We start from the raw sequence: 57,671 nt of genomic DNA on the forward strand, positions 1-57,671 counted from the left end.
GAGTTAGCCCAATTTATTTCACCAATCTGATGTTTAGATAAGGATCAGAGTTGAAAACTTTGTATAAAATTTTACACAATATTAAGGACTTGACTAACATCGCTGATAGAAGTGCCAGAATCGCTGATAAAACGTCGAACATCGCTGATAAAAGAGCCAGAATCCCTGATAAAACGTCAAACATCGCTGATAGAAGAGCCAGAATCGCTGGTAAAACGTTGAACATCGCTGATAAAAGAGCCAGAATCGCTGATAAAGCGTTGAACATCGCTGATAGAAGAGCCAGAATCGCTGATAAAGCGTTGACCATCGTTGATAAAAGAGCCAGAATCGCTGGTAAAACGTTGAACATCGCTGATAGAAGAGCCAGAATCGCTGATAAAACAAGCTCAAACATTGCTGATAAAAAGAGCCAGAATCGCTGATAAAACGTTGAACATCGCTGATAGAAGAGCCAGAATCGCTGGTAAAACGTTGAACATCGCTGATAAAAGAGCCAGAATCGCTGATAAAGCGTCGAACATCGCTGATAGAAGAGCCAGAATCGCTGATAAAGCGTCGAACATCGCTGATAAAAGAGCCAAAATCGCTGATAAAGCATCAAACATCGCTGATAAAAAATTACAGAATCACTAACTTTGGTTACGCTGGTGTTCATAGGAATCTCTCGCTATTAAGCGAAGTGGGGTAGTTTATTTGACATTATTTTCATTAGGTACTATCATTAAACGGAAAACAAGGAAAATAAAAATATTTTTTCATTTTCCTAAAGGCAGGTTATCACGTTGAAAGATAGAATTTTAAAGGTATCCATAAGTGAAGCTGAACGAAAAGGATTCCGGTTTACAATGGGGGATTTAGCAAAGCAACTAGGTATGAGTACTAAAACATTGTATGGATACTATCCCTCAAAGGAAGAACTACTAAATGAAATGATTGATCTAGCAATTGAAGAGCTGAAAATGAAAGAGAAAGAAATTCTGCATGATGCAACGTTAAATCTTGTAGAAAAACTACAAAAAAGTCTTGTACTAATTCCGGCTGATTTTAAGTTTGCTCAGCTCAAATATTTAGAGGAACTTCAACGATATTATCCAAAGCAATGGGAAACTCTTGATGAATTTATTCATGAACAATGGGCAGGTATCTTTTCGTTGTTAGATGAAGGGATTGCTGCAAAAAAAATACGTCCTTTTAATAAAGAGATATTTAAAGAAGTCTATATTGGAGGACTTTATCGATTGATGGAACATGCATCGAAAAACAGAAATATGAGTTCGCTTCAGGATACAATGCAGGAAATGGTGGACATTCTTATGCTTGGGATTCTTAAAGATAACGTTCATGAAGAAAATTAAATGGGGGTCGTAAATGAGTAAAACTTTAAGATACCTTTTTTTAGTGACAGATATCTTTTTTATAGTCTATTGGCTAGTCACCTTTTTTCATTTGATTCCAGAAGAGTATTTATATCAAGATTATCAAAATGAATTATTAGTTATATGGAATTGGTCGTTTTTCCCACTAGATATTTTAATTTCAGTTAGTGGTTTTATAAGTCTCTATCTATTTAAAATAAAAAATGAAAAGTGGAGAACATTTACCTTATTATCTCTGACACTAACAAGTTGCTCTGGATTACAGGCGATTGCTTTTTGGACAATAAAGCTTGATTTTGATCTTATGTGGTGGATACCTAACCTTTTTCTTTTACTGTATCCGTTGTACTTTATACCAAAACTGATTACTTCTAAACATCAAAATGTCTCATTACAAGCAAAACACAACCACTAATCGTCTTCAACGTGGTTGTGTTTTCTGTGCTTTGTAAAATTTTGTTCAATATTTTCTTTTTTCGTTTTCGTTACACGCTCATGTGTACTGAAAGGGGAAGATTGACGATTTTTTTCAACGTCCTTCCCTTTAGTGCGTTTTATATGCATGCGTTTCTTTTTTGCTTTTGAGTTTGTCATGTTACCTTACCTCCAACTATCATTTGTAAATATAGTACCGAATACGGAAGAAAAAGTAAAACCTCGTAAGAATTTAACTTACGAGGCGATTGTCCTATTATTAGTGAGATACGTCTTGTACAGAAATACCTGTGTTTGCTTTAACATCCACTTCACGATATTTCTTAGCATCTGATTCCTTAGAAAGTAATGTTCCGATGAGACCCCCAAGGAAGCCAAGTGGTACAGAAATTATTGCTGGGTTCGTTAACGAAATTAACGGATTCCCAACGAAAATTGCTTTTCCTTCAACTGGATTCCAAAGGTTTGGTGAAACTGCAACAAGAACTAAAGCAGAGATTAAACCTGTCAACATTGCTGTAATAGCACCAGCTGTATTAAAGCGTTTCCAGTAGATAGTATAGATGATTACAGGTAAGTTAGCTGAACCTGCAATACAGAATGCAAGTGATACTAAGAACGCTACGTTTAATGTTTGTGCACCAAGTGCTAAAAGGATTGAAATAACAGCGATTGTGATAGAACCGATACGAGCTGCAAGTACTTGCTCCTTCTCTGTGATTTTGCCTTTTTTAATGATTTGACCATAAATATCATGCGAAAGGGCAGATGCGCCAGAAAGTACAAGACCAGCTACTACCGCTAAGATTGTTGCGAAAGCTACCGCACATACGAATGAGAATAGAATGTCCCCACCAAGTGCTTCCGCGAGAAGTGGAGCAGCCATGTTACCCGCCGCGTTTGCTTCAATAATTGCTTCTTTACCAACGAATTTAGCTGCACCGAATCCTAAGAAGATTGTAAGAATGTAGAAGATACCTACAATCCAAGTAGCCCAAATAACAGAGGAACGAGCAGTTTTCGCATCTTTTACTGTAAAGAAGCGCATTAGGATATGTGGAAGACCAGCTGTACCTAATACTAAAGCGATTAACATTGAAATAGTATCAACGCCATTTTGATATTTAAGACCTGGGTTCAAATAAGCTGCACCGCTATCAGTTGCAGTTTCCATTTCTTTGAACATCGTTGCAATACTAAAGCCGAACTCTTTTAATACTAAGAATGAAATAATAACTGTACCTAACATTAAAAGACAAGCTTTAATAATTTGTACCCAAGATGTTGCAGTCATACCACCGAATAGTACGTAAGTCGTCATCATAAAACCTACGATTAGAACGGCAACCCAATAGTCGATTCCTAAAAGTAATTGAATAAGTGCTCCTGCACCAACTAGTTGTGCAATCATGTAGAATAAGACAATTGTAATAGTGCTTAAAGCTGCTGTACCACGAACTTTAGAGCTATCAAAACGCGCTGTGATCATGTCAGCTAATGTAAATTTACCAAGATTACGTAATGGCTCAGCGACGATGTATAGAACCACTAAGTAAGCTACTAAATAACCGATAGAGAAGAAGAATCCATCAAATCCAAATAATGCAACTGCTCCAGCGATCCCTAAGAAAGATGCTGCTGATAAGTAGTCACCAGCGATGGCTAGTCCATTTTGCCAGCCTGTTAACCCACCGCCTGCAGTATAGAAATCACTTGCAGAAGAAGTTCGTTTTGATGCCCACCATGTAATAACTAATGTTAAACCAACAATGGCTACGAAGAAGAATATGGCTGTAAAACTCATTCCGTTATTCATCGGCGGCCACCTCCGTTCTCGTATTCAGTGATAATCGCCTTTGCCTCTTTATCAAAGCTATTTGCTTTTGCTACATATAAGTGACATAAGCACCAAGTCATGATGAATAACCCTGCTGAATATACCCACACCCAAGTAATTTCCCCAAATGCCTTTTGGTGTAGTACTGTCGTGTACGAAGTAAGAATTGGAAGCAACATGTATGCTGCTAAGAAGAACACAGTCATTGACCAAAGAAATGATTTCTTTCTTCGCACAAGCGCTTTAAACGATTCTTGATTTGCAATCGCATCATAATCAATCACGATGCTCTTATTGCCTTGATTGTTCCCCATTAACATTCCCCATTTTGTGTTTATTTTTACTGCTTAAAGACTCAATTTTGCTAGATTAGTGAATTCACATCTTCATTTTATGAGACAGTTCACAAAATTGCAATACTTTTCAGAAAAAATTATAAAAAAATAGTTTTTGGAAAAATAGTCTTAAAAGAGAATATACAAGACAAATGTAAGAAATAAAAGTGTTTTGGAAAATTCTGATAAATAAATGGAGTTAGGTCAATTCTAGATTTCCGAGCGGAAAATATGGTTGAAATTTCAAAAGGGAAATGATTTTTTATAAAAAATAAACACTATTTACTCAGTGAAAATCGTTTTTTATTGAAAGAGAATAGTATTGTTCGATAAATAAATTGGAAAATTTTTTATAATAAAAAGTTAAAAAACCCGATGAAAAATCGAGTTCTTTAACTTGATATTTTTATTAATATAGATAGGATGATTGATAGATATTTTTTCAATAATTTGGATGGTTAAAAGCGATCAATGAGAGATGTCAGAAACAGATACACCTGTGTTTGCTTTCACACGAATTTCCTTGTAAATACGATCTGCTTCTTCCTGTGGTACTTTGCTAGAAGATAGAACAGTGCCTAAATAACCTGCGATAAAGCCAAGTGGAATTGTAATGACCGCTGGAACTGCTAACGGTACGATAGGATTACCAACAAAAATAGCTGCACCTTCAACAGGACTCCATACATTCGGCCCCATAGCACCTAACACTAAACATGATACTAAACCAGTTACCATCGCAGTTATAGCACCTGTTGAATTGAATTTTTTCCAGTAAATTGTGTAAAGAATAACTGGTAAGTTTGCTGAAGCACCGATACAAAATGCAAAGGATACTAAGAACGATACATTCAAGTTTTGCGCAAATAATGCAAGGATAATGGATACAATGGCAATAGAAATCGAGCCAGTACGAGCGGCTACAACTTGTTGCTTTTCTGTTAATTTACCATCTTTAATGATTTCTCCATAAATATCATGGGAAATCGCAGAAGCTCCTGTTAAAACTAAGCCCGAAACAACTGCTAAGATGGTTGCGAATGCTACGGCACCGATAAATGCCATTAACACATCACCGCCCAAATAATTAGCAAGAAGTGGGGCTGCGGTGTTACCAGCTTTACTTTCAGCAAGAATTTTATCGATCCCTACAAAATTTAATGCGCCAAAGCCTAAGAAAATAGTTAATGAGAAGAAAATAGCTGTAATCCAAGTTGTCCATGAAATAGAAGAACGAGCAGTTTTGGCATCTTTAACAGTGAAGAAGCGCATTAAAATATGCGGTAACCCAGATGTACCTAAAACAAGCGCCATCATCATCGAAACCGAATCAATTGAACTTGTATATTTCATCCCTGGTACAAGGAATTTCTCGCCATGATCCACAGCGATCGTATCAAACATTTTCATAAGAGAGAAGTCGAATTTAATTAATACTAAAGTAGCTAATACGCCTGTCCCAAATAAAAGAAGGCTAGCTTTAATAATTTGCACCCAAGAAGTAGCTGTCATGCCACCGAATAATACATAAGTAGTCATCATAACACCTACGATTAACACTGCAATCCAATACTCAATACCAAATAATAGTTTAATAAGGGCACCTGCACCTACTAATTGTGCAATCATATAAAGGATTACGATGATAATTGTTCCTGACGCAGCAACCCCGCGAATGCGTTTTTCATTAAAACGGGCAGTAAGCATATCTGCTAAAGTATAACGACCTAAATTTCGCATCGGCTCCGCAATTACATAAAGAAGCACTAAGTTAGCTACTACATAGCCTACAGAGAAGAAGAAGCCATCAAAACCAGTTAACGCAATCGCACCGGACACGCCAAGAAATGCAGCGGCAGATAAGTAGTCACCAGCGATCGCAAAGCCATTTTGCCAACCTTTAAGACCACCACCAGCTGTATAAAAATCAGCCGCAGAAGATGTACGTTTCGCTGCGATATATGTTACTACAAGAGTTAAACCAACGATTGCTAAAAAGAAACCAACGGATACTAAGTTCATTTATTTTCCACCTTTCGCCTGATACTCAGCTAGTACTGCTGCCGCAGCTTTATCGAATGAAGAAGCTTTTTTCACATACACTGTACAAAGTACGATTGTCATAATGAATAATCCTGCTGAATAAACCCAAACACCCGTAATATTTCCGATAATTTTTTGTTGTAGTACAGGTTGGAAAGCGAGGATTGGTAACAAAATATAAAGTGTTAAAAATATTGCTGTAATCGAGAAAAGGAAGGTATTCTTCTTTTTCACGAACTTGTTGAACGATTCCATAGCTTCAATTGCGCTATAGTCAACTGAATCTATACTTTTGTTCTCAGAAATGTTTGCCATTATTATTCCCCCTAAAGTGATATATTTCTTTCTTAAACGACATATTTCTTTATTGCTCGTCGTTATACTCACTTATTTTATGGGGAAGATTCTTATAATGCAATACTAAATTTCGAGTTTTTTAAATTTTTAATAATTTCCGAATCGTGGAAATAACGTAGAAATAATAAGGATTTAATAGAAATAATCCGTATGAAAGAGAATGGTATTTTTTTATAGAATAATATTCCTATAATAGTTTGATAATGATAATTGTGAATGTAGGAGAAAATTTGAACATGAAAGAGAATTTTCAAGAATTTATTATTGTGTCTTCGTATAGAGGATTTGCTTGAAAACTAAAAAAACTTTGTTATATAACAATTATATGATGTCTTGGGAAATAACCAAAATAGTAAAAAAACAGCTTTAATTAATTTTTAAAAAAGTGTGAATTGTCTGGAATATACAGGATAGTAATATACCAAAATCGTACAATATACATTGAAATGACATAAAAAAAATGAAAGGATAAGCGCATATCTTGTATTAAGTACCTATTATTTATACAATAAACAACGATGGTAAATTGAAGGGAAGTGAGCAAATATATGAAAAAGAAAAGTGCAATGCTCGTGTTGATACTAACATTAAGTAGCATTCTAACTGCTTGCGGAAGTTATAAATTTGAACCTGAAATGAACATAGAAGTACAGGATTTTTCGGTTACAAATCAAAAAAATGAAAAGGTTAGCCTTAATGATTTTAAGGGCAAGCCATGGTTAGCAATGTTCGTCTTTACTAATTGTAATTCCATTTGTCCGCCAATGACGTATAACATGACAGAGGTGCAAAAAGGACTTCAGGATAAGGGCGTGGAAGATTATCAAATTGTAGCTTTTAGCGTTGATCCTCAAGTGGACAAGCCAGAAGTTTTAACGAATTATTTGAAAACGTATTCAGTGCCTGACGAAAGCAAATGGCAACTATTAACTGGCTATGATCAAAAGTTTATTGAACAGTTTGCAATGAAATCGTTTAAATCACGCGTGAAAAATGATCCAAATACTGACCAAGTTATTCATATGGGAAGGTATTACTTAGTTAATGCTGATGGGATTGTTGTGAAGGATTATCCTGCTGTAACGGATGTACCAGTTGAGACGATTGCAGCAGATATGAAGGCGTTAACTAAATAATAAAAAATAACTCAGAGGTTGGAATGACTTCTGAGTTATTTTTTATGGCCGTAAATATGAAAGGGGTTCCGCAATCTTATCAAAACGTTGAGGTGTTCGAGTACCTATCAATAAATTTGTTTTTTATTTTTTAGAAACCTGAATATTAGTGTTAATAGTAGCAGAACAATTGGTGTCAGTTCGATGTATTTAAAAGCATTTACACGTATTTATAATTAGAATGAAAGAAGTGAACTTCCTTCCGCCTTTTTCTGCTGTGATATGCGCATATCCTCACATTTGCCACAAAACATACTAGCTATAGTGATCAAAAGTAAAATCTATTCTAAGCCTCTAACATCTTCGTAACTCATCATTCAAACTTTAAATTATCGATAATTATATTATGTCTACTAAAAATCAAAACAAAAGAAACTGATGCAATTTACCCGTATGGGAAATCATTTCATAAATCTTCTATTTGATAAAATGTATTTTTTACCAAACGTGTATATATTTAATTTTATCAGCTTATATATTATTAGAATGATTTAACTGCTTTTGCTTGAGCCCGGACGAAATAATGCCGATTCATAACTGTCGTAAACATCATGGAACCTTCTTGAAGCCGTGAATCGTGTTGTGGTTGAAACTGCCACAGAGAACGGTAGATTGAATTCCTTTTTAACTCGATTTAAATCACTAACATTTTGCCGTGATTAACGCTTCTTGATAAAGCCAATCAACAAAAAGAAACAACTAAACAGTAACTCTAAAATATACGACAAATGTTGTTTATTTTAGAGTTACTTGACGTTGATAAAAAATTATTTGAGGAGATGAAATAAATGAAAAAGCTGATCGAATTTAAAAACGTAACGAAAGAATACAAAATAGGAGAAGTCCCAATCAAGGCCCTGAATGGTGTTGATTTTTCCATAAATGAGGGGGAATTCGTCGTTATTTTAGGGGCTAGTGGCGCGGGTAAAAGTACTATTTTAAATATTCTTGGCGGTATGGATACAGTTACCTCAGGTCAAGTCTTTGTTGGGAATCAAGAAATAACAAGGCTGAACGAAAAAAACTTAACTGAATATCGTGGTGAGAAAGTTGGCTTCGTCTTTCAATTTTATAATTTAATTCCGAATTTAAACGCTCTCGAAAATGTTGAATTCGCCACTGAAGTATGTAAAAACCATCTGGATGCTAAAGATATTTTACATAAAGTCGGATTAGCTGATCGTATTAAAAATTTCCCTTCCCAGCTTTCTGGAGGAGAGCAACAAAGAGTCGCTATAGCTAGAGCCGTTACGAAAAATCCCTTACTTTTACTCTGTGATGAACCAACCGGCGCTTTGGATTATGTAACTGGCAAGTCTGTATTAAAGCTTCTGCAAGATTTAAACAGGGAAACAAAGAAATGCGTTGTTTTAGTCACACATAATTCTGCCATTGCTCCTATGGCTGACAAAATTATTAAAGTAAAAAGCGGAATGATCGAAAGCGTTACGATCAATGAGGAAAAACAAAGTGTTGAAGGGATTGAGTGGTAATCATGAAATTGTTTTTAAAATTATTGAGGGACATCAAACAGTCTATGGGGCAATTTATAGCCGTTGTGATTGTTATCGCAGTAGGTGCTTTTTTCTACGCGGGACTAGTAACCTACAGCAATAATCTTAATGCGTATACGAAGGATTACTTTCAAAAACATAATTTAAGCGATTTAAATGTGTACTACAGTCAACTTTCTAAAAATGATGTCACCCGGTTAAGTAAAATTGAAGGTATCCATAAAATCGAAGGACGTTATACCTTTGATGGTACGCAAAGCTTTGAAGATTACAAAACGTCATTAAAAATTCATTCGATCCCTGAAAACAATGAAATAAATACGCCTACTATAACTGAAGGTAGTATCCCATTAAAAAAGGATGAGATTTTATTAGATTCTCATTATGCAAAAGAACATCATTATCGTGTCGGCGATCAAATCACAATAAATGCGAATGAAAGCAGTTTTAACTTTACGATTAGTGGCTTAGGTGAAAATGTTGAACATGCAAAAAAGAATGACATTCAAGATCATAAAACATCTGGAGTCGCTTATATTGCTGAAGAGTCATTACCCGAAATCTTAAATGGCTTTTACTTTAACGAAATCATCGTGGATGCTACAGAAGGTTACGATATTGAAAAGTTAGGCAAATCAATTGAAGAACAGTCCAAGCAACTCAGCTATTTAGATCAAATAAGTAAGGAACGGACTTTCAACTATTCTAAAATCAATCAAACGATTAATAATAATAACTTAATGAGTAAAGTTATACCTTTAGTACTTTTTTTGATTGAAGCGATTATCCTATTTCTCGCCATGTCGAGGACGATCGATTCTCAACGGAATCAAGTTGGTATTATGAAGGCTTTAGGTGTAAAAAACAGCAACATTATGCTTCACTATATGGGATACCCTGTGCTGGCAGGTATACTAGGCTCCATCATTGGCTGTGTAATTGCCGTTTTTGTATTTATTCCTTTAGTAACTAAGTCGTGTGCAAGGGCCTACTCTTTGCCTGACATAACATTCTCACTCTCTCTATTTTCAATCATTCCACCGATTATTTTCTCCAGTGCTTTCGGGGTTCTGTCATGTTACTTAAGCGGTAGAACTATATTAAAAGAACATGCGGCTCAGGCTATGCGTCCTAAACCGCCAAAGAAGATGAAAAAGCTCTTGATAGAAAGAATTCCAGGTCTATGGAGTCATATTTCCTATAGTTATAAACTCATTCTGAGAAATATATTTTTAAATAAACAAAAAGCATTAGCAAGTTCAATTGGTGTTGTTGTAAGCACCGTTTTATTGATTACTGCTTTCGGTACTCAAGCTTCCTTACTAAAAGTAGCAGACCAAATTGAAGATGTTTATACTTATGATTTAAGAGTCGATTATACGATGGGCACAAATTTTAATACGCTAAAACTACCTTCTGAAATTAAAACTAGTTATTTGTTATCCACTCTTCCTATTGAAATGATAAAAGATAATGACAAAGAAAGCGCCAATTTAGTTGTTACTGAAAAAGAAAACAATCTCATTCATTTCTTTGACGAAAATGACAATAGAATATCTTTAGAAAATAACGGTGTGCTTGTACCCAAATCTTACGCTGACAAATATCATATTTCTAAAGGGGATCGTATCAACATAAAGTTTACAGCGCCAGAGCTAAAAGACACTTCTGTAGAAATGAAGGTTTTAAATATATCTACACAGTATTCGAATCCATCATTTTATAGTACACCAGAGTACTTAAAGAGCTTTAACATAGACTACAATCCAACCTCACTTTTAGTTCAAACAAATAACTCTACAGATGCTATGAGCGCTCATAAGTTTTTTGGAAAAGATCGCCGTGTAGATACAATTGCAAATAAGAATGATTTAAAAAAATCAGCTCAATACATTGTGAAACAAAACAGTTTTGTATTTATCATGTTTATCACAAGCGCCATCATACTGTCCTTTGGCGCCATCTATACGATATCCTCTATCAACATATATGAAAGGAATCGTGAGCTAGCAACACTGAAAGTACTAGGCTATCAAAAAAATAAAATAAACAGATTAATATTTTTGGAAAACATTATCCTAACGACATTTGCGGTCATTGTAGCTTTACCAATCAGTGGCTATGTCTATCAAATTATAGTAAAGGCTCTATCAAGCACCCATCAACAAATCCCAGATAAATTAAATATGTTTATCATATTAATCTCTATAATTGTCGCGTTCTTACTTACTATAGTGTCTAACTTACTTCTTAGAAGGAAAGTGACGAAAATAAATATGATTGAATCGCTTAAAAGTGTGGAATAGAGTTTTTGTGGTAAAGGTGTAAAATGGTAACCTTAATCAAGGAGCATCGATTGCCTAAAGATGTAGACAAAGAACGATGTGTGGTTAAATACACGATTATAATGTAACGAATCAGTCCGATTCTCTTTGGGCTGATTTTTTTATTTGGACGAAAACTTTTGTTAAAAATATGTAATGTCGTTTGCATTTTTGTTAAAAGTGAACAATGTTATTTAATAACTCATATCCTACAATCAGATTAAGCAAATAGAATAAAAATAAGAAAAAACAGGAGTGTTAATCTATGTAAATACTATATTTTTTTGTGCGAAGTATACAAAATAATAAAAGAAGTGTGATCTCACTTTTCTAACGATGGTCACTAGTTAATCAACAGACGTATTCGACAATAATAGGAGGGAATGGATTGTATGTTAGTAAAATTATTAGAACCATTAAATGTTCCAGATTCGATCATTGAAAAATTAGCGGAACCAATCAAACAGGGCGGTCATGAATTTGTATATTACAACGAAAAAACTACTGATTGGGCAGAATTAGCAAGTCGTAGTGAAGGTGCAGATGTTATTATGATTGCGAATAATCCTTATCCTACAGAAGTAATTGATCAAAATGACAAGTTAAAATTAATCAATGTTGCCTTTACAGGGGTTGATCATGTAGGTATCACTCAATCTAGAAACCAGGATATTATGGTATGTAATGCAGCTGGATATGCGAATCAAGCGGTTGCGGAATTAACAATTGGCTTAGTATTAGATGTATATCGTCGTATTACTAAGGGTGATAGTGAAAATCGTGCCGATAATTTCCCAGGGGCATTCCAAGGTAGTGAAATTAAAGGTAAAACAGTTGGTTTGATTGGTACAGGTAAAATTGGATTAATGACTGCCCGATTGTTTAAAGCATTTGGTGCAAACTTAATCGCTTCAGATCAGTCCAGCAGAAATCCAGAAGCTAAAGATTTAGGTATCGAGTATATGGAATTAGATGAGTTATTAGCACAATCTGATATTGTGTCATTACATATTCCATTACTACCAAGCACGAAAGGTTTAATTTCTAAAGACAAATTACAATTAATGAAGGAATCAGCCATTTTAATCAACTGTGCACGAGGACCAATTGTTGATAATGACGCATTGGCGGATGCATTAAATGAAGGACGAATAGCAGGAGCCGGTATCGACGTATTTGATATGGAACCGCCTATACCAGGAGACTATAAACTATTACACGCCAAAAATGTAATTTTAACACCACATGTAGGTTTCTTTACTGACGAGGCGATGGAATTGCGTGCTGAAATTGCATTCGATAACACCATTGCATTCTTAGAGGGTAAACCCCAAAATATTATTAAACGCTAAATAATGTGGGTTTTTTGAAAATTTGAAACAAGGAGAAAATACAATGACATTAAAAAAAAGAGCAAGAAAAGATTTAAAAAATCGTATTTTCCATTGGCCAGATATTCAAGAGTTTAGAGAAGAAGAAGCGACAAAACATATTTTCTATGAAACACCTAATACTGTAGGAGCTGTTTGGTGTATGCATCCAGGACAAGATTTGCCAATTCACTCGCACGAGAAAGCTGATGATATTTGGATTGTTGTAGAAGGAACAGCAGATTTTTATCCAGAGTGTGGTGAAATGGTTCAAATTAGAGCTGGTGATGTTGTTGTTGCACGTGCGGGTGAAAAGCACGGAATGACTAATAATTCTGATAAAGATTTTGTTATGTTAGGGATTGCGGGTCCGACACCAATCGGTTTTATTCCGCATAAAAATCATTAAGTGAAATAGCACGTCTGTTGATTAACTAGTTTTCATAGTATAAAAAGAAAGATTCCTCCTTGTAGAAGCAATACCTACAAAGGGGGAATCTTTCATGCCATCATAATAAATTGTCATACCTCAATAAAACTTTATATTATAATGTGTTGCACTGTAAATATAGGTCAGTCCGATAACCTTAAGGGTAATCGGGCTTATTTTTTGTTTGTTGCACCTACCTTGCTGTGTAGAGAGTTATCGAGGGTGCAAAAGTACTACGTAGAGATCAGTTAGCGAGAATATCATAAGTCACACTTTTATAAATATTTTAAGTATATGCTTTTGTCTAAAATGTGCAAATCCATTTCTGTTTTTGTTAAAAGTGAACAATGTTATTTACTTACTCATAACCTAAAATTAACTTAAGCAATACATAAGTAAAAAAACGAAAAATAGGAGTGTCATATTATGGGACAAACAGTTAAAAATGACCCGAATTATTACAAAAAAATAATTGTTGCACTGTGCTTAGGTTGGGTAGTTATTTGGATTTATCGTACAATACTTACGCCCATATATCCACAAATTCAAGAATCGCTAGGGAATATTAGCGATACTCAGGTCGGACTAGTTGCTTCTATTTACTTTTTTGCCTATACAGGTATGCAAATTCCATCAGGTATACTAGTTGATAAATTTGGTCAAAAAAGAGTATTAATCCCTGCGTTTATCGTTTTTGCATTAGCGGCATTTGTCATTGGGACAAGCTCGACAATCACTCAAGTTTATATAGGCGCCTTATTGGCAGGTCTTTCGACTGGTTCATACTATGGTGCAGCGTTCTCCTTATCAGCTAAATATATGCCTAAAGATAAGAAAAGTTTTTCTAATGCGATCATCAATAGTGGTGCAGCATTAGGTATGGTCATTGGTCTAGTAGGCTCATCTGTTTTAGTTGGTGGTCTTGAAATCAAATGGAATTACATGCTTTATATCACATCTATCTTAATAGTAGCTGTAACATTTGTGTTTGCTTTGTTTGTTAAACAAGACAAAAAATCACCTACAGAAGGAACATCTGAAGATAAGAAAATAGCACAAGACGCAGATTCTCAAGGCATGAATTTATTCTCACCAAAACAATTAGTCATTTATTTCGTCTATTTTGCAACATGTTATGGCTACTACATGATTGTGACATGGTTGCCATCATTCCTTGTCGCAGAAAAAGGATTCGAACAAGGTTCAGTAGGCTATGTAGCTGCTTTAGTCGCCATCACAGCAGTTCCTGGTGCATTAATATTTTCTAAATATATTGATAAAAATGCACATATGCGACTGAAATTAATTTTATTCTTGTTAATTGGTGCAGCTGTAACAATTAGTTTAACCGTGTTTGCACCTAATCCTTCAGTGCTTTATGTTGCGCTTATTTTATATGGATTACTAGGAAAACTTGCAATTGATCCAGTTTTAATAACATATGTATCTGATTCGGTACCTTCAGATAGAGTTGCTAAAGCATTAGGTTTCTTTAACTTCTTTGGTATGAGTTCATCAGTTGTTGCGCCAACGCTTACTGGTTATATTGGTGATATCACTGGAACGAAGGTATTAGCATTCTATATTGCAGCCATACTTCTTGCAGTAGCAGCGATTCTATTTTTCCTTGTCGTAATGTTACGAGAGAATAAAGCAACCTCACCCCTAATTAATGAATAAAACAAGGCTACCCATCGATGGAGATTTTCTTTATCTCCCATCGGTGGGTAGCTTTGTGATTTATTTTCATTATTATGTCCGTATAAATTAAGGTATGGAAGCAAGTGTACCGATAAAGTAATTGTAGAAAAACTTTTCTATTTTTTGCCTCAAAACCTTTTTCAATTATTTCGTGCAAATATAATCCCGCTAAAAAGCATTTATACAACCTTCGGGCACGAGTTTATTCTAAGTCATAATTTATTAATTTTGTAGAAGACTATATATAAAGAACTAAATAGAAAAATTCGATTATGGAAGCCCCTAACGTATAGGCAAATACCTTATCTTATTAAAACGGAAAATATAGAGATAATAAATTGCTACTTTAGGAAAGTGATTTAAGTGTATTTTTAAAGAGACTTAATTTTTTGAATATAAAGACTTTTTGCAAAAGCTTTACAATAAACTAAATTATCTGTAATATTCGACTCAATTAAATATTTTTACATTGATTGGAAGTAGTAAGGAACACTTATTGTATAGAGAGCTGCTGATGGGTGAAAAGCAGTCAATAATTTCCTGAACTCGTCCAGGAGTATTTATGCTGAACTTAAGTAAGCATAGACGGCAGCTACCGTTATAGATTAAGGGGGTTAATCTTACATTAACCAATTAGAGTGGTACCGCGAATCGAACTTCGTCTCTTTATTGAGACGGAGTTTTTTATTTTTAAGGAGGTTAAATTATGACATACGAATTTATAGAAATAGAAAACAAATGGAAAGATTATTGGGAGAAAAACAAAGTATTTGCAACAAATGTCTATGACAATACAAAACCGAAATATTATATTTTAGACATGTTTCCATATCCTTCAGGTTCGGGGTTACATGTTGGACATCCTAAAGGCTATACGGCTACAGATGTTATAGCACGTATGAAACGAATGCAAGGTTATAATGTTTTACATACAATGGGTTGGGATGCATTTGGCCTACCAGCAGAGCAGTATGCGATGCAAAATAAGCAACATCCGAAATTTATTACGAAACAAAATATCGATACGTATCGTCGCCAGATTAAAAGTTTAGGTTTTTCATACGATTGGGATCGAGAAGTTAATACAACTAATCCTAATTATTATAAATGGACACAATGGATCTTTATTAAACTTTTTGAAAAAGGTTTAGCTTTCATGGATGAAGTATCTGTGAACTGGTGTGAGGAGTTAGGGACGGTATTAGCAAATGAAGAAGTGATTGACGGGAAAAGTGAACGAGGTGGCTATCCTGTAATAAGAAAACCAATGAAACAATGGGTTTTAAAGATAACAGAATATGCTGACCGATTACTTGAAGATTTAGAGGACCTGGATTGGCCTGATAGTTTAAAAGAAATTCAAAGAAATTGGATTGGCCGTTCTGAAGGGGCACAAGTGAAATTTAAAGTTGCTGGCACAGTCAAAAGCTTTGAAGTTTTCACGACTCGTCCAGATACATTATTTGGTGCGACACACTGTGTATTAGCGCCAGAGCATACATTAGTAAAAAAAATCACAACTAATACACAATATGAAGCGGTAGAAGCATACCTAACAAAAGTAGCATTAAAATCTGACTTAGAGCGTACAGACTTAGCAAAAGAAAAAACAGGAGTCTTCACAGGTGCGTATGCAATAAATCCAATCAACGGTAAAGAGGTGCCAATTTGGATTGCTGACTATGTATTATCAACATATGGTACAGGTGCAATTATGGCCGTTCCTGCACATGATGAGCGTGACTACGAGTTCGCTAAAGAGTTTGATTTAGATATCACCCCCGTACTTGAAGGTGGCGACATCGAAAAAGAAGCGTTCACTGGTAACGGTGCACATATAAACTCAGACTTCTTAAATGGCTTAAATCAAGAAGAAGGTATTGCAAAAGTAATCGATTGGCTTAAAGTAAACGGATGCGGTGAAAAGAAAATTACGTATCGTCTACGTGACTGGTTATTCTCTCGCCAACGTTACTGGGGTGAACCTATACCGATTATTCATTGGGAAGATGGTACAAAGACGGCTGTTTCAGAGTCTCAGTTACCACTAATGTTACCTGAGACGAATAATATTTATCCTTCTGGCACGGGTGAATCCCCGCTAGCTACTATGAAAGAATGGGTGAATGTGGTAGATCCTGTTACAGGGATGAAAGGTAGAAGAGAAACCAATACAATGCCACAATGGGCAGGTTCTTGCTGGTATTACTTAAGATATATAGATCCTAATAATCAACATGCAATTGCAGATCCCGAGTTATTAAAAGAGTGGCTACCTGTAGATACATATATAGGTGGTGTTGAACATGCAGTTCTTCACTTACTGTATGCACGTTTTTGGCATAAAGTATTATATGATATCGGTGTAGTATCAACAAAAGAGCCATTCCAAAAACTTTATAATCAAGGGATGATTCTAGGCTCTAACAATATGAAAATGAGTAAATCAAAAGGGAATGTAGTAAATCCAGATGATATTGTATTAAGTCATGGGGCAGATAGTTTACGTTTATATGAAATGTTTATGGGACCACTTAATGCTTCAGCACCCTGGACAACGAATGGGCTTGACGGAGCTAAACGTTATTTAAAACGTGTTTGGGATTTAGTCTTCGCTAGTGATGGTCAGATAAATTCAAATATAATTATGACAGAATCTTCCGACGAAATTTTATTTGAGTATCATCAATTAATAAAAAAAGTGACGGTGGATTTTACAGAGTTTAGATTTAATACAGGAATTTCCCACTTAATGACATTCCAAAATACGCTAAGTAAAGAAGAAGTACTTCCTCAGGATATTATTGAGGGCTATATCAAGTTATTATCACCAATTGCGCCGCACCTAGCTGAAGAACTGTGGAGTAAACTAGGTCATGAAGATACAGTTGCTTATGAAAATTGGCCAATATATGATGAAAAATTTTTAGTGAAAAATGTTTCTGAAGTCGTTGTGCAAATTAATGGTAAATTTAAAACTAAAATAAATATGCCGATGAATCTTGATCGGCAACAGGTAGAAGACTTAGTGAGGGAAGAAACAAAAGTTAATAGTGCGCTTGAAAATAAAACGATTATTAAAGTGATTTACATTCAAAATAAATTAATAAACTTCCAATGTGAAAATTGATGTAAAATAGGTTAATTTTATATGGGTTGGATGAATGGACATTCGAAGAGCAACAGTGGCAGATGAAGCGGTATTGTCAAAGTCCATGTAGACAATAATCTGGGAACGTGTTACCCATTTTATTAATACCTGAGCGGATAATAATCAAATCTTTTTTTATAAAACTAAATTTCATTTATCATCAAACCCATGAATTTTGATCTATCTTTATTCAAAATTCATGGGTTGCTTCTATTATAAAATCAACGTTCAAAGACTACTTTTAGTCGAACTATATTCTTCCAAACCCACATTTTAGCGGGATTTTAAGTTTAAAATGTTATTTTCTCTGATGCAAATAACGCTAATCGTATATCCAATGAAGTATCAGGTGCATCGATTGGCTGACCTAAAATTTCTTCGCATTTTTTAATACGATATTTTACCGTATTACGATGGATATATAAATCTTCAGATGTCTTTGTAAGATCACAATGATTCGCCAAATAAATTTCTAAAGTATGTTTTAGTTCTTTCACTTTCGTTGTCTTTGGATAGGCTAATGAACCTAATGTGTACGTGATAAACGGTTTTAATTTATTGGCCGGAATGAGTTGTAATAATTCTTCCACACTTTTAGATTTATAGAGTTCTATATATCCAACTTCATCACTTTCAAACTTATGATCAAAAGCTTCATTCGCTTCGAAATAAGATAGCGGTAACTGTGAGAATTCAGTGACCTCATTACCAATGCCAAATGAAAGTGTGCTATTAAATAATTTTTGATACTCTTTTTGAAGATACTTGCAGTAATCTAAATAATATTGATGTTTAGTTTGTAAAAGTATCGTAAACCGATGATTACCTGGAGACATATATAAACTGATAGACGGATCAATGTCAATCAACTTATGCGTTAGCCATTCAAAAGTCATTTGATAGCGCTCATTCAAATAGATATTATTTTCTACATTTTTCTCTTTATCAATCGCACAAATTATCACTTGGTAGAAGTTTGATGTTTGGATATGATGCTTTTTCAAAAACTCAGGATGTTGCTTGACTGACATAAGATTATCAGGATGTTCAGACATGAGTGTTTCGAAAAATCGGTTCACCTCTTGTTGTTCCGCTTCTTTAATTTTACTGTTTTTATAAATGGCGAGACTGAGTGTATTTACGGCTTGTTCTATGGCAAGCAAACTAAATGGATAAGTAAGCGTATTGACATTTGAAACCATCAGATAATATGGGAAATATTTAAAAGCTGGCACCTCAAATATAATATGTTCTTCTTGGAAAGATGCACGATTATTAGGTGGAATGTGCTTGGAATTTAAAGATCTTTTGAAGTAACTAAGATTTTTTTGAACCTGTTCTGAGTGTTCTTGGAAGTGATGACTCATCGATTTAATTTGATAAAAAGGATTTAAGAGCATTACAGGGACACGGAGGAGCCTACTCATCCGTTCAATCATCATTTCCAGACTTAAACCTCTCATAAGCATTGTATTTAATTCTTGTTGGATATCTAAAGCAAAATATAGTTTTTCAGTTTCTTCATCCAAGATATAGGATGAAATATGATGAGTGATCGATCCAAGATTCCAACTTTCGGGGATTCTGATAATTGGGAATTTTAATTTGTTCGCAAACTCTATCACTTCATCGTCAATTTTTTCTAAAAATCGGGATAATTTAATACCTATGCCAGCAACTTGTATATCATTTAATTCTCGAATGAGATCCATTAATCCGGATTGATCGTGCTGATAATTCATACCCGTTGTAACGATAAATGAATGTGGTGCAGTGAAATTTTGGATATCAGGCGTTTCTGTAATATCGACCATTTCTACTTCTCTTTCTAAATCGCCTTCACCATTTAACAATGTTAAATCAGAAAATTGTTGGACAGACATGATTTCTTTTAATGTTGTCAAAGAATCATCTCCTTTATCTTTGTTAGAAAAAGCTAAAATAAAACTTAAATATGTAAGATGCTACAAGGATAACCTATAAATCTGATTGTATACTATTTTTGAAGGTTATTATACGTATAGTCCTTTATTTCAAAATATCAAAGGAGAATTATGTGACAAATTCGGGGTAATCAACGGAATTCTTCGATTTTTGACAAGAGCGTGACAGCGAGGGAAGCATGCCAAAATTCATTTATTTACAAATACGACTTCGTACGAAGGAAAAGAGGTAGTCGATGGATAATGCTACAAATCTAGTAGATATGTACATATCAGCTGAGGAATATCTAAATTATTTTTGAAATTAACTACTTTAGAAAGAAGTGACAACGATGTGGTATCAACAATATAATCCACTTGGAAACGAAATAGTGAGCGGAATTATAGCCTTTCTTCCTATTCTTTTATTTCTACTAAGCTTAACAATCTTTAAATTAAAAGGGGTTTATGCAGCAGCATTAACTTTAGGTGCTACTATCATCATTTCAGTCGGAGTCTTCGACATGCCGATCGCTAAAGCCTTCGGGGCAATTCTCCTCGGAACAGGCAAAGCACTTTGGCCAATCGGTTATATCGTCATTATGGCTGTATGGTTGTATAAGATTTCTGTACAAACCGGTAAATTTGAAATTGTACGTGGTAGTATAGCGAATATTACAGAGGACCAAAGACTTCAATTATTGCTCATTGGCTTTTGTTTTAATGCCTTCTTGGAAGGAGCGGCAGGATTAGGTGTTCCAATCGCTATTTGTGCAGCATTACTTGTGACTCTTGGTTTTCATCCAATAAAAGCAGCTGGACTTTGCCTCATCGCCAATGCCTCTACAGGTGCATTCGGTACTGTTGGAATTCCGGTTATTACAGGTGCCGAAGTTGGAGGTATGGAAACATTAGATCTTTCAAGAATGACGGCATTGATTTTACCATTGATTTCATTTCTTGTACCATTTCTCCTCATCTTTATTTTAAATGGCCTCAAAGGAATAAAAGAAATATTCCCAGCTATTTTTCTTGTCAGTAGTGTATTTTCAGTGCTTCAACTACTAACGATTGCTACTATAGGGCCTGAGCTTGCGAACATTATTCCATCTTTAATTAGTATGGTGGTGTTAGCCGCATTTTTAAGAAAATGGCAACCTAAAACGATTTATCATGAACCTGGGGTAGAAGTAACAGGTACTTTAAAAAAATATACTATGAAAGAGATTTTGGTAGCGTGGTCACCATTTTATTTGCTTACCGGTGTCATAGCTGTTTGGAGCTTCCCTGCATTTAAAAATTTATTCGTAGATGGTGGTGCACTGGATTTTACAACTATAGCTTTGAAAATTCCTGGACTACATGATGAAATCATTCGTACACCACCAATCGTAACAGAAGCAAATTCTATGCCAGCCATCTTACAATTTAACTTTGTTTCTGCAACAGGAACGGCGATTTTATTGGCAATCATTTTAACCAGTGTGCTTTTTCCTGCGTTAAACATAAAACAAACCGTAAATTTACTAGGTGACACCATTAAAGAACTGTGGTTACCGATTTTTACGATCGTTCTTGTCATGGCTTTCGCAAATCTATCTGATTTTTCTGGACTTAGTACATCTTTAGGACTGGCGCTTGCAAAAACGGGTGACTTCTTTCCATTTGTGAGCCCAGTATTAGGTTGGATTGGTGTCTTTCTCACTGGATCTGTTGTTAATAATAACGCTCTATTTGGTAGCTTGCAGGTAGTAACTGGAACGCAGATTGGGATTTCACCACCCTTACTGATGGCAGCCAATACAGCTGGAGGAAGCGTAGCAAAATTGATTTCACCACAGTCTATTGCTATTGCAGCAGCAGCCGTTAATCAGACCGGGAATGAATCAAAAATCTTTCAATATACATTACGATATAGCTTAGGGTTGCTTCTTCTCGTTTGTATCATGACACTTTGCTTATCATTTTTCCTATAATGATTTGAAAATGAATACACCGCATGGTAAATCAGAGTTTTCTCATTGATTTACTATGTGGTTTTGTTTTTATGTTTGGATAAATTCAGTGCCCTTTAACTGATGTTGCTGATTGGAGTCACTAGAAAAGCTGGAACTTGCTCCGAAAATAATAAATCCGATCGCTTCTCACGCCTGCCTGCTTGAGAAGATCGTCGCAAAAACGTCGAGTTCCGCCGCTAACCAGGAGAAGAACGCCGCTAAAACATCGAATTCCGCCGCTAACCAAGAGAAGAACGCCGCTAAAACATCAAGTTCCGCCGCTAACCAGGAGAAGAACGCCGCTAAAACATCAAGTTCCGCCGCTAACCAAGAGAAGTCCGCCGCTAAAACATCGAATTCCGCCGCTATCCAAGAGAAGACCGCCGCTAGAACATCGAATTCCGCCGCTAACCAGGAGAAGAACGCCGCTAATACATCAAAATGCGCCGCTAACTAAGCCTAGACGTAATCGGAGCCAACAACTTTATTTTTTCATTCTAGACATTTTGCCTTTAAACTAACAAACAACTTAAATTAATTTGTTGATAATGCATAAAAAGACCATCCATTATTGTTCGTTATGTCAATGAATGGTTGTGAGTAAGGTCCTATAATAAAGGTAAGTTAGAGGAAGGAGTGAAAGAGTAATGGATATTCAATCAACTTTTGAATCGTTAGATAAGAAATTCACCAGTTTTGGTGGTTTACAACAAGGTGGAATTACACGTCTATTATATTCTCAAGAATGGAATGATGCTGTTCGTGAGCTGGAAACAACATTCATAGAAGCAGGATTCGAAGCAAGTTTCGACGATATCGGCAACTTAACTGGGCGACTTATTGGAAGTAAATATCCAGAAGAAACGATTTTAACGGGATCACATATTGACACAGTAGTTGAAGGTGGTCATTTAGATGGGCAATTCGGCATCTTATCTGCACTTGTGGCTGTGAGTTATTTAAAAGATAAATATGGTCAACCACTCCGATCATTAGAAGTATTATCGCTTGCGGAAGAAGAAGGTAGTCGATTCCCTTACACATTTTGGGGTAGCAAAAACTTCTTTAACTTAGCTAAAAAATCGGATGTCGACACAATTGAAGATGCTGAAGGTATTAAGTTCGAAGATGCGATGCGCGAATCCGGCTTTGATTACCGAAAAACTACTGACGTTCGTAATGACATCAAAGCATTTGTTGAATTGCATATTGAACAAGGGAAAGTGTTAGAGACAGAAAACAAAACAATCGGTGTGGTCAATGGAATCGTCGGCCAGAAACGGTACACAATCAACTTAAAAGGCGAAGCGAACCATGCTGGGACTACGCCAATGTCATTACGTCGCGATACAGTTGTTGCCTATAGCGAAATTGTCACAGATTTAACGAAACGTGCAAGAGAAGTTGGAGAACCACTTGTGTTAACGTTCGGCCATGTCGTACCTGTTCCAAACACAGTAAATGTAGTTCCTGGAGAGATTTCGTTCTCAGTAGACTGTCGTCATATTGATCAACAACTATTAAATGATTTTGCGACAGAAATCGAAGACAAAATTAAAGCAGTCGCTACCGCAAATAACATGACTTATGACATTCATTTGTGGATGGATGAGACACCAACATTGATGGATGAAAAAATCGTTCAAATAATTGAACAAGCAGCCAAGGATAATGTAGGTGATCAATATAAAGTGATGCCATCTGGTGCAGGACATGACTCACAAATATTTGCACAATATGTTCCAACAGCCATGTTGTTTGTACCTTCTATAGATGGAATTAGCCACAATATAAATGAAGAAACGAAGATAGCTGACCTCGTTAAGGGGATTGAAGTATTGATAGATGTATTGTTTGAACTAGCGTATAAAGAATAAATAATGTGAAGGAGTCAGAAATTATGGGTTACATAAATCTAAATCAAGGATATAGAGAAGGTTTATTAGAAACACGTTCCGTGATTAAAAAAGATAATTACGCGTTAATTACACCAGACGGCTTAGTCAACAATGTTGTACCTGGCTTTAAAGATTGTGACGTAACAATCTTAGGATCCCCACGTTTAGGTGCAAGATTTGTAGATTACTTAATAACAGTAAAAAACCAAGGCGGAAACACAACTGGTTTCGCTGGTGATGGTATTCAATCATTTGTATACGTTGTCTATGGCAATATCAACGCTTATGCGGATGGTAAAAAATACGAACTAACGGAAGGTGGGTACTTATATGTACCTCCACACTTACAGTTGACGTTTGAAAATAATAATAACGGTGAAGATAGCCGCTTATTCCTATATAAAAAACGTTATCAGCCACTTAAAGGGCACCCATTAAAAGGGCATACACCGGAAATTATTTCAGGTAATGTGAACAACATTAAACAAGAAGCCTATGAAGGGATGAAAGAAGTATTAATCCAAGACTTATTACCAAAAGAAATCGGCTATGACATGAACATTCATATTCTTTCATTCAAACCAGGTGCTTCACACGGTTACATTGAAACACATGTTCAAGAACACGGTGCTTACGTATTAAGTGGACGCGGTATGTATAACTTAGACAACGAATGGATGCCAGTTGATAAAGGAGACTATATCTTTATGGGCGCTTATGTGCCGCAAGCAACTTATGCAGTTGGTTTAGATGAACCATTCTCTTACATTTATTCGAAAGATGCGAACAGAGACATTGACCTATAAAGAGAGAGTATCAATAAATATTAGATTATTTAGAATCTGACAAAATATTTTATTCATGTAAGAGAAGGAGCTGACACCATGCGTGTATCGAAGGAAGAACTGTTTAATTTAATGAAACAAAAGTTTATGAAAGCGGGATTAAATGAAGGAGCGGCTCATGATGTTTCTGACGTATTAACATACGCTGATCATAGAGGCATTCACTCCCATGGCGCTGTCCGTGTTGAATACTATTCTGAACGAATTGCAAAAGGTGGTATTACAGCAAATCCAAATTACACATTTGAACAAACAGGACCAGCGTCTGCTGTTTTTGATGGGGATAATGGTCCAGGTCACCAAATCGCAAAACAAGCAATGGAAAAAGCGATTGACATGGCCAAAAAATCGGGTGTTGCTGTTGTTGGTATGAAGCATATCTCGCATAGTGGTGCATTAGGTTACTTTGTTGAAATGGCAGCAGAACAAGATATGGTTGCTTTAAGTATGTGCCAATCAGATCCAATGGCCGTGCCATTCGGAGGAACTGAACCTTATTTTGGTACAAATCCAATTGCATTTAGTGCACCATCTGCTGATGGTCGTATCATTACATTTGATATGGCGACAACGGTCCAAGCATGGGGCAAAATTCTAGACGCAAGAAGTAAAAACGAATCTATTCCAGATACATGGGCGGTCGATGCAACAGGTGCACCGACTACGAATGCAAGAGATGTACATGCACTCCTGCCAATTTCAGGTCCAAAAGGGTATGGCTTGATGATGATGGTGGATATTTTATCTGGTAGTCTTCTTGGAGTCCCACATGGTGTACATGTTTCTTCCATGTATCAAGACTTAACAAAAGGACGCGATTTAGGTCAACTTCATATCGTGATTAATCCTGCGTATTTCACAGATTTAGATGCTTTCAAACGACAAATTTCAACGATGCTTGATGAATTAAAAGTGCAGAAAGCGGCAGAGGGATATGGAGAAATTTATTATCCAGGTGAACGCGGTAAGTTAAGAAGTAAGGAATATGATAAGGAAGGTATTGAAATCGTAGACGACATTTACAACTATCTTGTGTCAGACGATGTACATTTCGATCGTTATCACGGAAAAAATAGATTTGCAGAATAATAAAATGGAGGAACATCATGTTATATACAATTATAAAAGAAAACACTTATAAGGACTCCATCGTGTTAATGCTTTTATCAAACAAGTTATCTGCAATTGATGGTGTGAACAAAGTATCAATCATGATGGGAACACCGGCAAACAAAGACATTTTTAAATCGTCTGGCTTAGGCACGGATGAATTAGAAAAAGCCAAGCCAAATGATATCGTTATCGTTGTAGATACTGATCAGGAAGAAAAAGTAGACGAAGTGAAAGAAGAGGTAGAGATCGCATTAAAAGGTGAGTCTGATTCTCAAGACGCGTCTAAAGGCCAAGAAGCACATAATTGGAAACGTGCATTGGAGCTTGCGAACAATCCGAACTTAGCATTAATTTCAATTCCTGGTCAATATGCAGCAATGGAAGCGGAAAACGCACTGAACGAAGGTTTACACGTTTTCATGTTTAGTGACAATGTTGCTAAAGAAGACGAAGCGAAATTAAAACAAAAAGCGCATGAAAAAGGATTATTAGTGATGGGTCCAGACTGTGGTACTGCACTCATTCACGGCGTACCTCTTGCCTTTACAAATAACGTAAACGAGGGCGATATTGGTATTGTTGGCGCATCAGGTACAGGTATTCAAGAAGTGACAACAATCATTGATCGCTATGGTAAAGGTGTAACGAACGCTCTTGGTACAGGTGGACGTGATTTATCGACGGAAGTTGGTGCCATCACCATGTTAGATAGCATCAAAGCATTAAACCAAGATCCGAAAGTAAAAGTGATTACTGTGATCTCCAAACCACCTGCAGAGGAAGTAAAGCGCAAAGTATTAAACTTATTAAGAAATATTGATAAACCAGTTGTTACATTATTTTTAGGTGACAAACCTTCCTATCAAGAAGAGAACATCTATCATGCTTATACCCTAGAAGAAGCTGCAGTTGTAGCTGTCCAATTATCCAATGGGGACCAACCTAATTTCAAACCGACAACAGCTGAAAATGTAAACGTTTTATTAAAAGAATCACAAGTTGGTATAAAAGGTTATTATTCAGGCGGTACATTAGCAACTGAAGCAGCCATGCTAGTGAGAGATGCTTTCAAAGATACAATAACGGAAGAAAAGAACGATCGTTATATTTTAAAAACAAAAAATCATGAAATCATTGACTTAGGTGATGATGAGTATACAAAAGGTAAACCACACCCGATGATTGATCCTGAAAATCGTATCGCAGTGCTTGAAAAATCTGTCAACGACCCTGAAACAGCCGTAATCATGATTGATAACGTCATCGGTAACGGTGGTCATGCAGATATGGCAGGTGAACTAGCACCAACAATCAAACGTTTATTGGACAATGCACATCAAAATGGTCGTCAACTTGCAGTGCTTGCAACGGTTGTTGGTACTGCACAAGACATCCAAGGTTACGATAAACAAATTGACACTTTAAAAGAGAGCGGAGCCATTATCTGCAAGACAAATGACCAAATGGTTCGTACGGCTATCCAACTTGTAGGCGGTAAAGTGGAACTACCAAGTGTTGATGTACAAAAATTTGACTATACACCAGAAAACTTAGCGGTAGATGAGAAAATTATGTCCTTCATCAATATGAAACCAAGTGTTATTAATATTGGTCTAAAAAGCTTTACAGAAGCTGTTCAAAACAGTGGCTCTGAGTGTGTCCAATTTAACTGGCGTCCAATTGCTGGTGGTGATGAGAAGTTAATGAAAGTACTTCAATTCTTAAACTATTATGAAGGAGGTACAATCTAATGGGTTACAGAACAATAAATGAAGCGAATGAAGCCGTTATCCAGAAAATCATAGTAGCAGCACCTTTCTTAACGGATGTTGTACCTGCTAAGTCTGTGATTCCTGAATTAGAAGATTACGTGTTATTACACGCTGGACCTCCAATTAAATACGAAAACATGACAAATCCTATGCAAGGTTCATGTGTTGGAGCAATCTTGTTTGAAGGATGGGCAGAAGACGAAAAGGGTGCACGTGACTTACTTGAAAACGATAAAATCAAATTCATTCCCTGTCACCATGTAAATGCAGTTGGGCCAATGGGTGGTATCACTTCACCTAACATGCCAGTACTTGTCGTTGTTAACAAAGAAAGTGGGAACGAAGCGTACTGTCAAATGAACGAAGGGATTGGAGCCGTATTACGCTTTGGCGCCTACAATGAGCAAGTAATCAACCGTTTACATTGGATGAAAGATGTATTAGGTCCCGTATTAAGTAAAGCGTTAAAAACATTTGACGAAGGCTTGAATGTTAACGTATTGATTGCTAAAGCTATTGCAATGGGTGATGAATTCCACCAACGTAATATTGCAGCGTCACTTGCATTTTTAAAAGAACTATCTCCAGTCATTTCAGCATTAGAAGACGTTGACAAGGAACAATGTACAGAAGTAATCCAATTTTTAGCAGACACAGACCAATTTTTCTTAAATATTGCAATGGCGACTGGTAAAGCGATCATGGATGCAGCACGTACAATTGAACACGGTACGGTTGTTACGGCTATGTGCCGAAACGGTGAAAACTTTGGTATCCGTATTGCGGGGATGGGAGACGAATGGTTTACGGCTCCTGTTAATACGCCGCAAGGATTATACTTTACTGGTTATTCTGCAGAAGATGCAAACACAGATATTGGCGATTCAGCCATTACAGAAACAATCGGTGTTGGCGGAATGGCGATGATTGCAGCACCTGCAGTTACCCGCTTCGTTGGTACAGGAGGATTTAATGATGCGCTTGAAATAAGTAATCAAATGACTGAAATTTGTATCGGCGAAAACCCGAACTATGTCATTCCAACTTGGGACTTCAAAGGCGCATGTTTAGGGATCGATGCACGGAAAGTTGTTGAAACAGGAATTACACCAGTCATCAATACAGGGATTGCCCATAAAATTGCGGGTTATGGTCAAATTGGTGCTGGTACAGTCCATCCGCCAATCGAATGTTTTGAGAAGGCAATCACGGCATATGCTGAAAAGCTAGGTTTTAAAGGATGATATTACAAGCAAGTGCGGTTGGTCCAATCGCACTTGAATTATTGAATGAAGGAAACACCTTTACCGTGCACAGTATTTTTGAAAAAGGTTTGAATATGGTTGATAGAAATGGTGAATTGATATTCGCTGGTACCGACGAAAATGGGACATTTCCGTTCGGGATCTTGCTTGATCGTCAAACTAAACAAACGATAAAGACTCATATTAGAGTAGGCGATACATTAACATTTCATAATAATCGTCTATTTCATAACAGTTTTGAAATGGTGTTTAATGTAAAAATACTACCGTTATATATGGATTTTGAACATGCAAATATAAATAGATTAAAAGAAAATTTCAAATACATTTCATTTGCATCATATGAATCAACAGATTTTGAACGAGCACGTGTGTTGGCCTTAATCAATAGATTACATGATCCAACCCAAAATCTTGAAAAGACATTCCGTTATTTTATTGGACGTGGACAAGGTTTAACACCAACTGGTGACGATATACTTGTCGGCATATTATACGGGCATTTTCTAAATAATTTTATCGAACATAAACATCTTGAAACTTTAAAAGCTTTAATCAAGGAACCTTTAACGACCATTGTCAGTAAGCGCTTTTTAACTTGTGCTTTAGATGGTGTATTTAGTTCGAAGATTACAGCATTACAGCATGATCCATCCTTAGAAAGCATGAAAAGTCTAATAGAAGTTGGCTCTTCATCTGGGATGGATACGTTATATGGCATTTATATGTCGGTAACTAAGGAGTGAAAGAAATGGGGAAAAGCGTAGTTATTGCATTGGGCGGCAACGCAATTTTACAGCCAAAGCAAGAAGCAACTTATGATAATCAATTCAAAAATGTAGTGTCTGCTACACGCCATATGATTGAAATGAAACAAGCGGGGCATAAAATCGTCATTACACACGGCAATGGTCCGCAAGTGGGAAATATTATTGCTCAAAACGAAGCGGCTAAAAATGTAGTCGAACCACTACCAATCCATGTTTGTAACGCAGAATCACAGGGGTTCATTGGTTATATGATGGAAACAGCTTTAAAAAACCATATTAATGAACGAGGCATTACTTCAAATGTGGTGACATTGTTAACAATGGTTGAAGTCGATAAAGAGGATCAAGCATTTGAAAATCCGACTAAACCAATCGGTGTATTTTTTTCAGAAGAAGAAGCGAAACGTTTAGAAACACAAGGCTATACAATGTTAGAAGATGCAGGGCGTGGATACAGACGAGTTGTACCTTCACCAGAACCACAAGTGATTCATGGTATAGACGAAATTAAACGTTTAATCGATGATACGATTGTTATTTCATCCGGTGGTGGTGGTATCCCTGTATATCGTGAAGATACTGGTCAATTACAGGGTATTGAAGCGGTGATTGATAAAGACCGTTCAGGATTAAAGCTTGCCCAACAGGTAAATGCGGAAGTTTTCATGATGTTAACAGATGTACCAAATGTCTATATCAATTTCGGGAAAGAAAATGAGCAGAAATTAAGCCAAATTACAATAGAAGAAGCTGAACAATACGTTGCAGAAGGACAATTTCCACCAGGTAGTATGCTACCAAAAATGCAAGCAGCTATTGAATTTGCAAAATCAGGGAAAGAGGCAATTATTTGTTCATTGGATCAAGCAGTAGCTGCATTAGAAGGAAAAGCAGGTACACGCATAACACAATAAGCTTATTTATAAGTATGATTCAAGGACCGTCTTTGAGTAAGTTCAATGCTTACAAAAGTTCTTGTTAGCTGCAGAACAAAGAGAATAACTGGACAACACCTTAAAAAGCGCAAGAAATCAATTTTAGAAACGTTGATTTCTTGCGCTTATTTGATATTTATTATTCTTTAGTTTTATCTTCTTAACTAAAGTCGTACTAATAGAGAAAATTTTAAGCAATAAAGGTTCATTTGAGTCAAATGCAGCGTGTGAAGAGTTACTATTCCGTGTTCACTTTTTTGTAGGAGGACTAGCTTCTTTATACCAGGACTGGTTCGCAGGGAAATTTGAATGCACTTTAGAAGAACTAACCGAATCCGTTAGCCGTATGATGATACAAGGGTTTCAATCGTATACTTTTAAATAAAACGACCTTCCTGTTTGGTTTATAGTGCAAGAAAAGAAGTTAGGGTGTCATTGAAACAACAAATCGAGGGCTACCTTTATATAAAAGGATAGTTAGTTTTATTAAGATGGTAAGAGGCGAAGAAATTCGTCTCTTTTTCATTGTACACTCGGCATACGTAGGAATTATAGGGTGGAAGGTTCAGAAGCGGGAAGACAGTGGTAGTGGTTAGCCGATAGCAATGGGCCTGTGGTGATGCGGAATCAGAAGGCAAAGACATGCCTGAGGAACACAAATCTCATAGAAGCTTGGGATGACGGGTGAGTGTCCACTATCAACACGAAAAATGATCTTAGCGTGAATGCAAAGCTCGCTGTCTTTTTTAAAATTTTTTAAGAAAAATGCTAATTTCTCGGGGTTCGAACAAATGTTCCTATCAAGGTGAATTCTAGCTAAATAGGGAAGTCAGTAAGTTAGAGTGCTGTTTAACTTGTGTCCAACAATCGGACCATTTAATAAAGTATAATAAAGTAATACATTAAACATAGGAGTAATATGAAATAATACATGACAAATTGATTGGAGGAGTAAAAATGCAAGGCTTTAAACGCTACTGCTCGTTTGTAATTCTTATCTTGTTGTTAACAGGGTGTGCGGGTGTGGAAAAAGATAAAACGTCCTCAAATGCGAAAATAACCATTGAACCATATAACATGAGTGAAAAAGAAAGTCTGCTTATTAGCAAATCGGGAGTAGGGCATATTGAATTTTTTAAACTAAATGGCACTTTAGCTGAAGATGATGATTTGCAAATCTCAGTGGAAGTATTTGAAAAAGGTAAGTTTAAAGAAGAATTGCTAAAAACCTGGGATAACCCCGAAAAAAATTATAAAGATATTCTCATTTCGTTTGGAATAAGTGACTTTAACGATGAAGTTCGTCCCTTAAAATTGATATCTGGCATACCTTCTGGGCTTGTTACAACGAATTATTCAAATAACATGACGACTTCTTCTTTCAGTAATTTAGTAAGCGAAAAGGTTACTTTAAAGAAAAACAAACCTGTTTATTTAGCGGCATGGCTAGGCACTACAAAAAATGAGCTGCGTTCTGTAGGAAGCGAAAATGGCGAATTACCTACCGGCATTGCAGAAGTTGAGCTCGCATTTTTATACAGAGTTTTATGGACTGATAAGGAAAAGAATTAACATTAGCAGTAATCGGGCCATTTGATGGAGTAAGACTTCCAAAAATAATGAATATATATGTTATTATTTTTAGAGATTGTGAAGAAGATAAACGGTACAGAAATGGGGGTTTTTTCGAATGGATATGTTGCAACAAGTAATAGATAAATTTAAGTTGAATGTGTTAGCAGTCGAGAACGTTCCTCAGTCTTTTAGTTCGACTGTATATAAAATCAAGCTAATTGATCATCGTACGGTATATATATAAATTCCTTATTCCCAAGCAAAACTTGAACGTGAGTATACTGTACTTAAACGATTACGCAATGAGCTACCTGTACCAGAAATGTTAGACTTTTGGGAAGGTAATGAGGATGTCACTGGTGCTTTATTATTATCCGCAATTAACGGTGTGCCGATTACAGAGAAAGTGGATACAGCTTTAGCTTATGATATCGGAGTACACCACGGAATTCTGCATGCAATCGTTCCAAATGAGCAGGATTTCAAAAGTTCCGTTCCCAATGTATATGGTCAATGGTCTGAGTTTATTAAGCGACAATTTTATTCCTTTGCAGAAGATGTAAAAGAAGTGATTGATCCTCGTTTATACGAACAATCATTGAAGCATTTTGACCGTCAACTGAAATTACTTCCATCTCCAGACGGACCTAGTTTTATACATATGGATTTTCGACCAGGTAATATTTTAGTTCATGAAAATCAAGTAGCCGGCATCATTGATTTTGAAAGTGTCCGAATTGGCGCAACCGAAATGGACTTTACAAAAATTAATCGTGATATTTTCATGAAATATCCTGGGACAAGGGATGCGTATCAAAAAGGCTATGAGTCCATTCGTCCACTTATTGATTTACAAGAAGTTTTACCGTTTTATCGCTTTATCGATGCGTTTAATTCAATTGGTTGGTGTAAAAGAAGAGGTATCGAAAAGCATCAAACTTTTTTACAGGAGAATTTAGCATATTTAAACGTTTTTTTTACGAACGAGGGATAGTTGAAAGAGAATTATCAAACGTCAATAACTGAGGATCCATGTATTATTGTTGAATAAAACTAGATTTTCAAACCACTATTATTGTTTTATTGTTATATTTTTTAGTATAGTGAAGTACCTTATACGATAATTAAATAACTTTATTGTCTTTTTACATTTTCTTTATCAGTAGGATCTGTTTTAATTTGAACTATACCTTATAAACTTAATCAACTTATAAAATGGTTCCAGTATTGTTCTGGAGCCACTTTATTTAGGATCGCTTGCTTGCTAACAGGGATTTGAAAGAAGTAGAAGAAGTTTTTTTCATGTAAGGGTAATTAGTTGAATGATTTCTTAAGTCGATTCTCTTACATAATAATGCTAAGAGTAAAAAACTAAGAGGTGATTAAATGGGGACTTGGGGAAAAGGGATATTTGATGATGATACTACTTGTGATGTGAGAGATGATTTTATTGATTATTTGGAAGAAGGAAAAACCGTTGAGGAAGCAACTCAAATAATCTTAGAAGAATATTCGGATGAATTTAGTATTGAAGATGACCTGGAAGTAATGTCTTTAGTATATATCGGTTTAGCAGCAATACAACTAGATAGAAAATGTCTTCAAGAACAAGTATGTAACAATGCTATTGGTTTAATCGAACGTGGTGCAGATCTTGAACTTTGGGAAGAAGCAGATCAAAAAGGTTATGAAGAACGGAAAAGAGTATTGAGTGAGTTTAAACAAAAACTACTTAATTATAAGTTGTCAATAGACGGTCTTTTTTTATGCCTTTAAGTGTCGCAACTCAAGAGTTGTGGATTGGATCCTTCTTCAACGAACGGAGCAGGATAGTTGAAGAAGAATCGGGAAAGATACTTATAAAGAAAAGGTAGGTGGGTTTTATTGAAGAAAAAACTCTACGTCCTTTTTTGTATCCTATTTCTCGTAAATATTACTGTTGTTTTTGCGAAGCAAGAAGTACCTAACCAAGATTTTATTAATAAGTATTTTTTTGATGTTAATTTAATTAATTCAGCTAGCCAAATGACTGAAACAAAGAAGAATATCAATCAACCTTTTTTGGAACAATTGATGAAACATTCATTAGAGCATAATGATGTCCATAACATTAAAGTTGAAAATAATTCTGGACTTCAGCGTGTTTTCAGTATCAATGATGGTTTTCAAGAACGTGTACTCAGAAAAGTGGTTTACTGGCTTAATAACTCTGTCCGAGTGAATGGAACAATCGAGGTATCTTTAGATAATCCATCCAATAAATTGACGTTAAAAATGGCAAATGATGAAGAGATCACCATTGAACCCGCTTATATATGTGTAGTTGACAATAAACGCAAAACCTGCACGGCTAAAGAAGGGGAATTAATCGTTTCGGGAAACGGAAAAAAAGTGCGATCAAAGTCACAATCTCTTTATGATTGGCTCATGGTTGGCTGGAGAAAAGAATTGGACGAAGCTACTAAAGAAGAGTTACTTGAAGAAGCACTGTTTACACGTTATTTATATCATTTGGGCCCATCTTATTCGGAATTTTTTATGTGTCCAAAAATCAAAATTGAACCCATTAATGGAGATCCTAGGAGACATCTCATTTTTGCCAGTGCTTTAAACTATTCAGGACACCACGGAGGAGATTATGATAAACTTACTTTTTCTGTAAGGGACTCTAACCTAACAGGGTTACAAGTGACAAACGTAAATATAAAGAAACATATTTCGCAAGAAGAAAGCGAAAAACAATGCCGAACGTTTGATTAAATATAGTTCTTACGAAAAGGGGTGTTTCTTTCTGCGAAGGGAGCACGTTTTTTTATTTGAGTTAACAAAGTGATAATAAGTTTGTGAAAAATTGTACTTAAACGAACGGGGTGCTTTAGTTAATTATTCGATTTATGAAAAATCAAACAAAAAACAGAGTTGATTCTACACATTTTGTAGATTAACTCTGTTTTTATGTTATATCATCAATATTTTTTTAGAAAACAGCCTAAAAGAAATATGGCTATCAGGTGTCGAATGGAAAAATTCAGGGAATACATTTGTTATAATTATTGAAATGGAGGCCCATGCTCACTTTTTTTATGAGATGGAAAAGGGGATTTAAAATATTTTATTTTGAACTTGAAGCCTAGTTCAACCGTTTTACTGTAACCGATGTAGTATAGATATTAAACGCCTCCGTTCAGTTAAGACATTCTATCCAACTTGTTAAAGACTATTGATAAAGAGATACATGGCTATTTCGAATCATACCGTGTTATGAAACAACAAGATGAACAATAAAAATGTTTAAAGGAGAGAAAATAAAAAATGAGTGTAGAAATTTATAACGGAGAACGTTCTGAAGAAAGTGTTCAATTTGAAAAATTGTTAACTTCCGAAAGTAATAAAAACAGTTTTTCTTGTATTGAAAACACCAAACAGTTTGTTAATCAAATGGGAACTGAAAATAGAAAACCTTATGTTATTGGGGATGATGTTCAATTTTTAAGTGATGTTAAGGAGCGGGCATTCGAGGACATGCAAGTTTTCACACTAAATGACCAAGAGTCCCTACAGCAAAAAGTTATTTTATATATACATGGTGGTGCTTGGACGAATCAACCTTTAAATTTTCACTGGTGGTTCTTAGATAAAATGGCACAATCTTTGAATGCGAAAATAATTGTTCCCATTTATCCTAAAGTACCTCATTTTAACTACAAAGATACCTATCCAAAAATCCTAAACCTTTATAAAGAAGTTCTTGAAACTGTTGAAAGATACGATCAATTGACCATTATGGGAGATTCTGCAGGCGGAAATATATCACTTGGTCTGGCTCATCTTTTAAAAATGAACCATTTACCTCAACCGAAAGATATTATTTTATTGTCTGCATGTGTTGATATGAGTTTTGAAAATCCTCATATACCTGAATATGAAGAAAAGGACCCGATGTTAGCTAGTGAAGGAATGGAAGTCATTACAAAGATTTGGGCAGCTGATAAAGATTTAAAAGACTCATTAATTAGTCCAATTTACGGTGATTTTAAAGGACTTGGGAAGATTACTCATTTTATTGGAACACACGAATGTTTATATCCAGATGCAATAAGACTGGATGAAAAACTAACAGAACAAGAAATTGAAATCAATACCTTTGTTTATCCTAAAATGAATCATGTGTTTGTTGTTATGCCAATCCCTGAAGCTCTAGATGCTCAACAGAAAATTATTGAAATAATTTGTTCGTTGAAGGAAATGGAGAGTTAACTGTACATGAAGCGGCCATCAGGGGGAAGAGATTCTAAAAATTGCTATGACCATAAAGGCGTGTCACAAAGTTCGTGACACGCCTTTTTTCCATATTATCCAATAGTGTAAGGTAGTAAAGATAATTAATACGCCTTTGATTTTTTGTCATTAAGCACGCTTTGAGTCCTTTGATTGATTAAGTTTAGGACTGTAATATACTTTTGAAAATCTTCAGCTGTAAATTGCTCGAGGTTCTTCAAATGACTCCGATATTCCTCTAAATCTAGATTTTTATGATATTCATAAACTATTTTGCCTTTTGGTGTTAATTCAATATGGAATTCTCGATAATTGTCCAGATTTCTATATTTAATTACTAGACCCTTTTTAATTAGTTTATCAACCATTTGAGAAACAGCACTTTTTGTGCAATTTTTAATTTCTGCAATTTCAGAAGTAGTGGTTTTTATTTGATCTCCAATTAAGTTGAGTGTATGAACTTCTATCATATACAATTCATCTTCTGTCCCATATTTTCTTGGAATATTTTCGTAGGAACTAATCAGTCTAGATGTCTCGTAAATCGTTTCCATTAGCTCATAAAAAATCTTCTCTTTATCCACAAAGCATCTCCTCCCCATAATTGGTAGCCAATTTAATTTAATTTTAACATATAGAAAATCTATATTTAACTTTCGTTTTGAATCCAATTAATTTTGTAAATATTCTGAAATTTAGGTTGACGATTTTACAGTTAAGGTGTTAAACTGAGAAAAATTTAATCTAAACGTGTCGAAAATTGCGATAAAGTAGAAAGTTGAATGCGACAAGAGGTGGGGAGAAGCATTGAAATATAATTTTGATGAAGTAGTTAATCGCAGAAATACTTATTCCTTAAAGTGGGATGGTGAAGATTTAATTAAAACAATTGGTTATACAGAAAGGTATGACTATGAGACCATTCCGCTATTTACTGCAGATATGGATTTACCCGTACCGCAACCATTGATAGATGCACTACATAAAACAGTTGATCATCGTATTTTTGGATATTCTGTTTTTCCAGATGAGTACTTTGAATCAATTCAGCATTGGTTTAAAAAGAGACATGACTGGACCATCAAAAGAGAAGAGATTGTATATAGCCCTGGAACTGTACACGCCTTGGATATAGCTATAAAAGCATTAACTAAACATGGTGAAGGTATCATTATTCAACGTCCTGTTTATCCGCCGTTCACAGCTGCGATAGAAGGAAATGGAAGAGTTGTTCGAAATAATGCATTGAAATGTGATGCTGAAGGGTATTACACAATTGATTTTGAGGATTTTGAAGCAAAAGCAAAAGAAGAAAATACTACAATGTTCATTCTCTGCAGTCCACACAATCCGACTGGTAGAGTTTTAACTTATGAGGAATTAAAAACGCTTTCAGATATCTGTGAGAATAATAATGTAATTATTGTAGCTGATGAAATTCATGGGGATCTCATTAGAAAAAAACAAAAATTTATACCCATCGCAAAAATTGCAAACAGCTCGGATCATATCATCACATGTACAGCCATTAATAAAACCTTTAATGTTGCGGGTCTGCACTGTACAAATGTTATTATTTCAAACACTGAGATTAGGAAAATCTTTAGCGACACAATGGGAATGCAGTTACCATCACCGTTTACAATTGCAGCCCTTATAGCTGTCTATAACGAAGGAGAAGAATGGTTAGCGCAAATAACAGAATATATTGACGACACAATCGAGTATGTGAAAAATTTCATAGGTAAAAAAATGCCTACAGTCAAAGTTAGGATCCCTGAAGGAACATATGTGCTATGGATGGACTTTAGTGGATATGGCCTTTCAGCTCAAGAGATTCATGATCGTATCTATAACAAAGCCAATGTCATACTTGAAGATGGACACTTGTTTGGAAATGAAGGTAAAGACTTTCAAAGAATCTGTATCCCTTCACCAAGACCACTTATAAAAGAAGCACTTGAAAGAATCGCTTTAGAATTCCAAGATATCGAATCCAATAATCAATCAGAAAGGGAGTATATAAAATGAAAACGATCGAATTTAAGCTTAATGCGTTAAAAGCTGCAAAAGAAATAGAAGACTATGTAATTGAGATAAGAAGAGATCTTCATAGACACCCTGAGATTGGATTACAGGAAGTACGGACAATGAGAATAGTTACAGATGAGTTAACTAAATGGGGCATTCATTACGAAATTGTCCAAGATGGTGGAATTATTGGTTATATTCAAGGGAAACAAACGGGAAAAACTTTAATTCTTAGGGCAGATTTAGATGCACTGCCGATGAAGGAAGAGGAAAATAATTTAAAAAAGAAAAAAGTAGTATTTTCAGCGTATGATCAAGCTGCTCATACTTGTGGGCATGATGGACATACAGCGATGCTTTTGGGTGTCGCGAAAATCTTGGCTCAACACCAAGACAAAATTAAAGGAAGAGTGTTATTAGCTTTTGAACAAGGCGAAGAAATGGGTGGTGGGATTTATAATCTCTGTAAACGATTACACGAAATCGGAGGAGATGGAATTTGGGGTATCCATTTAAAAAATGATCTTCCGACTGGGAAAATATCTGTTGATCCAGGTCCAAGAATGGCTGCTTCTTTTGTTTTTGATGTCTTAATAAAAGGAAAAAGTGGACATGGTTCAAGACCAGATTTGTCAGTTGCTCCATTAGACTGTTTTACCGATTTTTATAACAATTTAAGAGCAATGAGGTTAAATACTTTAGACCCTTTTAAAACAATTACCTATTCAATTGGAACGATTAATTCAGGTTCCGCAGCAAATATAATTCCAGAAAGCTTACAGTTCTCAGGAACAGCTAGATATTTAGATTTTAACCAAGGAACCCATGTAGCAAAAGAATTTAAGAGAATCCTTGAAAAAGTCTGTGACCTCCATAATTGCACCTATGAATTTATTATTGAACCTAAAGAATCGGATTTAATTGTCTACAATCAAAAAGATTGTGCACAAATTGCGATCAATGCGGTGAAAAATGCAATTGGTACAGATGCATTACAGTCAATCCCTGCTTGGATGGCATCAGAATCATTTGCGTTTTATGAAAAATACTTCCCAGGTGTGTTTGCATTCGTAGGAATACAAAACCTCGAAGAAGGGATTGGGGCCGAACACCATAATGTTTACTTTGACTTAGATGAAGATGCTTTAAAAATAGGAGTGGCGGCTACTGTACAATACACAATTGATTTTCTAGATAATGAAAAACAAGTTCATTTTACTCCTGATAAAAGAGATATAAATAGTCTATTTATTGATAACGGGTTTCAGCGATTAATTAATAAATAAAAAGGAGATAAAAAAATGACAAAAAAAAGGCTCTGCTATTTGCTCTCGTTCATTGCATATTTCGGAATGCCATTAGGAGTTCCTTTTATCAAAAGTGCCGAACCATATGTCCTAGGTCTTCCATTTTTATTATTTTGGATGGTTTTATGGATCTTTTTAGGAACAGGGTTAATGATTATCGTTCATCGTATAAATCCTAATGCAAAAGAGGAGACGGAATAATATGATAATTTCAGTTGGAATCATTGCAATTTTCTTAGGTATTGCTTTATTTTTAGGCATTATGGCTAGTAGAGGTAAAGATATGAGCCTTGAACAATGGAGTGTTGGAGGCCGTGGATTTGGTTCTATCTTCATCTTCTTATTAATGGCTGGTGAAATTTATACAACTAATGCATTTTTAGGGGTAAGTGGTTGGATGTACGGGAAGGGCGCCGCAGCATTTTTTAATATCGCGATGTTAAACTATGTAATTGCTTACTGGTTGACACCTAAAATATGGGCTTATGGAAAGAAACATAGTCTACTATCACAATCTGATTTTTTTGAAAAGGCATATAATAGTAAAATTCTCGGCACACTTGTAGCTATTGTAGGGTTAGCAGCTTTAATTCCTTATTTAGTCATTCAATTAAAAGGTCTTGGCATTATCGTTTCTGAAGCTTCGTATGGAGCGATTGATCCGAAGTTAACAATTTGGATTGGCACAATTGCTATGATTGCGTATGTCATGGTTTCAGGAATTCATGGCTCGGCTTGGACAGCTGTTATTAAAGATATTCTTATTCTGGGTGTTGTGTTATTCCTTGGTATCTACTTACCTATACATTATTATGGCGGGATTCAACCAATGTGGGAGGCAATTGAAGCTGTTAAACCAGGTTTTTTAACGCTTCCAGACTCAGGTTTTAGTGCCTCATGGTATATTTCAACAATCATGTTAACATCATTAGGGTTTTATATGTGGCCACATACATTTATCGCTACTTTTTCAGCGAAAAGTGGTAATGCCTTAAGAAAAAATGCGATTATGCTTCCTATCTATGCGTTATTTTTATTATTTATTCTATTTACTGGAGCAGCTGCAATTTTACAAATTCCAGAGTTAGAAGGAGGCGCTGTAGATTTAGCATTATTTAAAATCTCCACACAAACATTTAATCCAGTCATCGTAGGCTTTATTGGAGCTGCAGGGTTATTAACTGCAATTGTTCCAGGTTCAATGATTTTAATGTCTGCAGCTACATTATTTGCAAAAAATGTTGTAAAACCAATTCGTCCTCAAATTAGCGAACAACAAATTGCTATCATTGCTCGTTATTCAGTTCCAGTGATCGCACTAATTGCACTGTACTTTACTTTTAGCGGTGGTGGAGCAATTACGTTATTATTTTTAATGGGATATGGTCTAGTTACTCAATTCGTACCAGCAGTTGTAAGTAACTTTATGAAGAAAAATCCATTAACTGTACAAGGTGTGTCTGTTGGGATAATTGTCGGAGTTTCAATTGTAGGTTGGCAAGCAGCTACAGGAGCTCATCTAAGTAAGCTGTTCCCAAGCTGGCCATCTTACATACAAGATATCAACATTGGTTTCCTTGCATTGACTGTTAATATTTTAGTAAGTTTAATTGTTAGTGCGTTTACAAGGAAAGTAACTGTTAAAAATGATGGAATTACAAATGAGAAAACAGTAGAAAACACTCCATAATATCATTTATATTTTCGCAATATTCAGACTTTACGAAAAACGCAAATATCAATTGATTCAAAATTTAGTAGGAGATTTACTAATTTTTCTAGTCAAATTCCTGTTAATTCGTCATCAAATGAAGTCGTTGTGAACGAAATTATTATTCTGACCAATTGTTATGAAGAATATTGTGGCTATTTTAGAATCACAATAGATTCAAGTGAAATGTCATGAAAATAACGATTTTTTCTAAAAAACATGTCAATTTAAACTTATAAATAAGGATGATTATAACAAATATTTGGATGATCATGGCCAAGTCAGATTAATAAAAGATGTACACGTTGAAATTAAGTAATTGATATTGGATGTTTAACAATTTAAATCCAAATTTAATTAAAAAGAATCCGTTTTAATCTAACGTGTAAAATGGATTCTTTTTTATTCAACTATATGGGTGATAAGATTAACAATTTTTATTCAAGAAATCATCGAAGTCTAAAATATTTTGTCATTGAAATAATATTTAGTTATTTACGTCCATTTATATCCGTTTCGTCTCACTATTATTAGTATACTTTTCACTGATACATAACTTCCTATAATTTATATTATGTAAACTAAAATTATTTGGCGTGGAGGAGAGCTTGGATACGTCAACTCCCCATAATATCTGTATATGGACAAGAACTTGCAGACACTCATATAAAATTAAGTGTAGTCTTTTAATAAAAATTCATTAAAATGTTGCTTTAAAATAAAGTTTGTTCAAAAATTCTTCATAAGCCAGCATTTTACGATAAATAAAAAGAATCCATTTTGTAAAAAGATTGATCAAAATGGATTCTTATCCCTCAAATTTAAGATTGGTTTTTATAAAAAAGATCGATTATTTTCTACCAACAGGCTTTGAATCTATAGGTTTTTCTGGTTGCTCTGGCCCTTCAGGTGTTGGCTCTATTGCTACTGGTAAGGATTTCCGTCTTTTAGAACAAAAGCAGTTTTACTTTCCACACCTGTAGCAGATATAGACTTTATACCATATGTGTATACTTTACTATTATTTGCAATAGTATCTACATAAACAGTATTACCTTGTGTGTTATAAACCACGTCTACTATATTTTTAACGTCTTCATATGATCCTTCTTTTGTTCCATCAAATCGGTATATTACATATTTCCTTGGTTGAGTACTATTTTCATCTGTAATAGTAAGCTTCATGCCGAAAGACTCTTTACTCAATTTAACATCAGTTGGACATAAAGGTATTGCAGAGCCTTTCCAATAAATTGTAGGTGTTAAAGCTTTATAATTGTATAGTTGCTGATTTAGATAAGAAGCATATCCAAGAGCGTTATTGTTAATACTTCTTAGAGAAAAATGCATTTGCCCTTGAGCATTTTTATTTGCTCTGTTGGCGATTACTTGGCTGATAAGTTCCGTCTTATTATTCCATGCAGTATCAGAATCATTTCCAACTTTATAATCGGCCATGCCAATATATAAATTAACAGGATGGACTTTTGCGTATGTTTGAACTTCTCTTCCCCACCAATCTAATAAAACAGAGTAATTTGCTGCTTTATGATTTCTGGACCAATAGATTTGAGGCGCAATATAATCGATACTTCCATCTTTAATCCACTGTCTTGTATCAGCATAAAGATCATCGTAGTTACTCATTCCATTCGTGTTACTACCAGTAGAATCTTGCCCTTTGTTTCGCCAAATTCCAAACGGAGATATTCCATATTGAACATGAGGTTTAATTGCCTTAATGCTTGCATAAACCTTTTTTACTAATTGATTAACATTATTTCTGCGCCAGTCTTCAATATTATTGAATGAGCCACCATACTTTTTAAAAGTTTGTTGATCTTGAAAAGTCTCTCCTTTTATTTTATAAGGATAGAAGTAATCATCCATATGTACAGCGTCGATATCATAGTTGCTTACTAATTCTTCTATGGTTGATAATAAGTAATTTTGAACTTCCGGCAAACCAGGATCTAAATAGTATTGTTTACCGTATTTCACTACCCAATTAGAATTTTTACGGGCTACATTATCGGCAGCAAGATTAGACAAAGATTGCGAAGGCATAGTGACCCTATATGGGTTTACCCAAGCATGAAGTTCTAATCCTCGCTTATGTGCTTCGTCCAGCATTATTTGTAATGGATCAAAACCTGGATTGGTCCCTTGTGTCTTGCCTGTTATATACAATGACCATGGAGCAAGCTTTGACGGGTACAGTGCATCATTTAATGGCTTAACTTGAAAAATAACTGTATTAAAGTTATCAGCTTTTAATTTGTCTAATGTACTTTGAACCCATTGAGTATATTGGGTTTTACTCATACCTGCCTTCATATCAATATTAGATACTGTTGCAATCCAGGCTGCCCGCATTTCATTTTGAGGTAGTGAATTAGCTGTAGCCTTTTGATTTGTAAAAACAGGGATAAGTAAAAGTAAAACAAAAAAAGTTACTAAGCACTTTCCAAAAAAATTTTTAAACATAATTAATGAAATCTCTCCTTTTAATTCTCAGCTATTAAAACCTAGCTGTTACTATAACCTAAGTAAATACCATATCAGCCTATTCTATAAAAGTAGGAACTGATTTATCCTTCTAAATTTTGTCGGCAAGACCCCCTATTGGTAATTTCAATTGTTTGCGAAGCTCGTTGGAAAATTTTATTCTGTTTCTTCGCTCACTATATAATACCACAAATCCCCAATTATTCTCCCTTCACCGGTAATCTCCATTTATTTAAATTCTTGACGCCAATTTTATGATAGCGTTGAAAAGCAATCATTTGGTCAATTGTTAAGTTTGTTTGATAAAGTGGACCATACGGTGGAAGGATTGGAAGAAATTCTTCACAAGATAAACATCAGTTTTAACATAAATGTCCAATAAAAAAATCATCTCAAAGGATAAATGAAGAGATGATTTTTATAAAACTTTATTATTTGTTTGTCTTAGGATAACGACATTCAAACATATGTAAATAAAGAGTTCAAACATATTATATATATCAAATATGTTCGAACTCTTTTGTTGTTGCTTTGTAAAAAATATTGATTAAGAAGGTGCTACAAACATTGACTTAATGACAGAAGAAAAACCATCATTTTGAAAAAACATTGATCAAAATGAGAGCTTTTTTAGTACATTTGAATATTATTTTGTAAAAAAGATTGATTATTTCGGAAAGCGAATATTCAACTAACGCCCCCCGTTAGTTGAATAAGAAAAGAAACGCTTATGCCACAATCGCACCCTTTAACTGAATAACACATGAGCTTCTATTAGCTAGTTTTTTAATAAGAGGCTCTACTACTTGGTAGAAGGTGACTGGCAGCCATAAGAGTATGCAAGACATAGAAAACCACTCTTTTCTAGGATAGGCCTACTCATTGAACTGGCGTCAACAGTAAGGAAAGGATGCCCATTTTCATATGCCTTTTTTGCACGAGTAGCTAAAAGTGCTGTATAATAACCTTTTCCTCGGAACAACGGTAGTGTTGAACCTCCCCATAAGCTGGCGAAGGAGGAGTTTTCTTCCAAATACATCCAAGCTGCACTTACAAGCTGACCATCTTCATAAATTCCATAAAGGTATAGGGATTCAGGATTATTCTGTTTATCTCTCCAAAGTCTTTCTCCCAGCTCAGCATGCGGTACATTCCAGATGGCATCTTCTAGAACAATAATGTCTTGAATGCCTTGTTCATCTGTTATTTCCTTTAAATTGAAGTGTCGGTCATTATTAAGCAAGGGGTGCTGTTCATCTAACTTCATGACCATTAGTGCTTCAGGGTCATCTATTGTGAATCCTTCTTGTTCAAGAATATCTTTCAAACTAGCAGGCTTGTCGTAGTTATACACCTTCCACTCAAAATCCTGCTCAAGGTTACTAAAATAGTTTAACTCGTTCTTAATAATTTCTCTTACATCGCCTTCGTTTACATTAGATGAGACAATGAACCCTTTTTCACCAAACTGTGAAATGTGACGCACGATATGTTCTGTTTCCTCTCTTATGTAACCTTTTACTTGAGCCTCTTGTCGAAGTTCTTTGTGGAATAGTGAGATTAATTCATTTTTATCCATGGGCGACCCTCCTATATTTTAAAAATTCTTTTTCTAACGAATCTTATTCCATTAATCAACATATTGATTAGTACCAATTATTTCAAAAGAAGACGTTCGACTCAATCTTTTTTTTCGTAAAGTAAAAAAGACGCTTTTCCTTGTTCCATATTCGCGCCCTTTAATTGAATAACGATTAACCTTCCATTAGCTGGTTTAGTTCAATAAAGAAAAAAGGGCTGTCTATGCAACTCATTTTATTGAATTTTGTTGCATAAATTTCAAGTTCATTTCTCAAAAGTCAGATTTATTTTTGTGTAAAGACTCTGTCGTTTTAATGGATAATGGTTATTTGACAACAGCTGTAATAATAATTTTCTTGCTTGTTCAAAGGTTTTATATTCCTGAAAGAAATGATTATAGTTTGCAATCCGGTCTTCAAGAAATTCATATTGATTATAGTATTCAAAAAAAGACTTATAAAGCATGTCAATTTGTCCTTGTGGAATTTGATTTGTCATATCTTCTAAAACATAACTTAGCGTTCCAGATATGTTCACACAGTAATAACGAAAATCTTCATAGAAATCCACCTCATCCTCATCGGATAATTTCAAAAATTCTGATCGAAAATCTTCACATATTTTATTAATATCACTAGTAGGAAATGGCTTTCTTAATTCGGGTTTAATTTCAGCTAGTTGTTTTAAAATATCATCCATATTTTCACCTCTATAAGTGTGTCATTTATCTATTTTATCAAATTAGTTTATTAGACAAAGCACAAACCTTTCCAAAGCGTCGTTTTGGGAACCTTTCATTAAAGAATTTTATTCAATAATATGGCCCGATTGTTGAACATTTGTTAGCACTATTCAACTAAACTGCCGTTAGTTGAATAACAGTACTCCAATGAAAAAGCATCTGGTAAATGGTGCTCTTTATCTTTTCTTAATGCTTCAACTGATGTAATTTACTAATTTTCAAAATAATGATAGCGCTATGAGACCTATCGAGATTCAGTAACGCGTACCGTTGCCCATCTCGATTACTCTCCCAGCGCATAATAAAAGTCTTTATCCTTTGTTAAGATAAGGTATCAACCAGCTTAGTTTGTTCACACTTATGAATAATTTTCATAAATATTGGACAAATCTACATTAAACGATAATTAGCATTATTTAAACGAATAATCCCCTTTTGAACGATAAATTATGTGAAACATCCGATAATTAGAAAGTTGTGACCAAGGCATTTATATTATGTAAACTAAAATTATTTGGCGTGGAGGAGGGTTTGGATACGTCAATTCCCCATAATATCTGTTGTACATTTACAAGAACTTCAGGTCTTTTGGGATAAGAACTTCGGGTCTTTTCTTGTTGTAAAAGGACCCGACAGCATAGATATTTTTTAACAAAATAAACCAGGTACTCAATAATTTTGAGCCTGGTCTATTTTTTTATTCATGTCTTATATACCAGTTTACTTCTTTTTGTTTGCATGCCTTTTCGCAAATGTAGAAGGGGAAAATGAAACTTTGTATTTCCCTTCAAGTTCCTTCCTTACTTTTTCCGTTAGCTTTAATCCTTGTTGATTATGTATTTCTTCAAGTTCAATCCCATTAGGAACTATTCCATCATTAGTCCAATCAATCCACTCACCATATTTTAATATCCATTTTGTTAATTCCGATTGTAGTTCGATGGAAATTGGAACATATGATATTTCAAAGTTACTGAGGCATTTATTACACCATATAGCATCAGCTCCGATATCTGCTTCTACTCTTAAATCATATGTTTCATCACATATACATTGTTCAATCATTGCTTTTTATCTCCTCTTATCTTTTCTCTACTATTTTTTGAGTAAAGAGATGATTTCTTTGTTTTGTTCAATTTGGATTTTAATATTTACTCAAATGATCTGAACCCATCTTAATAGTAACACTACTAACAATATAGGTATTAACGGAAACAACAATCCAACCATATCTACCGTATCTCCAGAAAAATTCATGCAACCCCTTCTCTATAACATAATTTTACCATATATAGAATTCGGTTTAACAATTAAACAATATGGCCCTTTTCATGAAGAAAGATGCTTTCCTCATTACAAAAAGCGCCCGGTTGTTTAAGATCGTTTTCAACTAAAGCCCCTGTAATTGAAGTATAGGACGATTAAATAATGCAGGTTTAAAGCGTCAAATTTACTGATTATTATTCAGCTAACACACTCTGAATAATATTGAAAAGCACTATAGTAGACATGTTTCTATATTTGCATAAAAAGCTGCATAGACAATATTCAAAGGAAAATCCAAGAAATGTTGGTTTTACAGCATTTCTTGGATTTCAGTTTCTTTCCAAACTTTTATTTGGGAACGTTTATTATATTTATTTTGTATGCTTTATAAATATTGTTGCAATAAAACACAGGTTAATTTATTGACACTAATTTTTATGTCTATTCTTTACAAAAATCTACAAATTTTTTTGCCTGTATTAAGGACATACCTGTTTGCTCTCTCAAAAACTTCACCGCTTTAATTTCACCGACTGACTTTATTTTCTCTTTTACTAAGGCAATCAGTTCCTCATTATAGATTTTAGTATAATCCATTTTTTCGCCCCCTCGTGTAATTAAAGTTTAACATTCCCAAAGCGAGATTTGGGGACTTTTTGCTCTTAACGTTGTATATCCAAATGAACAACAATAAGTAATTATTTTTTAATTTGGCTCTGTTAAATTATTTTGTTGATAATCGAATAATAAATTAAGGAAGCCCTAACGAGTTTCCTTGATTTTGATTCTCTATGGTCCAGAAATTCCATTTGCCAACAGTAACAGAAATATAAATATTGATAACGGTATCATAAATGTAATGTTTGAAAGAATACTGAACACCTTTACAGTTATATTTTTAGACTTGACCCCTAAAATTAACGATACAATAAACTCAATGTCTATCAAAACATATAAGAAAATTGGAATCCATAGATTTATATTCGGAGACCTAAATACAAAGAAAATAAATAATGCAACTAAGAACATTGGCTATAATAATAGCCAACATATTACCAAGGATAAAAAACAGCCATAATAGATGTAACATAACACCTAATCCGGCTATCTTATTATTTCAATTTATTAGAAATTTATATTCTACAATTATATTTCAACCTCTGTTTCAGACAAATTCAATGCTTTTCCGCCCACCTTTACCTCAATAATTTCTTTCCCTTGAGTGGTTAACGCTATAACTATTTCTGAAGGTTTTTTCATAGAGTAACCTTGCTCAACAGATATATTAATAACATGTTCAGGTTTGATTTTACCATATTTATATAGATAACATGAAAGGGCACCATTGGATGTACCAGTTGCAGATTCTTCTGGAATTCCATATAAAGGTGCCAAATTTCTACAGTGAGCATTTGAACCCTTTAGTGATTCAAGGGTAAAAATATGATAACCAATGGTATTATATTTACTGCTGATATTTGTTACTTTTTCAAAATCTGGCTTTATAGAATTTAATATATCTAAGTTTCTAATCGGTACAAGTATATCCCTAAGGCCAGTAGATACAATTTGCACTGGTAGATCCCCCAACATTTCATCTATAGTAATATTTAAGGAATCTGCAATTTCCTCCTTGTCTATTATTTCATAATAGCTTGGAGCATTTTGATCCATCATAATTGATAGGTCTTCCATTACTTCTACATTTAAAATTCCGGCCTTTGTTTCTTGAGAATATTTTCCTGGTTTAATATATCCTTGGCTTGAAAGTGTATAGAACGCTGCTATCGTTGCATGGCCACAAAGATCAACCTCTTCATTAGGTGTAAAGAATCTAACCTTGAAGTCAGCAAGGTCTGACTTCATGACAAAAGCAGTCTCACTAAAACCGATGATACCTGCTATTTTTTTCATGTCCTCATCTGATAGATAATCAGCGCTAAGTACCACTCCGGCAGGGTTCCCTCCCTCAATGGATTTTGCAAATGAATTTAATGTATAAACTTTTAACTTCATAATATGATCCCTCCAAATTGTATATCGATTTTATATTTGCACGATTGTCCCAACATTCATTTCTTCTGCTTTTGATACAATATATTTTGCAACTGCAAGATCCTGCAATGCTATGCCAGTACTATCAAAAATCGTAATTTCTTCATCACTTGTACGTCCTTTCGCATTTCCAAGTATGAATTGTCCGATTTCAGTCAAATTGTTTTTGCCTAATATACCAGCCCTTATAGCACTTTGTGTTTCTCCGACTGTCGATGCTTGTGTAATATCATCTACATATACAGAAGCTACCTCAAAGATCTTTTCATCTATTTCCTGTTTTCCAGTCATGTCTGCCCCCACACAGCTGAAATGTATGCCTGGCTTAATCCACTCCTTAAAAATCAGTGGTTTCCGCGAAGGCGTTATCGTAATTACTGCATCGGTTTCTTCCAAAGCTTTCACTGGATTTTCTACAGCTACAAACTGAACTGACTCAATTCTTTGTTTCCAGCACTTATTATAAGTATCGTTGATATCATTTATGATTTTATATAGTTCCGTCTTTATTGAATACTGGAATTTTGATGCATTTTCATATTTTACGGGGTCATATATATATACCTTGTTGATTGTCTGAACTTGAGATAGAGTGGCTGCTATTTGAAAAATCGCCTGAACTCCTGTACCTACAATTATTAGTGTTTTTGAATCTTGTTTTGACAGGTGTTTCACGCCTATTGAACCTGCTGCTCCAGTACGCATTCCTGTCAAATAACTTGCGTTGATCATTGCCTTAGGAAACCCATTCTTCAAATCAAATAACATAGTCAGCCCAGTTATAGCTGGAAGCCCTTGATTTTTATTATCACCAAACCATGAAACGAGTTTTAATCCAAACACATCTTCTTCATTAAGCATCCCTGATTTAATATCCATTTCTGCCCTACCCTCAAAAATCACCTCAGATACCATGGAGAATAGTCTCACCTGATTGTTGGCTTTAAGCGCATAGGCTTTTTCTACACATGCTACTGTATTCTTGATATCTAGAATGTTCTTAACATCATTATCACTTAGAATTCTTATTGGTACCATAGTTATCATTCTCCTTAAAAATTTTAATATCTGTTAATGTAATTGTATTTGAACAACAACAAAAAGTATCCAACCATTCTTGGTTGTTATTTAACCAACCAAATGATAGAGTAAAAATACTATGATTTTGGAGGAATTTTATGTTGGATATCAACTGGAGACCTGATAGAAATAGTCCTTATCGATTGAATATACAGATTGTTAATTTCATAAAAGATAAAATAGCAACTGGTGAATGGCCAGTTGGTTTCAAATTGCCAAGTCAGCGGACACTTTCTGAAATTTTCTGTGTAAACAGAAGTACCGTAGTATCTGCCCTTGAAGAGCTGGCAGCTGAAGGCCTTATTAGCGGTAATGCTGGTGGAGGTACAAAAGTAATAAACAATACATGGACATTAATGTCCAGTAATCATTCACATAATTGGCTCCCCTATATATCTTCGGGATTACATCAAACAAATCAAAATATAATGCAGCAGATCAATCAGGCTGAATTCCAACCTGATATCATCAGAATGGGGTCCTGCGAACCTTCCCCTGAATTAATACCTAACAAAATGATTCAGGGCGTACTAAAAAAACTGTCTAAGTCTATGGCATCGCTGGGTTATGAAGAACCAAAAGGAAATATCCATCTAAGAAGAGAGGTATGCACATACCTTAAAACAATAGGAATAGAAGCTGATCCATCCTCAGTTTTGATTACCTCTGGTGTTTTGCAGGCACTGCAGCTTATTTCCCTTGGCCTTTTGCACACGAACTCAGTAGTATATGTTGAAAAGCCATCCTACCTATACTCTCTTAGAACCTTTCAATCGTTCGGAATGCAGCCTTCGGGAATTAAGCTGGATGAAGAAGGTATAGAAATAAAAGAATTGGTTGATCGACATAGGCGGAGAAAAGGAGCAATGCTTTTTACAATACCTACTTTTCAAAATCCTACCGGGAGTGTCATGTCACTTGAAAGAAGAAAAACGCTTGTTGATGCGTGTGATAGGGAACGTTTGCCTATTATCGAGGATGATGTATATAGGGAGCTTTGGTTTGATGAACAACCTCCACAGCCAATAAAGGCATTTGATAACAATGGACTTGTATTATATATTGGTGGAATATCGAAGAATTTAAGTCCTGGTCTCAGGATTGGATGGATTGTTGGATCAGAAAAAGTCATTGAAAGATTGGCAGATATAAAAATGCAAACTGATTATGGAACGAGCTCACTCTCCCAGAATGTAACCACAGAACTATTCTCTAGTGGTCTTTATTATCAGCATAACGATATAATGAGGAAAAATGTTAAGATCCGAAGAGATGTTGCTCTTGAAGCATTAAAGAAATATTTTACCGGCATCGGTACATGGAATATCCCTAGGGGCGGATATTTCATCTGGCTTAAGTTAAATGAAGGTATATCCATGTATCAGCTTTTTACTAAAGCCTTAAGTCGGAAAATACTTGTTCACCCTGGAGATTTGTATGAGTTTCACTCTGATCAATATTTAAGAATTTCTTATTCTTATGCATCCTTAAATGAAATTGACTATGCAATTAAAACTCTTTCAGAATTGGTAGCAGAACAAATTTTTTAAGTTTCATATAGAGATTTAAATATGGCAAATAATTATAAAAATGAGTATTGAATAACCACTGTATGAGATTCGAAAGCATCATCAACTCCTCTAGTTCCTGAAGTTTTGAATCATTAATCTATCTAATTTTCTAAAAAACCAATTGTCTTATAACTCAAATAACCTATGCGCAGAACCCGAACTTTAACACAAATATCCATAGTCTTGCGTATTTGTTCGGCCCCTAAAGCAAATTACGGCATACTATCCCCTTTTCTTAGCCGTTAAGTGCTTAGAAAAGAGGATAGTATTGTTCATAAAAATGCTTATTGGATTCGTTAAATATGTTAGCGTTTATATTCGGGCTGTTCTAGAATAATCGGATTCGGATTGCTAAGTACCCATTGCACTGCCAACTCGCATAGTCTCGCAGGTTCCTCATCTCCATCGCCTTTGTGAAGTTCTTTCGCTAAAGTGATAGACTCCTGAAGTGCAGCGGGATGTAATGGCGTACCAAAGCTAATGTAATGGTTAAAACTTTTGAGCATTTTACGAAAATCATTATCCCAGTTGATCAGGTAACTCTAATTCCACACGTTTCGGAGCTTCTTCATCATCTGATAAATATGCTGTTATTGAACACTTGTTCATAACCCGTTATAAATGTTGGTGCACGTCCATAGCTTTTAGCTCCGACTATATAGAAGTCCTTTTCTGGTTGGCCTAATATTTCTTCTCCATGTGCTCTTACTGTGCCACAACTATGCACATTTGGATCAATTAGTGTCGCTAAAGCATGCACACATTCTGCTGCTGAATCAATTGAAAAGCGTAGTTAGCAATTAATCGTAAGATCCGGTCGATTTCCTGCATTGAACACAAGTCCCATTCTTATTGAACTATAGCACCCTGTTCGTTGAAGTAGAATAAAGAGCTTATTCAATAATTGCGCCCGATTGTTGAATAAGTTTATAAACTAAGCTGTGCCGTTAGTTCAATAACTTCAACAAAAAAACCTTTAATCCTTTTTAAACAACAAGAAAAAACGAATTCTAAAATCAAAATCCGTTCTTCGTAAATTCTTATACTAACTCTAAAACAATGTTTGGAGTATATGTGGCAACACATTGGCGCTGATGTGTTTAATTATATTGGCAAAGCTCCTATTTAGTTAAAGCAGAAGGTGTTATGACGTAATCAAAAGCGTTCCATCGTTAGATCAGTATTTACTGAAACCGCAGCTTTATTACCTTTAGCAGCTGAAATCATTAAAGAGGATGGTTTAGATCTTTCTGTTTCCCCTGCGATATATATGTTTTTTTGGGTTGTTCTACCAACACCATCTGTTATAACTTTTCCATTTTCATGAATTTCACAGCCAAGCTTCTCAGCAAACTGATTTGGGCGATAATAAGATGGGGCAACAAATCCACCCGATCTTATAATTGTTGCTCCTGTTTCAAACTCTATTTTTTGTAAGTAACCGTCATTACCTATTAAGTCTTTTATTTTTTCCGATATAACTTTGATATTGTGTTTTTGTAACTCTATTTTACCTTCTTTAGATAATTGAACTCCATTCGTTAAGACAACCAAATCCTGCGACCAATTATAAATTAACTTAGTCAAATGCAGTACATGCTCTTCTTTTTCTGCAATAACCACTAATGGCTTATCTTTTTGCTCCCAGCCATCACAATATGGACAACTAAATAGACTTTTCCCATAAAACTTTCTTATACTTGATATAGTAAATATTTCTTGAATACCGGTGGCGAGTATTATTTTTTCTGAAACAAATTCCTCACTAGTAGATGTTTTGACAGTAAATCGCTCATTACCTATATCCTTTATGATTTCAGTAACTGTTGCAGTAAAATATGATACGGACGGGTAATTCTCCAACTCTTTTAACGCTATTTCTTTAAACGCTTGTGGTTTTATCCCATCTCGAGTAATAAATCCATGTGACGATTGTGTCACTCTATTCCTATTCATTCCATCGTCAAATAATGCAATGTTTCTCCTAGCCCTTCCTAAAGTTAAGCAAGCACTTAACCCAGAAGGACCTCCACCTATAATGATACAATCAAGGACATTCATTTTTTTACCTCCGTATTGATTTTGTTTTATTTTGAATTGTTATTTGCAATAGAGAACTACATTATTTCCCCCATCATGGATTTCCATTCTTTACACACTAATATTAAATATGAAAAGAACTGACGGTGTGTTTAGCGACAACAGGAGATATTGCTTTTATTTTTATTCCTAAATCTGAACATCAATAGTATAGTGAGACTACAAAATCATTCATGAATAATAAGTTGTCAAATCAAAAAGATCAAATTATCGTTATTGATAAAATGACCCTATTTTATATCGAATTATTCAGTTTAATTCCAATTAAGCAACCTCTTCACAATGTGCGGAGTGTATGTGGCAACAAATAGGTGCTAGTGAGTTATATAGGCTTAGTTCCTATTTTAGTGGAATCGAGTCTATTTTTCTTATACATATTCAACTTTAGCTTCCTCAACTGAAATACTCTATAGTTAAAGAAGGAATCAGACGCTTATTCCACAAACCTGGCCCGATTGTTGAACACATGTAAAACACCACTCTTCAACTAAACTACCCCGTTCTTTGAGAAAACAACCTATATCTTTTATTACCTAGAAGTTTAAGAAATAGGCTTTAATGTACAATTAATAATTGATACAAGCTCCTTAATGCAACATTGGAGTTGATTTAATTGTTGTAGTAAATAAGGGCATCTTTGGTAAAAAGAGGATAGATAGAGCGAATTTGTTTAAGCTCTTCTATCCTTTTAATTTTTATACATATAATGTGTGACATTAAATAAGAACTCACTATTTATAATAGTTTCAGCTTATAATTTGACTTTAAATAAAAGCAACAATCACGCGTGTTTGTTTAATTGTTAAAAACCTCCTACCAATACATTCATTTATCAAAGAATGTAAACGAACCAGATGCTTAAGACAATAAACCAAATGTTTATTGACAACAGGAACACTCGCTCACAAATCCCAAAGATAAATCGCAAAGGCTTGAACATAGTTACAATAACAGCCCCAAGCGAGATAGAAGAAACTATGGTTACGATGTTAAAAAATTGATTTAGATTTTTAAAGCCTTCCAGTAATTTTAAATGACTTCCTCCACGATCAATGACCATATAGGAAAAAGCGAACGCAAGAATAGCAAATAAGTAATGGAGTTTTCCTTGAACCGTAAGTTTTCCTCCTTCTAGGTCAGTTGGAAAGAATAACATGAGGATACGGGAGATGACCATTAGAATGATTAAAATCGGAATGGACGCGGATATGGAGAAGCGATCTTTTACATTCAACAACACGATAGAAAGTGACAATGCCCCTAAATTGCTGAACCAAGCGTAAATTAAAAATAAATTTTTTGTAGCACCTACACCGTAGTCACTTACAGCATGTCGAATAGGATGATAGCCTGTTTTCTTAAAGTGAAGTATGAGAAAAAAAATGAAATAACTCAAAAAGAACAATACGGCCACAATCGATAGGATTTTCTCGATGGACAAATTCAGACCTCCCAAAGTTCATCAGATTCAGTTCCGCAACAGTTCCTTCCCCGTTTGTTGAAGAGCATAATCGACAATTTAATTTTAAATACTTTATTATTTTTTAAATTATGATTTAAACGACTTTATTATCATCATCCAAAAAAATTTTTCAAAGGTTCTTTCTTTTTATACAACTTGTTTCATTAACATGGGAACAAGTTGATTTGGTAAATGAAACGATTCGAATTGATGGAAAAGGGAAAAAAGAACGGATATTGCCCCTTCATCCACACTTAATGCCGCTTCTGGCATCCTATAAAGCTTCTTTAAGAGCATATCAAATTTATCCAACAGAACCTGTTTTTCTAAATAAAAATCGTAAGGATTAGATCCGCGGGGTTTACATGTCATCTTTAAAGATGTGTTGAAAAAGGCAGGCCTCCCACCTACCCGCTACATCACTTACGGCATACTTTTGCAACGTTGATGTTACAGCAAAATAAAGAAAACGTTGATTTACGTACACTTCAAGAACTACTCGGTCATGAGAGTATTACATCAACTCAAGTCTATACCCATGTTGAGTTTGAACAGAAAAAGAAAGCAATTGATTGTTTTTGAATATTTCGATTTCTTATTCTTTAAGTGGAAGCAACTAGCCGTAATTGGGTAGTTATTTTTTATTAGAAAAATCGTAACCGTTCAAATGATTTGGATATAGAATGATAATGATTAGTTGTTAACTGCGGTTGATAAGGATTATTCATATTTGTTGACGCCCATTGAAAATCCTTCTGATTGAAACCCGACTTGTTGACGATAAGAATAAGGGTTTCAATCAGTTGTCTGAAACGGTGATGTTACATTTTTACCTTCTATTGAAGGATTAGAAAAAAGTGTAGCATTATTAGAATAAGGACTTGTATTCGATAACATTGCCTGCTCCATTTTAAAAAAAGTAAAACGAATTAGTTGATCTTTAAATTCATTAATATAGTGTGGATTTTTTAATAGATTTTCAAATGCTACTGGTAGTTGTTCATAGATCGTTTCTAAATCCATTAGTTCACCAAACTTCTCTTCCATTTCTAATGCGGTTTTAAGAACTGTTTCCAATAACATCTGTGCAGTACGTAGCTGTTTTAATTCTCGAGAAGACCTAAGGAAATAGCTATCTAAAGCACCTAAAGACGATTTTTTAGAATGTAATAGCAGCATTCGAATAGAATTATCTTGGACCCCCATATCATGGAATATGCCTGCTTATTGAATATCGTAGTCCGTGTGGGGTAAAATACTTTTCTGTTTTAGTTTTCTTTTTCATGTCACTTCCATTGGAGACCGGCATTTCTATAATCCATCCTTTTTAACAATGTAATTCATCTGCTTGTTAGCAAAAGCCTTTCCTTTTAAACCATAAAGCAAAGGATCGTCTGGTGACTTTCCTTGAGCATATGCACAAAGTACAGCCATTGCTTTTGGTGGGATTGGTAGTAATCCTTCTCTATTTTTTGAATTAATGATTGGTGTTTCTATTTCCTCCTGATTATTTTTTATATCCTCCCTTTTTAGCGATTTAACCTTTAGTTTGATTAAATTCGTATTACGTAATCCAGTATAAATACCCAACAGCATCGGTGCGAGAATGTTTACTCCATCTGCTTGTAATTCATGTGCTGCTTTATATACTTGATACAGCTCCATAATATTCTTTAGAAAAATGCGTTTCACCTGAATAATTTTCAATGGTTACGTTCAAAAATGGATTATTATTTACTACCCCCTCATTATTTAAGTATCTATATAGAGAAGTCATTGTACTTTTCTGTTGATTTAGTTCTTGGCTTATAGATTTCATAGTTATCTTTTAACCAT

Annotated in this window: 49 protein-coding genes, 2 pseudogenes and 1 other annotated feature (1 of these 52 running past the window's edge); of the genes and pseudogenes, 31 read left to right on the forward strand and 20 right to left on the reverse strand. The window is 34.9% G+C overall.

Annotated elements, in window-relative coordinates; genetic code table 11:
* The first annotated feature begins 59 nt into the window (after positions 1-59).
* The 4 genes from ACIQ7T_RS19625 to ACIQ7T_RS19640 all read left to right on the forward strand — a co-directional run bounded on the left by ACIQ7T_RS19625 (position 60) and on the right by ACIQ7T_RS19640 (position 1,794).
* Positions 60-425, forward strand: a complete 366-nt coding sequence (locus tag ACIQ7T_RS19625) for a hypothetical protein (RefSeq protein ID WP_402872772.1) — start codon at positions 60-62, stop codon at positions 423-425.
* Positions 426-432: 7 nt separating this feature from the next.
* Entirely contained in the window at positions 433-636 is a 204-nt protein-coding gene (locus ACIQ7T_RS19630; RefSeq protein ID WP_402872775.1) for a hypothetical protein, read from the forward strand.
* A 149-nt stretch (positions 637-785) separates the two neighbouring features.
* Positions 786-1,358: a TetR/AcrR family transcriptional regulator gene (locus tag ACIQ7T_RS19635; protein ID WP_402872777.1), complete on the forward strand. Its 573-nt coding sequence runs from the start codon at positions 786-788 to the stop codon at positions 1,356-1,358.
* Positions 1,359-1,371: 13 nt separating this feature from the next.
* Positions 1,372-1,794 (forward strand): DUF5360 family protein, encoded by a 423-nt coding sequence (locus ACIQ7T_RS19640; RefSeq protein ID WP_370076511.1) that lies wholly within the window; start codon positions 1,372-1,374, stop codon positions 1,792-1,794.
* Here the strand turns inward: ACIQ7T_RS19640 and ACIQ7T_RS19645 are convergent.
* The 5 genes from ACIQ7T_RS19645 to ACIQ7T_RS19665 form a co-directional block, all read right to left on the reverse strand.
* Positions 1,791-1,973, reverse strand: a complete 183-nt coding sequence (locus ACIQ7T_RS19645) for a hypothetical protein (RefSeq protein WP_370076509.1) — start codon at positions 1,971-1,973, stop codon at positions 1,791-1,793. The genes ACIQ7T_RS19640 and ACIQ7T_RS19645 overlap by 4 nt on opposite strands.
* 100 nt (positions 1,974-2,073) lie before the next feature.
* Positions 2,074-3,618, reverse strand: coding sequence for a solute symporter family protein (locus tag ACIQ7T_RS19650; protein ID WP_370076675.1), 1,545 nt, complete (start codon positions 3,616-3,618; stop codon positions 2,074-2,076).
* 8 nt (positions 3,619-3,626) lie between these two features.
* The gene (locus ACIQ7T_RS19655; RefSeq protein ID WP_370076507.1) at positions 3,627-3,965 is read right to left on the reverse strand and encodes a DUF485 domain-containing protein; all 339 of its coding nucleotides are present in this window, start codon (positions 3,963-3,965) and stop codon (positions 3,627-3,629) included.
* A gap of 489 nt (positions 3,966-4,454) precedes the next feature.
* Complete coding sequence (locus ACIQ7T_RS19660; RefSeq protein ID WP_370076505.1) at positions 4,455-6,008, reverse strand: solute symporter family protein; 1,554 nt, start codon at positions 6,006-6,008, stop codon at positions 4,455-4,457.
* Positions 6,009-6,344: a DUF485 domain-containing protein gene (locus tag ACIQ7T_RS19665; protein WP_370076503.1), complete on the reverse strand. Its 336-nt coding sequence runs from the start codon at positions 6,342-6,344 to the stop codon at positions 6,009-6,011.
* A 590-nt stretch (positions 6,345-6,934) separates the two neighbouring features.
* On the opposite strand from ACIQ7T_RS19665, the gene ACIQ7T_RS19670 reads away from it, so the two are divergent.
* The 7 genes from ACIQ7T_RS19670 (at position 6,935) to leuS (ending at position 18,030) form a co-directional block, all read left to right on the forward strand.
* Positions 6,935-7,522: an SCO family protein gene (locus ACIQ7T_RS19670; RefSeq protein ID WP_402872783.1), complete on the forward strand. Its 588-nt coding sequence runs from the start codon at positions 6,935-6,937 to the stop codon at positions 7,520-7,522.
* A gap of 827 nt (positions 7,523-8,349) precedes the next feature.
* A complete protein-coding gene (locus ACIQ7T_RS19675; protein ID WP_402872786.1) occupies positions 8,350-9,054 on the forward strand; it encodes an ABC transporter ATP-binding protein in 705 nt (234 codons plus the stop codon).
* A 2-nt stretch (positions 9,055-9,056) separates the two neighbouring features.
* Positions 9,057-11,381 carry an ABC transporter permease gene (locus ACIQ7T_RS19680; protein ID WP_402872788.1) on the forward strand — a complete coding sequence of 775 codons (2,325 nt, stop codon included), beginning with the start codon at positions 9,057-9,059 and terminating at the stop codon, positions 11,379-11,381.
* 410 nt (positions 11,382-11,791) lie between these two features.
* Complete coding sequence (locus tag ACIQ7T_RS19685; protein WP_402872790.1) at positions 11,792-12,751, forward strand: 2-hydroxyacid dehydrogenase; 960 nt, start codon at positions 11,792-11,794, stop codon at positions 12,749-12,751.
* Positions 12,752-12,794: 43 nt separating this feature from the next.
* The gene (locus tag ACIQ7T_RS19690; protein ID WP_402872792.1) at positions 12,795-13,178 is read left to right on the forward strand and encodes a cupin domain-containing protein; all 384 of its coding nucleotides are present in this window, start codon (positions 12,795-12,797) and stop codon (positions 13,176-13,178) included.
* A 447-nt stretch (positions 13,179-13,625) separates the two neighbouring features.
* Positions 13,626-14,879, forward strand: coding sequence for an MFS transporter (locus ACIQ7T_RS19695; RefSeq protein ID WP_370076491.1), 1,254 nt, complete (start codon positions 13,626-13,628; stop codon positions 14,877-14,879).
* 481 nt (positions 14,880-15,360) lie between these two features.
* Positions 15,361-15,569, forward strand: a binding site (T-box leader).
* A gap of 37 nt (positions 15,570-15,606) precedes the next feature.
* A complete protein-coding gene (gene leuS / locus ACIQ7T_RS19700; RefSeq protein ID WP_402872795.1) occupies positions 15,607-18,030 on the forward strand; it encodes a leucine--tRNA ligase in 2,424 nt (807 codons plus the stop codon).
* 311 nt (positions 18,031-18,341) lie between these two features.
* Here the strand turns inward: leuS and ACIQ7T_RS19705 are convergent, their stop codons facing one another.
* Positions 18,342-19,955, reverse strand: coding sequence for a PucR family transcriptional regulator (locus ACIQ7T_RS19705; RefSeq protein WP_370076487.1), 1,614 nt, complete (start codon positions 19,953-19,955; stop codon positions 18,342-18,344).
* A 371-nt stretch (positions 19,956-20,326) separates the two neighbouring features.
* On the opposite strand from ACIQ7T_RS19705, the gene ACIQ7T_RS19710 reads away from it, so the two are divergent.
* The 14 genes and pseudogenes from ACIQ7T_RS19710 (at position 20,327) to ACIQ7T_RS19775 (ending at position 36,400) form a co-directional block, all read left to right on the forward strand.
* Entirely contained in the window at positions 20,327-21,949 is a 1,623-nt protein-coding gene (locus ACIQ7T_RS19710) for a lactate permease LctP family transporter (protein WP_402872799.1), read from the forward strand.
* A gap of 112 nt (positions 21,950-22,061) precedes the next feature.
* Positions 22,062-22,427, forward strand: coding sequence for a hypothetical protein (locus ACIQ7T_RS19715; RefSeq protein WP_402872802.1), 366 nt, complete (start codon positions 22,062-22,064; stop codon positions 22,425-22,427).
* 190 nt (positions 22,428-22,617) lie between these two features.
* Positions 22,618-23,847 carry an allantoate deiminase gene (gene allC / locus ACIQ7T_RS19720; RefSeq protein ID WP_370076481.1) on the forward strand — a complete coding sequence of 410 codons (1,230 nt, stop codon included), beginning with the start codon at positions 22,618-22,620 and terminating at the stop codon, positions 23,845-23,847.
* A 23-nt stretch (positions 23,848-23,870) separates the two neighbouring features.
* Positions 23,871-24,674, forward strand: coding sequence for a (S)-ureidoglycine aminohydrolase (gene allE, locus ACIQ7T_RS19725; RefSeq protein WP_370076479.1), 804 nt, complete (start codon positions 23,871-23,873; stop codon positions 24,672-24,674).
* Between the two features lie 78 nt (positions 24,675-24,752).
* Positions 24,753-25,802, forward strand: a complete 1,050-nt coding sequence (allD, locus tag ACIQ7T_RS19730) for an ureidoglycolate dehydrogenase (RefSeq protein WP_402872806.1) — start codon at positions 24,753-24,755, stop codon at positions 25,800-25,802.
* A 17-nt stretch (positions 25,803-25,819) separates the two neighbouring features.
* Positions 25,820-27,577, forward strand: a complete 1,758-nt coding sequence (locus ACIQ7T_RS19735; RefSeq protein ID WP_402872809.1) for an acyl-CoA synthetase FdrA — start codon at positions 25,820-25,822, stop codon at positions 27,575-27,577.
* Positions 27,577-28,842, forward strand: a complete 1,266-nt coding sequence (locus ACIQ7T_RS19740; protein WP_370076473.1) for a YlbE family protein — start codon at positions 27,577-27,579, stop codon at positions 28,840-28,842. The genes ACIQ7T_RS19735 and ACIQ7T_RS19740 overlap by 1 nt, the downstream gene beginning before the upstream one ends.
* Positions 28,839-29,609: an oxamate carbamoyltransferase subunit AllH family protein gene (locus tag ACIQ7T_RS19745; RefSeq protein ID WP_370076471.1), complete on the forward strand. Its 771-nt coding sequence runs from the start codon at positions 28,839-28,841 to the stop codon at positions 29,607-29,609. Before ACIQ7T_RS19740 ends, ACIQ7T_RS19745 begins: the two co-directional genes overlap by 4 nt.
* Positions 29,610-29,614: 5 nt before the next feature.
* On the forward strand, positions 29,615-30,547 hold the full coding sequence (gene arcC, locus ACIQ7T_RS19750; RefSeq protein WP_370076469.1) for a carbamate kinase: 933 nt from the start codon (positions 29,615-29,617) through the stop codon (positions 30,545-30,547).
* A gap of 978 nt (positions 30,548-31,525) precedes the next feature.
* The gene (locus ACIQ7T_RS19755) at positions 31,526-32,140 is read left to right on the forward strand and encodes a hypothetical protein (RefSeq protein ID WP_402872814.1); all 615 of its coding nucleotides are present in this window, start codon (positions 31,526-31,528) and stop codon (positions 32,138-32,140) included.
* 118 nt (positions 32,141-32,258) lie between these two features.
* Positions 32,259-33,137, forward strand: a pseudogene (locus tag ACIQ7T_RS19760) (phosphotransferase family protein).
* A 392-nt stretch (positions 33,138-33,529) separates the two neighbouring features.
* Positions 33,530-33,919, forward strand: a complete 390-nt coding sequence (locus tag ACIQ7T_RS19765) for a DUF4259 domain-containing protein (protein ID WP_402872817.1) — start codon at positions 33,530-33,532, stop codon at positions 33,917-33,919.
* Between the two features lie 108 nt (positions 33,920-34,027).
* A complete protein-coding gene (locus ACIQ7T_RS19770) occupies positions 34,028-34,903 on the forward strand; it encodes a hypothetical protein (RefSeq protein ID WP_402872820.1) in 876 nt (291 codons plus the stop codon).
* A 552-nt stretch (positions 34,904-35,455) separates the two neighbouring features.
* Entirely contained in the window at positions 35,456-36,400 is a 945-nt protein-coding gene (locus ACIQ7T_RS19775; RefSeq protein WP_402872823.1) for an alpha/beta hydrolase fold domain-containing protein, read from the forward strand.
* A 125-nt stretch (positions 36,401-36,525) separates the two neighbouring features.
* Here ACIQ7T_RS19775 and ACIQ7T_RS19780 read toward each other — a convergent pair whose 3' ends face one another.
* Entirely contained in the window at positions 36,526-37,005 is a 480-nt protein-coding gene (locus ACIQ7T_RS19780) for a MarR family winged helix-turn-helix transcriptional regulator (RefSeq protein ID WP_370076457.1), read from the reverse strand.
* A 223-nt stretch (positions 37,006-37,228) separates the two neighbouring features.
* Here ACIQ7T_RS19780 and ACIQ7T_RS19785 point away from each other — a divergent pair, with 223 nt between their 5' ends.
* The 4 genes from ACIQ7T_RS19785 to ACIQ7T_RS19800 are packed head-to-tail and all read left to right on the forward strand — an operon-like array spanning position 37,229 to position 41,449.
* Positions 37,229-38,452, forward strand: coding sequence for a MalY/PatB family protein (locus ACIQ7T_RS19785; protein WP_402872827.1), 1,224 nt, complete (start codon positions 37,229-37,231; stop codon positions 38,450-38,452).
* Positions 38,449-39,738, forward strand: a complete 1,290-nt coding sequence (locus tag ACIQ7T_RS19790) for a M20 metallopeptidase family protein (RefSeq protein ID WP_402872830.1) — start codon at positions 38,449-38,451, stop codon at positions 39,736-39,738. The genes ACIQ7T_RS19785 and ACIQ7T_RS19790 overlap by 4 nt, the downstream gene beginning before the upstream one ends.
* Before the next feature lie 15 nt (positions 39,739-39,753).
* Positions 39,754-39,960 (forward strand): DUF3311 domain-containing protein, encoded by a 207-nt coding sequence (locus tag ACIQ7T_RS19795; RefSeq protein ID WP_370076453.1) that lies wholly within the window; start codon positions 39,754-39,756, stop codon positions 39,958-39,960.
* 7 nt (positions 39,961-39,967) lie between these two features.
* Positions 39,968-41,449, forward strand: coding sequence for a sodium:solute symporter family protein (locus tag ACIQ7T_RS19800; protein WP_402872915.1), 1,482 nt, complete (start codon positions 39,968-39,970; stop codon positions 41,447-41,449).
* A gap of 945 nt (positions 41,450-42,394) precedes the next feature.
* Here the strand turns inward: ACIQ7T_RS19800 and ACIQ7T_RS19805 are convergent.
* From ACIQ7T_RS19805 to ACIQ7T_RS19835, 7 genes are all read right to left on the reverse strand, one after another.
* On the reverse strand, positions 42,395-43,957 hold the full coding sequence (locus tag ACIQ7T_RS19805) for a glycoside hydrolase family 10-like protein (RefSeq protein WP_402872833.1): 1,563 nt from the start codon (positions 43,955-43,957) through the stop codon (positions 42,395-42,397).
* An 823-nt stretch (positions 43,958-44,780) separates the two neighbouring features.
* The gene (locus ACIQ7T_RS19810) at positions 44,781-45,557 is read right to left on the reverse strand and encodes a GNAT family N-acetyltransferase (RefSeq protein WP_402872836.1); all 777 of its coding nucleotides are present in this window, start codon (positions 45,555-45,557) and stop codon (positions 44,781-44,783) included.
* Between the two features lie 266 nt (positions 45,558-45,823).
* Entirely contained in the window at positions 45,824-46,258 is a 435-nt protein-coding gene (locus ACIQ7T_RS19815; RefSeq protein ID WP_402872838.1) for a YxiJ family protein, read from the reverse strand.
* A 763-nt stretch (positions 46,259-47,021) separates the two neighbouring features.
* On the reverse strand, positions 47,022-47,366 hold the full coding sequence (locus ACIQ7T_RS19820; RefSeq protein ID WP_402872841.1) for a hypothetical protein: 345 nt from the start codon (positions 47,364-47,366) through the stop codon (positions 47,022-47,024).
* A 642-nt stretch (positions 47,367-48,008) separates the two neighbouring features.
* Positions 48,009-48,164 (reverse strand): hypothetical protein, encoded by a 156-nt coding sequence (locus tag ACIQ7T_RS19825; RefSeq protein WP_169786300.1) that lies wholly within the window; start codon positions 48,162-48,164, stop codon positions 48,009-48,011.
* A 549-nt stretch (positions 48,165-48,713) separates the two neighbouring features.
* The gene (locus ACIQ7T_RS19830; RefSeq protein ID WP_053595025.1) at positions 48,714-49,583 is read right to left on the reverse strand and encodes a PhzF family phenazine biosynthesis protein; all 870 of its coding nucleotides are present in this window, start codon (positions 49,581-49,583) and stop codon (positions 48,714-48,716) included.
* A 30-nt stretch (positions 49,584-49,613) separates the two neighbouring features.
* Positions 49,614-50,660 (reverse strand): ornithine cyclodeaminase family protein, encoded by a 1,047-nt coding sequence (locus ACIQ7T_RS19835; RefSeq protein ID WP_402872844.1) that lies wholly within the window; start codon positions 50,658-50,660, stop codon positions 49,614-49,616.
* A 140-nt stretch (positions 50,661-50,800) separates the two neighbouring features.
* On the opposite strand from ACIQ7T_RS19835, the gene ACIQ7T_RS19840 reads away from it, so the two are divergent.
* Entirely contained in the window at positions 50,801-52,252 is a 1,452-nt protein-coding gene (locus ACIQ7T_RS19840) for an aminotransferase-like domain-containing protein (protein ID WP_402872847.1), read from the forward strand.
* A gap of 540 nt (positions 52,253-52,792) precedes the next feature.
* Here ACIQ7T_RS19840 and ACIQ7T_RS19845 read toward each other — a convergent pair.
* From ACIQ7T_RS19845 to ACIQ7T_RS19855, 3 genes and pseudogenes are all read right to left on the reverse strand, one after another.
* A pseudogene (locus tag ACIQ7T_RS19845) lies at positions 52,793-53,114 on the reverse strand (flavoprotein); the annotation flags it as partial.
* 314 nt (positions 53,115-53,428) lie between these two features.
* Positions 53,429-54,334 carry an NAD(P)/FAD-dependent oxidoreductase gene (locus ACIQ7T_RS19850; protein WP_402872850.1) on the reverse strand — a complete coding sequence of 302 codons (906 nt, stop codon included), beginning with the start codon at positions 54,332-54,334 and terminating at the stop codon, positions 53,429-53,431.
* An 871-nt stretch (positions 54,335-55,205) separates the two neighbouring features.
* Entirely contained in the window at positions 55,206-55,814 is a 609-nt protein-coding gene (locus ACIQ7T_RS19855; RefSeq protein WP_402872853.1) for a DUF998 domain-containing protein, read from the reverse strand.
* 468 nt (positions 55,815-56,282) lie between these two features.
* Here ACIQ7T_RS19855 and ACIQ7T_RS19860 point away from each other — a divergent pair, with 468 nt between their 5' ends.
* Positions 56,283-56,417 (forward strand): tyrosine-type recombinase/integrase, encoded by a 135-nt coding sequence (locus ACIQ7T_RS19860; RefSeq protein ID WP_402872856.1) that lies wholly within the window; start codon positions 56,283-56,285, stop codon positions 56,415-56,417.
* Positions 56,418-56,630: 213 nt separating this feature from the next.
* On the opposite strand, the gene ACIQ7T_RS19865 is transcribed toward ACIQ7T_RS19860, so the two are convergent.
* The 3 genes from ACIQ7T_RS19865 to ACIQ7T_RS19875 all read right to left on the reverse strand — a co-directional run.
* Positions 56,631-57,014, reverse strand: a complete 384-nt coding sequence (locus tag ACIQ7T_RS19865) for a hypothetical protein (protein ID WP_402872859.1) — start codon at positions 57,012-57,014, stop codon at positions 56,631-56,633.
* 132 nt (positions 57,015-57,146) lie between these two features.
* Positions 57,147-57,542 carry a hypothetical protein gene (locus ACIQ7T_RS19870; protein ID WP_402872862.1) on the reverse strand — a complete coding sequence of 132 codons (396 nt, stop codon included), beginning with the start codon at positions 57,540-57,542 and terminating at the stop codon, positions 57,147-57,149.
* Between the two features lie 53 nt (positions 57,543-57,595).
* On the reverse strand, positions 57,596-57,671 hold the end of the coding sequence (locus ACIQ7T_RS19875; RefSeq protein ID WP_402872865.1) for a hypothetical protein. The gene runs 185 nt beyond the window's last position; the window shows 76 of its 261 coding nt (coding positions 186-261); its start codon lies off the right edge, out of view — the gene reads right to left on this strand; its stop codon occupies positions 57,596-57,598.

This window comes from Lysinibacillus sp. NPDC096212, assembly GCF_044763105.1.
GTDB lineage: Bacteria > Bacillota > Bacilli > Bacillales_A > Planococcaceae > Lysinibacillus.

Excerpts from the sequence above, each read along its gene's own strand:
- leuS (WP_402872795.1), top strand. The coding sequence starts at position 15,607 with ATGACATACGAATTTATAGAAATAGAAAACAAATGGAAAGATTATTGG.
- ACIQ7T_RS19675 (WP_402872786.1), top strand. The coding sequence starts at position 8,350 with ATGAAAAAGCTGATCGAATTTAAAAACGTAACGAAAGAATACAAAATA.
- ACIQ7T_RS19685 (WP_402872790.1), top strand. The coding sequence starts at position 11,792 with ATGTTAGTAAAATTATTAGAACCATTAAATGTTCCAGATTCGATCATT.
- ACIQ7T_RS19670 (WP_402872783.1), top strand. The coding sequence starts at position 6,935 with ATGAAAAAGAAAAGTGCAATGCTCGTGTTGATACTAACATTAAGTAGC.
- ACIQ7T_RS19640 (WP_370076511.1), top strand. The coding sequence starts at position 1,372 with ATGAGTAAAACTTTAAGATACCTTTTTTTAGTGACAGATATCTTTTTT.
- ACIQ7T_RS19695 (WP_370076491.1), top strand. The coding sequence starts at position 13,626 with ATGGGACAAACAGTTAAAAATGACCCGAATTATTACAAAAAAATAATT.
- ACIQ7T_RS19735 (WP_402872809.1), top strand. The coding sequence starts at position 25,820 with ATGTTATATACAATTATAAAAGAAAACACTTATAAGGACTCCATCGTG.
- ACIQ7T_RS19860 (WP_402872856.1), top strand. The coding sequence starts at position 56,283 with ATGTTACAGCAAAATAAAGAAAACGTTGATTTACGTACACTTCAAGAA.
- ACIQ7T_RS19680 (WP_402872788.1), top strand. The coding sequence starts at position 9,057 with ATGAAATTGTTTTTAAAATTATTGAGGGACATCAAACAGTCTATGGGG.
- ACIQ7T_RS19765 (WP_402872817.1), top strand. The coding sequence starts at position 33,530 with ATGGGGACTTGGGGAAAAGGGATATTTGATGATGATACTACTTGTGAT.
- ACIQ7T_RS19865 (WP_402872859.1), bottom strand. The coding sequence starts at position 57,014 with ATGCTGCTATTACATTCTAAAAAATCGTCTTTAGGTGCTTTAGATAGC.
- ACIQ7T_RS19810 (WP_402872836.1), bottom strand. The coding sequence starts at position 45,557 with ATGGATAAAAATGAATTAATCTCACTATTCCACAAAGAACTTCGACAA.
- ACIQ7T_RS19830 (WP_053595025.1), bottom strand. The coding sequence starts at position 49,583 with ATGAAGTTAAAAGTTTATACATTAAATTCATTTGCAAAATCCATTGAG.
- ACIQ7T_RS19825 (WP_169786300.1), bottom strand. The coding sequence starts at position 48,164 with ATGGATTATACTAAAATCTATAATGAGGAACTGATTGCCTTAGTAAAA.
- ACIQ7T_RS19755 (WP_402872814.1), top strand. The coding sequence starts at position 31,526 with ATGCAAGGCTTTAAACGCTACTGCTCGTTTGTAATTCTTATCTTGTTG.
- ACIQ7T_RS19740 (WP_370076473.1), top strand. The coding sequence starts at position 27,577 with ATGGGTTACAGAACAATAAATGAAGCGAATGAAGCCGTTATCCAGAAA.
- ACIQ7T_RS19665 (WP_370076503.1), bottom strand. The coding sequence starts at position 6,344 with ATGGCAAACATTTCTGAGAACAAAAGTATAGATTCAGTTGACTATAGC.
- ACIQ7T_RS19655 (WP_370076507.1), bottom strand. The coding sequence starts at position 3,965 with ATGGGGAACAATCAAGGCAATAAGAGCATCGTGATTGATTATGATGCG.
- ACIQ7T_RS19815 (WP_402872838.1), bottom strand. The coding sequence starts at position 46,258 with ATGGATGATATTTTAAAACAACTAGCTGAAATTAAACCCGAATTAAGA.
- ACIQ7T_RS19710 (WP_402872799.1), top strand. The coding sequence starts at position 20,327 with ATGTGGTATCAACAATATAATCCACTTGGAAACGAAATAGTGAGCGGA.
- arcC (WP_370076469.1), top strand. The coding sequence starts at position 29,615 with ATGGGGAAAAGCGTAGTTATTGCATTGGGCGGCAACGCAATTTTACAG.
- ACIQ7T_RS19850 (WP_402872850.1), bottom strand. The coding sequence starts at position 54,334 with ATGAATGTCCTTGATTGTATCATTATAGGTGGAGGTCCTTCTGGGTTA.
- ACIQ7T_RS19660 (WP_370076505.1), bottom strand. The coding sequence starts at position 6,008 with ATGAACTTAGTATCCGTTGGTTTCTTTTTAGCAATCGTTGGTTTAACT.
- ACIQ7T_RS19820 (WP_402872841.1), bottom strand. The coding sequence starts at position 47,366 with ATGATTGAACAATGTATATGTGATGAAACATATGATTTAAGAGTAGAA.
- ACIQ7T_RS19690 (WP_402872792.1), top strand. The coding sequence starts at position 12,795 with ATGACATTAAAAAAAAGAGCAAGAAAAGATTTAAAAAATCGTATTTTC.
- ACIQ7T_RS19650 (WP_370076675.1), bottom strand. The coding sequence starts at position 3,618 with ATGAGTTTTACAGCCATATTCTTCTTCGTAGCCATTGTTGGTTTAACA.
- allE (WP_370076479.1), top strand. The coding sequence starts at position 23,871 with ATGGGTTACATAAATCTAAATCAAGGATATAGAGAAGGTTTATTAGAA.
- ACIQ7T_RS19795 (WP_370076453.1), top strand. The coding sequence starts at position 39,754 with ATGACAAAAAAAAGGCTCTGCTATTTGCTCTCGTTCATTGCATATTTC.
- ACIQ7T_RS19805 (WP_402872833.1), bottom strand. The coding sequence starts at position 43,957 with ATGTTTAAAAATTTTTTTGGAAAGTGCTTAGTAACTTTTTTTGTTTTA.
- ACIQ7T_RS19790 (WP_402872830.1), top strand. The coding sequence starts at position 38,449 with ATGAAAACGATCGAATTTAAGCTTAATGCGTTAAAAGCTGCAAAAGAA.
- ACIQ7T_RS19645 (WP_370076509.1), bottom strand. The coding sequence starts at position 1,973 with ATGACAAACTCAAAAGCAAAAAAGAAACGCATGCATATAAAACGCACT.
- allD (WP_402872806.1), top strand. The coding sequence starts at position 24,753 with ATGCGTGTATCGAAGGAAGAACTGTTTAATTTAATGAAACAAAAGTTT.
- ACIQ7T_RS19840 (WP_402872847.1), top strand. The coding sequence starts at position 50,801 with ATGTTGGATATCAACTGGAGACCTGATAGAAATAGTCCTTATCGATTG.
- allC (WP_370076481.1), top strand. The coding sequence starts at position 22,618 with ATGGATATTCAATCAACTTTTGAATCGTTAGATAAGAAATTCACCAGT.
- ACIQ7T_RS19745 (WP_370076471.1), top strand. The coding sequence starts at position 28,839 with ATGATATTACAAGCAAGTGCGGTTGGTCCAATCGCACTTGAATTATTG.
- ACIQ7T_RS19775 (WP_402872823.1), top strand. The coding sequence starts at position 35,456 with ATGAGTGTAGAAATTTATAACGGAGAACGTTCTGAAGAAAGTGTTCAA.
- ACIQ7T_RS19835 (WP_402872844.1), bottom strand. The coding sequence starts at position 50,660 with ATGGTACCAATAAGAATTCTAAGTGATAATGATGTTAAGAACATTCTA.